The organism is Brevibacillus laterosporus DSM 25 (assembly GCF_002706795.1).
Lineage (GTDB): Bacteria > Bacillota > Bacilli > Brevibacillales > Brevibacillaceae > Brevibacillus_B > Brevibacillus_B laterosporus.
The window spans coordinates 873,014-930,684 of record NZ_CP017705.1 but is presented as its reverse complement, the minus strand read 5'-3'; the positions used below and the strand labels follow the sequence as shown (position 1 = coordinate 930,684).

34 protein-coding genes and 1 pseudogene are annotated in these 57,671 nt (G+C 43.5%); 27 read left to right on the top strand and 8 right to left on the bottom strand.

The window, feature by feature from the left end:
* The first annotated feature begins 650 nt into the window (after positions 1-650).
* The 6 genes and pseudogenes from BrL25_RS04370 (at position 651) to BrL25_RS04345 (ending at position 4,578) form a co-directional block, all read left to right on the top strand.
* Complete coding sequence (locus BrL25_RS04370) at positions 651-1,400, top strand: lectin (protein ID WP_018671930.1); 750 nt, start codon at positions 651-653, stop codon at positions 1,398-1,400.
* 228 nt (positions 1,401-1,628) lie between these two features.
* Entirely contained in the window at positions 1,629-1,871 is a 243-nt protein-coding gene (locus BrL25_RS04365; RefSeq protein WP_018671929.1) for a helix-turn-helix transcriptional regulator, read from the top strand.
* Positions 1,872-1,925: 54 nt separating this feature from the next.
* Entirely contained in the window at positions 1,926-2,159 is a 234-nt protein-coding gene (locus BrL25_RS04360) for a DUF7667 family protein (protein WP_018671928.1), read from the top strand.
* 146 nt (positions 2,160-2,305) lie between these two features.
* Positions 2,306-2,623: pseudogene (locus tag BrL25_RS04355) on the top strand (cupin domain-containing protein); the annotation flags it as partial.
* A gap of 336 nt (positions 2,624-2,959) precedes the next feature.
* Positions 2,960-3,880 carry an EamA family transporter RarD gene (rarD, locus tag BrL25_RS04350; protein ID WP_018671926.1) on the top strand — a complete coding sequence of 307 codons (921 nt, stop codon included), beginning with the start codon at positions 2,960-2,962 and terminating at the stop codon, positions 3,878-3,880.
* Positions 3,881-3,972: 92 nt separating this feature from the next.
* Entirely contained in the window at positions 3,973-4,578 is a 606-nt protein-coding gene (locus BrL25_RS04345) for a hypothetical protein (RefSeq protein ID WP_018671925.1), read from the top strand.
* A 643-nt stretch (positions 4,579-5,221) separates the two neighbouring features.
* Here the strand turns inward: BrL25_RS04345 and BrL25_RS04335 are convergent.
* Positions 5,222-5,704: a hypothetical protein gene (locus tag BrL25_RS04335; protein WP_205828450.1), complete on the bottom strand. Its 483-nt coding sequence runs from the start codon at positions 5,702-5,704 to the stop codon at positions 5,222-5,224.
* Between the two features lie 286 nt (positions 5,705-5,990).
* Here BrL25_RS04335 and BrL25_RS04330 point away from each other — a divergent pair, with 286 nt between their 5' ends.
* Complete coding sequence (locus BrL25_RS04330; protein ID WP_018671923.1) at positions 5,991-7,733, top strand: methyl-accepting chemotaxis protein; 1,743 nt, start codon at positions 5,991-5,993, stop codon at positions 7,731-7,733.
* Positions 7,734-7,825: 92 nt separating this feature from the next.
* On the opposite strand, the gene BrL25_RS04325 is transcribed toward BrL25_RS04330, so the two are convergent.
* The 6 genes from BrL25_RS04325 to BrL25_RS24640 form a co-directional block, all read right to left on the bottom strand.
* Positions 7,826-9,607, bottom strand: coding sequence for an ABC transporter ATP-binding protein (locus BrL25_RS04325; RefSeq protein ID WP_206765399.1), 1,782 nt, complete (start codon positions 9,605-9,607; stop codon positions 7,826-7,828).
* Positions 9,565-11,376: an ABC transporter ATP-binding protein gene (locus tag BrL25_RS04320; protein ID WP_018671921.1), complete on the bottom strand. Its 1,812-nt coding sequence runs from the start codon at positions 11,374-11,376 to the stop codon at positions 9,565-9,567. The genes BrL25_RS04325 and BrL25_RS04320 overlap by 43 nt, the downstream gene beginning before the upstream one ends.
* Positions 11,366-12,811, bottom strand: a complete 1,446-nt coding sequence (locus BrL25_RS04315) for an ABC transporter ATP-binding protein (protein WP_018671920.1) — start codon at positions 12,809-12,811, stop codon at positions 11,366-11,368. Before BrL25_RS04315 ends, BrL25_RS04320 begins: the two co-directional genes overlap by 11 nt.
* Entirely contained in the window at positions 12,808-13,488 is a 681-nt protein-coding gene (locus BrL25_RS04310) for an energy-coupling factor transporter transmembrane component T family protein (protein WP_018671919.1), read from the bottom strand. The genes BrL25_RS04315 and BrL25_RS04310 overlap by 4 nt, the downstream gene beginning before the upstream one ends.
* Positions 13,485-14,087: an MptD family putative ECF transporter S component gene (locus BrL25_RS04305; protein ID WP_018671918.1), complete on the bottom strand. Its 603-nt coding sequence runs from the start codon at positions 14,085-14,087 to the stop codon at positions 13,485-13,487. Before BrL25_RS04305 ends, BrL25_RS04310 begins: the two co-directional genes overlap by 4 nt.
* A 172-nt stretch (positions 14,088-14,259) precedes the next feature.
* Positions 14,260-14,442, bottom strand: a complete 183-nt coding sequence (locus BrL25_RS24640; RefSeq protein WP_018671917.1) for a hypothetical protein — start codon at positions 14,440-14,442, stop codon at positions 14,260-14,262.
* 397 nt (positions 14,443-14,839) lie between these two features.
* Here BrL25_RS24640 and BrL25_RS04300 point away from each other — a divergent pair, with 397 nt between their 5' ends.
* From BrL25_RS04300 to BrL25_RS04225, 16 genes are all read left to right on the top strand, one after another.
* Positions 14,840-15,622: a thioesterase II family protein gene (locus BrL25_RS04300; protein ID WP_018671916.1), complete on the top strand. Its 783-nt coding sequence runs from the start codon at positions 14,840-14,842 to the stop codon at positions 15,620-15,622.
* A gap of 454 nt (positions 15,623-16,076) precedes the next feature.
* The gene (locus BrL25_RS04295; RefSeq protein WP_018671915.1) at positions 16,077-19,070 is read left to right on the top strand and encodes a salicylate synthase; all 2,994 of its coding nucleotides are present in this window, start codon (positions 16,077-16,079) and stop codon (positions 19,068-19,070) included.
* Positions 19,071-19,097: 27 nt separating this feature from the next.
* Positions 19,098-28,190, top strand: coding sequence for a non-ribosomal peptide synthetase (locus tag BrL25_RS04290; protein ID WP_018671914.1), 9,093 nt, complete (start codon positions 19,098-19,100; stop codon positions 28,188-28,190).
* Between the two features lie 129 nt (positions 28,191-28,319).
* Entirely contained in the window at positions 28,320-29,435 is a 1,116-nt protein-coding gene (locus BrL25_RS04285; RefSeq protein WP_018671912.1) for a saccharopine dehydrogenase family protein, read from the top strand.
* A gap of 9 nt (positions 29,436-29,444) precedes the next feature.
* Entirely contained in the window at positions 29,445-31,760 is a 2,316-nt protein-coding gene (locus tag BrL25_RS04280; RefSeq protein WP_018671911.1) for a bifunctional Gfo/Idh/MocA family oxidoreductase/class I SAM-dependent methyltransferase, read from the top strand.
* A 66-nt stretch (positions 31,761-31,826) separates the two neighbouring features.
* Positions 31,827-37,340, top strand: a complete 5,514-nt coding sequence (locus BrL25_RS04275; RefSeq protein ID WP_018671910.1) for a non-ribosomal peptide synthetase — start codon at positions 31,827-31,829, stop codon at positions 37,338-37,340.
* Between the two features lie 312 nt (positions 37,341-37,652).
* Positions 37,653-38,249 (top strand): TetR/AcrR family transcriptional regulator, encoded by a 597-nt coding sequence (locus tag BrL25_RS04270; protein ID WP_018671909.1) that lies wholly within the window; start codon positions 37,653-37,655, stop codon positions 38,247-38,249.
* Between the two features lie 6 nt (positions 38,250-38,255).
* Positions 38,256-38,675 carry a DUF3995 domain-containing protein gene (locus tag BrL25_RS04265; protein ID WP_018671908.1) on the top strand — a complete coding sequence of 140 codons (420 nt, stop codon included), beginning with the start codon at positions 38,256-38,258 and terminating at the stop codon, positions 38,673-38,675.
* 11 nt (positions 38,676-38,686) lie between these two features.
* Positions 38,687-39,829 (top strand): FAD-dependent monooxygenase, encoded by a 1,143-nt coding sequence (locus BrL25_RS04260; RefSeq protein WP_018671907.1) that lies wholly within the window; start codon positions 38,687-38,689, stop codon positions 39,827-39,829.
* Between the two features lie 205 nt (positions 39,830-40,034).
* On the top strand, positions 40,035-40,331 hold the full coding sequence (locus BrL25_RS04255; RefSeq protein ID WP_018671906.1) for a hypothetical protein: 297 nt from the start codon (positions 40,035-40,037) through the stop codon (positions 40,329-40,331).
* Positions 40,332-40,678: 347 nt separating this feature from the next.
* On the top strand, positions 40,679-41,779 hold the full coding sequence (locus tag BrL25_RS04250) for an ATP-binding protein (protein ID WP_026315181.1): 1,101 nt from the start codon (positions 40,679-40,681) through the stop codon (positions 41,777-41,779).
* The gene (locus tag BrL25_RS04245) at positions 41,740-44,121 is read left to right on the top strand and encodes a DUF5682 family protein (protein ID WP_018671904.1); all 2,382 of its coding nucleotides are present in this window, start codon (positions 41,740-41,742) and stop codon (positions 44,119-44,121) included. Before BrL25_RS04250 ends, BrL25_RS04245 begins: the two co-directional genes overlap by 40 nt.
* On the top strand, positions 44,106-45,248 hold the full coding sequence (locus BrL25_RS04240; RefSeq protein ID WP_018671903.1) for a VWA domain-containing protein: 1,143 nt from the start codon (positions 44,106-44,108) through the stop codon (positions 45,246-45,248). Before BrL25_RS04245 ends, BrL25_RS04240 begins: the two co-directional genes overlap by 16 nt.
* Positions 45,249-45,281: 33 nt before the next feature.
* Positions 45,282-48,833: a DUF4132 domain-containing protein gene (locus BrL25_RS04235; protein WP_018671902.1), complete on the top strand. Its 3,552-nt coding sequence runs from the start codon at positions 45,282-45,284 to the stop codon at positions 48,831-48,833.
* Positions 48,834-48,902: 69 nt separating this feature from the next.
* Positions 48,903-50,540, top strand: coding sequence for a hypothetical protein (locus BrL25_RS04230; RefSeq protein ID WP_026315180.1), 1,638 nt, complete (start codon positions 48,903-48,905; stop codon positions 50,538-50,540).
* A gap of 11 nt (positions 50,541-50,551) precedes the next feature.
* Complete coding sequence (locus BrL25_RS04225; RefSeq protein WP_018671900.1) at positions 50,552-50,848, top strand: hypothetical protein; 297 nt, start codon at positions 50,552-50,554, stop codon at positions 50,846-50,848.
* A gap of 614 nt (positions 50,849-51,462) precedes the next feature.
* Here the strand turns inward: BrL25_RS04225 and BrL25_RS04215 are convergent.
* Entirely contained in the window at positions 51,463-52,140 is a 678-nt protein-coding gene (locus BrL25_RS04215) for a hypothetical protein (RefSeq protein WP_018671898.1), read from the bottom strand.
* Positions 52,141-52,598: 458 nt separating this feature from the next.
* Here BrL25_RS04215 and BrL25_RS04210 point away from each other — a divergent pair, with 458 nt between their 5' ends.
* The 4 genes from BrL25_RS04210 (at position 52,599) to BrL25_RS04200 (ending at position 57,605) form a co-directional block, all read left to right on the top strand.
* The gene (locus BrL25_RS04210) at positions 52,599-53,462 is read left to right on the top strand and encodes a helix-turn-helix domain-containing protein (protein WP_018671896.1); all 864 of its coding nucleotides are present in this window, start codon (positions 52,599-52,601) and stop codon (positions 53,460-53,462) included.
* Positions 53,463-53,539: 77 nt separating this feature from the next.
* Positions 53,540-53,842, top strand: coding sequence for a hypothetical protein (locus BrL25_RS25485; RefSeq protein ID WP_018671895.1), 303 nt, complete (start codon positions 53,540-53,542; stop codon positions 53,840-53,842).
* Between the two features lie 1,254 nt (positions 53,843-55,096).
* Entirely contained in the window at positions 55,097-55,567 is a 471-nt protein-coding gene (locus BrL25_RS04205) for a hypothetical protein (protein WP_018671890.1), read from the top strand.
* A 397-nt stretch (positions 55,568-55,964) separates the two neighbouring features.
* Entirely contained in the window at positions 55,965-57,605 is a 1,641-nt protein-coding gene (locus BrL25_RS04200; RefSeq protein WP_026315179.1) for an AraC family transcriptional regulator, read from the top strand.
* Positions 57,606-57,671: the final 66 nt, after the last annotated feature.

Here is a 57,671-nt window from a genome sequence, read left to right as displayed (position 1 = left end):
GACCCAAGATGTATAGAAGATTGCATGTATTATGGAAGAAATCGGACCGAATGTTTCTTTCTTTGTTATGGATCCCCTTGGTAACAGTTCAGTGATGTTAGGGAAAAGAGTGTGTATTAGTTTAGGAAAAATACAAGGATGAAATAAAAATGAAGAAAATCGTCTCCTGAGATGTAAGGAAACGATTTTTTCTTTTTTAAACTATTAATGAAAAATAGGTTATTTAAACTTTATATACAAAGAAGATTTAATTCGAGATATTTATGTCGAATCCTATTATGTTATGCAAATTGATATGTTTGGTTTCCCAGATAGGCCCGTGACTCGCTGGAGCTCTCGTGGTTGAATTACGTTTAAGGAAGAATTTATGTAGGTCGCCGATTTTAGGCGGCTTTTTTATTTGGAAGGAAATCTTACAGCCATAGAAGGTACTGCCAGTGAGGCATGGATACTAAAATAGCCCTACAGAGTATCAGAGGGTTTTGAATATTTCTATAGATGATCATTAAAAGTAGCTCGAATTAGTAAGATGAATATGTAAATATTCCTAAAAGGGGTATTATTTTGTAATTATTTGCGGTATATTATTGATTGGGGCAAGGCAAAGTTTCAGCCTTATACCGCTGTTAAAATTTCTGGAGGTGTTTTCTATGAATCAAAAACCTAAGGTTCACATCCCTGTAGGACAAAAGTTTTCATTTAAAACGTTTAATCCCCCTAAAAACTTAGCTGTTGACTATCAAAAAACATCCGATTCATTGGCTTCGCTTGGGCTTGGCTGTGAATTGAATACTCCCCAAAAGATCGAACAGTACGCGAAGGCAGTTGCTTCTAATTTTCCTTCGGAGAAAATCTCACATTTTATTGGAAATCTTTTATCTTCATCTAATGATTACGATTATACTGTAGATGATACTGATCCACTTGTTATCCAAATGAACAGGATCTTTGCTAAACGAGAGGATCTTCAAGCACATCACGAAATCATATTTAATTACAACGTAGAAGAAAAAACGTTTACAGATAGTACAGAAAATGCTATCCAAAATATATTTTCGGATATAGCAAATGTAATAGGAAATCTACCAACTGGCCATATAGATCATGACCAGTTATTAAAAATGATTTCAAATGAAGTCGAAAAAACTACATCGGAAGAGGGATATTCAACAGAACAATTCCATTTTATTGTCGATTCAGGAGCAGTAACAAATCCAGACGGCAGCGTTGATTGCGACATCTTTGGTGGTGTGCAATATAAATACAGTTATCATATTTCTGATATTACAAACAAAAAGTCAACCACGCAGGAATCTCACTATAAGGTAGAACAATGGAGCCTCAGCTTTTCAAACTATGAGGATTTTAAAGGGATATATAACTTAGCAGATAAGCTATAATGTATACTGTTGCCAAGAGAGTATGTCTATTGGTACTTTCTGTGAAATCTGCATAATACCATGATCAACAGTGTAAACAGGTACTGAAAGCAGAGAAAGTGGAATGAAGAATATGTTTTTCTTGTAAAATACTTGCTATGCGTAGCGAGTTTTTTTTTCGTCAAAACCTTTGTTCTCTCGCTAAAGGATTCGACAAGCCCGATAGTGAAGTGAGAATGGGGTGATTTTATGATCTGCTATCTAAAAACGATCCTAATCATGTTGGACATGTCGCAGCAGGAGTTGGCTGATATACTTGGAGTTAGCCGAAATACCATCACAAGCCTTGCGAGGAATAAGTCAATGCCTAATCTAGCGTTGGCTTACGACATAGTAGATGTATTGAATGCACGAGCTGCTGAACAGGGATTACAAAAGCAATGGACAGTTGAACAAATTTGGGACAGAAAAAAATCACAGTTGGACATGTAAAATCAAAGTTAACTGTGCATATACCGTATGTTTAAGATTAAGGAGCTGGTGCAGATGTGGATCGTTCACCAACGTATGGCAGAGCTTTGGTTTATCAATAAGACAGGGGAGCTTACCGACTCGGAAATGACAGAAATGAGTCATTGCTTGAGTACAAACGCTCAAAGAGCTTGGGAGATTGCAAAACTCAAAAACTTATCCTTGATCGCCAGTATGACCAACGACACGGGATGGCAGCACGAACTATGCTCAAGGATAGAGAAAATAGAGGAGTTGAAAAAGGAATAAGCCCCTCTACCATTTTGAAGTGACGTGATACCACTCTTGATACCGTTTTTTCATTTAAATATTGATTTTCATGTTAAAACGCGTTGCGCCAAACGGTATAAAAGTGCATTTTATGCGGTTCTTGGTTTTAGTTTCGCGAAAGAATAGTCACTGGTGAAGGAAGAATGACTGTATTTGCGGGAGACGGTGCAGCACGTACATTTGATTACAGAGCTGGTGATGTGGGCTATGTTCCATTTGCGTATGGACATTATATTCAGAATACCGGTGAGCAAACATTGTGGTTCTTGGAGATATTTAAAAGCGATCGATTTGTCGATATGTCTCTAAATCAATGGATGGCACTTACTCCCCGTGATCTGGTTAAGGATAATTTGCAAGTTGATTCTGAACTATTGAGTGCATTACGCAAGGAGAAGTGGCCGGTTGTTACATATCCGGGCTTTGCTTATTATCCTAAATAAAAACTTGATGTAAAATATTTAATTTGTAAAATAATAAAAGGTTTCCAACAGAGGTGTAAAATCAAAACTGTTGGAAACCTTTTATATAATAATGAGTGAAAGAATTTTAATATACTATCAATTTACTGTTTAATATAGGCAACTCTGAACGTGAATGTTTTACAAAGCTAGTGGATCACGGTGAAAGGAGGCTATATAATGTAGATGTTGCAAAAATTTAGTCAATTTTTCGAAAGCATAAACAAGTAAGTGTCATTTCCTCCAAAACTTCTTTGATATAAAATGTGAATTCTTGTATGATTAGGAACAATTCAATAAGGAAAGAGATGGAGAATCATGCAGAATGAACAGAGAGTAGGAATTCTTTATGCAATAGCGGCATATGCCATGTGGGGCTTCCTGCCAATTTATTGGAAAAGTGTCAGTTTTATACCACCGGGAGAGATTTTAGCTCATCGCATTTTATGGTCAATGATTTTTTCCATCGTGCTAGTAGGACTAAGCAAGAAGTGGAAACGGGTTATGGAATTTATGAAGAAACCTAGGAGTCTACTGCTTTTTTTACTTGCTTCCGTCTTAATTAGTGCGAACTGGATGATTTACATATGGGCAGTCAATTCCGGTCATATTGTAGAGACAAGTCTGGGATACTATATTAATCCTCTACTTAATGTTGCGTTAGGGATGCTATTTTTCCGAGAACGATTAGATTTCTGGCAACTTATTTCGTTACTTTTTGCGGCAGTAGGCGTATGCTGGATGGCTATTAATTTTGGACAGCTTCCTTGGATTTCTCTTTCTTTAGCATTGTCATTTGGTATTTATGGTGTCGTTAAGAAGCTGATTCAAACAGACTCGATTACTTCATTAACACTAGAGACGGTTCCGGTTGCCCTGATTTCGTTTGTATATATCTGCTGGTTACAAAGTCAGGGTGTTGGGTCGTTTGGCATGGCAGACTGGGGAACGGATTTATTGCTCATAGGTTCGGGAATAGCTACGGCAATGCCGCTTCTTGCATTTGCTTCAGCGGCACAACGTATTTCCCTTTCTACATTAGGCTTCATTCAATACCTAGCCCCTACGATCCAATTGGCGATTGCGGTATTTATATATAAAGAGTCGTTTACAGATAGCCACCTTTTAAGCTTTGTTTGCATTTGGATAGCGCTTGTTCTATATACGCTTTCCCGAACTTCAATCATGCAAGCATGGCAACCATCGTTTTTTAAACGGCGTATCGAAAAGCGGACATAAAAATTGTACATTTGATTTTAGCTTCCTAACTGTATTTATGGAAGATAAAATATTTGAATTATCAATATGTGAAAATTTAAGGAGGGATTATTTTGAAAAAGTACGTAGCTTTGGGAGTAGCATTGTTTTTAGTAACTGGGCTAGCGGTGTTTGGGGTTAATGAAAAGACGGATGCTTCGATTGAAAACAAGAATCTTCCGCTTCCTACTAGTCCGCAGCCGAATTTAGAATTAGAAGAGGGAAAAAAAACGGGTACATATAAACAGATGACCACAGATGAATATCTCAATCGTTATAACAAATTGAAAACAGAGTTAGCAGGGAAAGGCATTAAGGTTTTACCTTTTACTCTTGAAGTAGAAAAGAAAACCAATTTTTATCGATTCTATTATCCCAAAAAACAGAAATATACCAAAGAAGAAGCTAAATGGGTAAGTGTAATGCTAAAGAGTGACGGAAAAACGATTGATGGCCTGATGTTTCAGGGGACTCCCGATTTTCCTACCATTAAGGCGATGATTGAAGCTACAGGCATTGTCTGGTCAACTCAGCTAGATCAATTACTTACAGGTGGAGGCACTGCTAAGTCTTCAGAAGAAATGAAAGTTGATGGAGTAAAAATTTCGATAAAAAGAGAGTCTAGTGGTATCACTGTGATGGTGGATCCTGTAAGATTAGACCCTCCCAAAAAATTGTAGACTGGCTAAGACTGCTTGTGAGCTTAAACGGAGCAATTCACACGGAGTATTATAGTAGATAAAAAGTAGATTTTTAAGTAAAAAGTATAGAAGGTAGAGGTAGTACTATGGTAATGACGTGTAAGGGGAAAGTATCCCATGCACGTCTTTTTTATGTTAGCCTACCTTTTAGATGTAAATGGAATTGAAATTTTTAACATAATGTAAAATTAAGGCAGAATTACAGTTTCGTTAACTTTTGTGTAGTAGATTAAAAATGATTATTATATAATATCCTACGATCAAAGACTTCGATAAGGAGTGTGGTTACATATAAATATTTACACCGAACCTCCTAAAAGATGCTCTATATGTAGAAACCAAAAGTTTCACAGGACAGAATCCCGCATACAGATATTCGATGACATTGTAGATGGTGAACCAAGAAAAATAGAGGTAAAACGTCAACGATATAGATGCCCGAATTGTCTGGCTAAGATATGGGATAAGGTTCAAGGAGCGTGTTCATATCGAAGGAAATCTTATGTCTTTATGGAAAGGGAGCAATGCTCCAAAATAAGCGCAGACAAATCGTATATAAAGATAGATTGATGCGTTTATAACCCTCTAAATCATATTTAGAGGGTTTCGTTTTTTGTGCTGATTATGCTGGGATTTGCTGTAAAACAAAGTCAATATGGATTGGGAATTCTTCGTTAACTAGAATATGTACACTCAAGCTTTGCTCCTGCTGGGGGAAGGTATCAACTGAGTAAATATTTTTGAGCAGACCAACATTCGTAAACTCAACTTGAGCGTCGATTGCTTGATAACTAGTAATGGCATGTCCTCTTACCATATCTGCGAATTCTTCAAGTACACTTCGTTTCATTTCGTCATCGACCATGTCTAGCGGAATGCTGAAGGATTGAAGTAAAACACTAAGAGCCTCTTCCTCCATACCAATAATAATGTCACCTGTAACATCACCCGTTATTTGGGAAACAACTCGATGGGACTGACTGTAGGTATAAGGGGATCTTTGTAGTTGTACGTCTTTACGCTGTATATTAATTCCTAATGAACCTAGTACAGTTGTCAGTCCTTTGAGATACGCATTCAATATTTTTACATCCACAATTCTCATCCTTTTCCGGTTTGTGAGTTCTTCATTTATATATCGGTATTTTTGTGAAAAGATTAACAGCTACTTACCAAACAAAATTGCTTACCCATTTTACAGATCTTCCATTTCGTCGCTCTATCTTTTCTATCAAACGAGTAATTCGGTTCCCAAATTAGTGTGAAAGGTAATTATTTCCACTCATTAGATGGCTCAATTTCTACGATATTTATAAGGATAGGCTGAATGAAGATGTAGGAAAAAAACATCCATTTTGTCATATAAGAAAGACGCTAAAGGAGGAGAGACTGTGAAAATCCAAATCGCTTCTTTAAGATCAAAACTTACGATTTTATGCTTAGGAATCTTACTAGTACCCACTTTGCTAATCGGAATCACTACCTATGGGTCTACTAAGAAAGAGTTAGATCAGGCAGGTCAATCAGCACTACAAAACAATGTGAAAATGGTGATTGGGATGATTGACCTGATGAATGAGCGAGTTGAGGCAGGACAGCTAACCTTAGAAGAAGCCCAGGAAAGGGTACGTCAGGAGCTTCTAGGTGCAAAAAATGCAGAAAACAAGCGTCCAGTGAAAAAGGAGTATACGGCTGGCGAAACGGGCTACGTGTGGGCAATCAATGAGAAAGCTGTGTCTGTCATGAATCCATCTAATGAAGGCCAGGATCTCTCGAATGTCACCACACAGGACGGTGTATTATTGGGGAAGGAATTAGTCGGAAAGGGAACTGCCGGCGGTGGATTTGTTAGGTACAAATGGCAAATCGCCAATTCTGATGAGGTAGAGACCAAAGTGTCATATGTAGAATTAGAGCCACACTGGGGATGGATTGTGGGGTCTGGTGCCTATCTTACCGAGTTTAATAAAGGTGCTGATAACATTTTGACTTTAGTAGCTCTGATTGCTTCCATCTCTACGATTGCTGGGGTTATTATTGTTAGCTTTTTCTCCAAACTATTTACCAAGCCAATTGTATTAGTGGCCAAAGAGTTGAACAGGGTAGCGGATGGAGATCTTACAATAGAAGAATTGAAGATTACCTCCAGAGATGAAATAGGGAATTTGGCAAAAGATTTTAATTATATGATAAAAAATATTCGACATCTGATTCGGGAAGTGGATTTATCTGCACAGCGAGTGGCTGGTTCCTCGAAGGAATTAACAGCTAGCGCCGATGAGACAAGCAAAGCAAATGAGCAAATTACGCTTGCTATCCAAGAAGCCGCGAGTGGTGCTGAAGAGCAACAGAACGCTCTCTTTAAAACAACAAGCTCGATTGAGGAAATATCCATTGGTATGCAACGAATAGCGGAGAGCTCGTCATCTATTGCAGAAACATCTACAGAAACGAGAGAAACAGCAGAAGATGGTGGAATAGCAGTACAAAAAACAGTTCAGCAGATGAACTCCATCCATAAATCTGTTAATGAGTCAGATGCTGTGATTAAGCTTCTTGATAAACGAACAAGTGATATTTCCGGAATGTTAAGTGTCATTACAGATATATCTGCTCAAACCAACTTACTAGCCTTAAATGCTGCTATTGAGGCTGCAAGAGCTGGAGAACACGGACGAGGATTTGCCGTAGTCGCTGAAGAGGTTAGAAAGCTGGCAGATCAATCTACACAATCCTCTACCCAAATTACGCAGCTACTAGAAGAGATACAGCAAGATATGAATCAATCCATTCAGACCATGAGTAAGGTCAAAGAGGAAGTTCAGACGGGGATTGAGATTGCAAACGATACCGATCAGAAGTTTAAGAACATTCTTTCTTCAACAGGCTATATTTCTCAGCAGATCGAAGAATTAGCTAGCATTAGTCAACAGATATCAGCGAGTCTCCAAGAAATTTCAGCCAGTGGAGAAAATGTGGCTCATATTGCTCAACAGGCAACGGATCATTCGCAAAATATCGCTTCTTCAGCAGAGGAACAGCTTGCTTCCATGGAAGAGGTAACTGCATTAGCGAACTCTCTGTCCACTATGGCTGAGGAGCTACAAAAGCTTACGCGTACTTTTACGTATTAAGTCTAGGTATAAAAGATAAAGAAAACACCTTCACATGTATGGAGGTGTCAGGCCGCCGAGAAAGCTCGGCGGTTCTTTATGTTATAAACCTATTAGGCAGTAATCTTCCAGCCACTCGTTTTGGTCTGGAGCTCCCACAGCTTAGCGTACAGTCCGTCGTCTTTGATGAGCTCTTCATGTTGTCCCTCTTCGACGATTTTGCCTTTGTCTAGTACGATGATTCTGTCTGCGTTGACAACTGTTTTTAGTCGATGGGCAATCATGATGACAGTACGTCCCTTGATCAGGCGGCTGATCGCTCGCTGCATTTCTACCTCGTTTTCTGGATCGAGGGAGGAAGTGGCCTCGTCGAGCAGTATCACGGGAGCATTTTTGAGTATGGCCCGGGCGATGGAGATACGCTGGCGTTCACCACCAGAGAGGGTGGACCCGCCTTCCCCCACCATGGTGTCATAACCTAGGGGTAGCTTCATGATAAAATCATGACAGCAGGCTTCTTTTGCAGCTTCCTCAATTTCAGCTTGTGTGGCGTTCTCCCGCCCGTAGCGGATGTTGTTGCGGATGGTGTCCTGGAACAAGTAAACGTCTTGGAATACCATAGAGATTTTTTTCATGAGCTTTTCTGGGTCCATTTCGCTTACATCGGTGCCGCCAAACAGCACTTTCCCGTGCTGAGGGTCGTAAAATCTTGCAATCAGGCGTAGTAGCGTGCTTTTTCCGCTTCCCGAAGGGCCAACGATCGCGGTCAGAGTCCCTTGCTTCATTTCCACGGAAACATTGTCCAGCACGATGTTTTTGTCATAGCCAAAGGTTACGCTGTCAAACTGGATATCGTGATGTTCTGGGGGTTCATTTTCGCCACTCATGATAGGCTCATCCAGGAGGCTAATTATGCGTTCTCCGGCCATGGCGTCATATTTGAACGCAGGGAGACGCATGATGGCAACCGAAAGTGGATCAAAAACACGGGTGCCTACCAGTAAAAACATGGCAAACAAAGGCACTGTAATTTCTCCACCCAATATGAGATAAACTCCTACGATTGTCATCAAGGATACACCGGTTTGCATAAAGGCCATGGCGACCAAAAAGAATGGACCTAGCACGCCCTCCAGTTTAATGCTTTCCTTCATATAATTATAAAAAGACTGTTCCAATCTTTTAAAGTTCTCACCACGCAGGTTGTAAGCCTTGATTACTTTCATCCCCAACAGGTATTCCTGCAAACAATTGGCCTGAACGATTTTGGCAGTAGAATGACTCTTGCCGAGTTTTCGTTCCAAACCGGAAATACTCCATAGCAATAACACAGCTACGGGAAACCCCGCAAGCATGGCTACAGCCATTCGCCAGTCCATAAAAAGCAGACCAAAAAAGGCTAAAATGGGGATAATCGCACCGCTTACAAGCTGGGGTAAAATATTCGTCGCGGCATTTTCTAAATGGGTAAAATCATTCATCATCATGTGGCCGAGTTCCCCGGGGTCTTTTTTCATGAGGAAGCCTAGAGGAAGCTTGCGCATATGCTCTGCTAGATATGTCCGTCCATCAGCAGAAGACTCGTACGCACTGCGGTATGTGGAACGGTAAGACATCCGTTCAAACAGAAATACAAGGACAAGAAATACCACCATGCCCCCCCACACGAGCCATAGGGATTGCATATTCAAAGATGACTGTTCCGTTGAATAGTAGGCGTAGATCATGCTCACCGCAGCGGCCATGCACCCAAACGGAAACATATTGACCAAATTAGCCAAAACAGCCCAAAAGATGGGCTTCCATATTTTCTTTGGCTCACCCGCAGTAATGTTGCGTAGTTGTTCCTTTATCACACGAATTCCTCCTCCTTCTGCGAAATGTCGATTTTCCATTCTGCTGAGGATGTATAGGCGTCCCACATGCTTTTGTATAAACCCCTGTGAGCAAGAAGCTCGCCATGGGTACCGATATCGTTGATTTCCCCTTCCTTTACTACAATGATCTGATCCGCCTCACAAATGGTCGTCAAACGATGGGCGATGATCAACACGGTTTTGTCCTTAATGAGCTCGCGTAACGCAAGCTGCATCTGGTATTCATTTTCCGGATCAGCGTAAGCCGTAGCTTCATCGAGTACAAGAATGGGGGAATTTTTTAGGATGGCTCTTGCGACGGATACCCGCTGTTCCTCGCCACCTGATAGATAAACCCCGCCCTCGCCGATCAGCGTATCGTAGCCATTTGGCAAACGCTCAATAAACTCATGGCATTGCGCCGCTCTCGCTGCTGCGTGGACTTCCTCCTTTGTCGCAGTCGGCCTACCCGCCAAAATATTATTGTAGAGTGTATCGGAAAACAGGAACGTATCCTGAAACACAAAGGACAGGTTGTTCATCAACTCGTGCATTTTCATGTCGCGGATATCCACGCCACCAATGGTAATGCTTCCCTTTTGTACGTCCCAAAACCGGGGGATAAGCTGGGCGACGGTGGATTTTCCAGAGCCGGAGGGGCCGACCAAAGCCGTGATTTTCCCTTGGGGTGCAGTAAAGCTGATTCCCTTCAAAACCTCTACACTGCCTTCACCACCGTAAGAAAAGGAAACCTCATGGAACCCGATGTCATAAGAGGAAGGTTTTTTGCCGACTTCAGGCTCCTTTATGGTTGTTTCCTTGAATATGTCGTCAATGCGGTTGACCCCTTCGACAATGACGTTAATGGTGGAGGCAAAGCTGTTTAATTTGAAAATTGGAGTGGAAATACCCGGTGTTAAAACGAGAAAAAACAACAATGTTGCGGCAAAGGCTACGTTATGCGGATCAGTGCTGATGAAAAACAGCCCGACAGGTAAAAAGAACGTTGCTAACGATAAAATGATGACTTTAAAGGATACATAACCGTTTTGAAAATTGTCCGTATACGTGACGCTAAAATTACGGTAATGAAGCATGTCTTCATGGAATTTTCGGAAAGAGTGAACCGTCTGTCCAAAGATCTTGATAGAGGGCATACCTCGCACATACTGGATGGATGAGGTGTTAATGTTTTCCAGGGCATCAAAATATTCCTTCAAGCCCTGCCTTGCTTTTTTGCCGGCCATCATGGAGTATTGAGCGGCAAATCCGATCAGCATGGGGATGACGCAAGCCAGTGCAAGCCAGATGTTCAATGAAAACATCGTGACAATAATTGCGACGATCATGACGAAAGTGTTGATCAGGTCGGGCAACTGGTGGGCAATAAACAGTTCGATTTTTTCTACATCCAGCTCGACGATTTTTTTGATTTTTCCCGTGGCATTTTTGTTAAAGTAGCCTAGAGGGAGTGCTCCGATGTGATCCGACAGCTTGACTCTGATACCGTATAGGATGCGAAATGCTGCAATATGCGAGCACATCCCTCCGACATACATGAAGAGATAACCCAGTACCATTCCTCCAATGCCCCAAAAAGCCCACTGCAATATGTACGAGGCGTCCACAGCAGAAATGTCCGAAGCATGTGTTAAAAGCTCAGTCATCACAAAGTAGACTGAGAAGTATGGAACCAGCATCAAAAACACGCTCACGGTCGATAGAATGGCCGACCAAACCATAAGTGATTTTTTTTCACCTGCAAGCTCCAATAGCTTTGAGATTCCCTTTTTTTCCTTAGATTTCAACAGTTCTCACTCCCTTCTGCAGATTCTTCAGTTCAATGACTTGATCGCAGGCTAATTCGGAAAGAATGTTGTCGTGCGTAATAATGACGACTGTTTTGCCGTCCTGTGCTAGTTTTTTTACCCAAGCAACAACTTTGAGCACACTGTCACCGTCAAGTCCGCTGGTTGGCTCGTCGAGTATGATTAATTCCGCATCTGAGCAGTAAGCCGCAGCCATGGTGACTCGCTGCTTTTCGCCGCCGGAAAGGGAGGCAGGGTGCCGATCACGTAGTTCTCCCAAGCCAAAGGAATCCAGTGCTTCATAGGCCTTCAGACGAAGCGAATCATCGACACGTCTGCCTAAAACAATCTCATTTCCTACACTGTCCGCATAGAGCTGGTAGTCAGCATCCTGCATGACAAGGTAGCTGGAGGAGCGTCTTTGGCTTGCCGACAAGCGGCTTCCCTGACTGAAGATCGTACCTTTTTGCTGACGTAGAAGACCGCATAGAACTTTGCACAGGGTGGTTTTTCCAGTTCCGTTTTCCCCCGTCAGTACGGTAACTCCTCCTTTTGGGAGTGTGATGTTTACATCTTTAATCCCGTCGCCTTTTCTTTTGTATTGATAGGTAAGCTTATGACCCTCCAGCGCAGGGGAGGCTTTAGGTGCTCCTGCTGATTGGCTTATCAATCGGCTTTTTATCATATCAGGGTGGCGCAGACCGTATGGGCGTACGTCTTCATAGGAAAGCTGGGAAAATTCCTCTTTTGTCCATGTTCGTGCGATTTTTCCTTTTTCCATGCAGACAAATAAATCAGCAACAGGCAACAGTGGATGCATTCGATGTTCGCTGATGAAGAGGGTAGTGCCGTTTTGCTTGAGCCTACCGAGGATTTCAATCAGGTTTTGTGTGGAGTGATGATCCAGATTGGCAGTGGGCTCGTCAAGAATTAAAAGCGGTGGTGAAAGAACGGACACGGCTGCAATGGCCACACGCTGTTTCTGCCCACTAGACAGCATATGTAGCGGGCGGTCGAGCAAATGAAAGATGCCTAGTTCTTTCGCTTGCTTTTCAATCCGGTCTATAATCTCTTTCGGTGAGACTCCAAGGTTTTCGGCTGAAAACGCCAGCTCGTCCCGCACGGTTTCCATGAAAAACTGGCTGCGAGGGTCCTGAAATACGACGCCCATCAATCTGGTTCGCTCCTCTGGACTAAGAGAGGCAGGACTTCTTCCACCAACGGTTACCTGACCGGTGAGGCTCCCGACATAAAAGCTGGGTGCAAGTCCGTTGATAAGACGCATGATCGTGCTTTTACCGCAGCCTGAACGACCGCAAAGCACGACGCATTGCCCGGCCTTCACAGATAAATTGATGTGCTCCACACCGGTTTTATTCTCGGCTTCCTCGCCTTCATATCCATAGCGGAAGGTGACGCCGTTTAACTCAATCACAAATTCTGACCTCCTGTCCAATAAATAGCTACCCCGATCAACGCGTACAGTCCTACTGCCATGCCGTCTATGGCACGAAAGCTTACAGGATGGATAGAGGTTCTGGCGCAAGCACACTCAATTCCCCGCAACTCTGCGGACGAGGCCAGCTCTGCTGACAGTTTCAGGCATCGGACGATCAGCGGCATAAAAAAGCATTCGTAGGCCATGGCCGGATGTAGGAGAGCGCTGTACCACTGTGGAAAAATGCCTCTGGCCCGTATGCCGTCCCGAATTGCTTTCATTTCAAGCAAGACAACGGGGAAGAAGCGGATCAGAATGCAGATCATGATGAGCACAGCTTTTGGTACGTATAATCTTTCAAACGCACACATGATGCTGCTGGGAGTCGAATGCATCAGCATAGTACCGATCATGACCATCGGAATCATTCTGGCAAACGTATAGAGAATAATGATGACTGTTCCTGCGCCACTCGGCAAAATAGTTAAAATTGTCATTAGACCTATATATAGCAGCACAAAAAAAAGCGCCTTTTTGGGCTGTTTGTTGCAAAGCAAATACAGTGCGCATGTAAGCACCATCAAATGTGCTTGCAATGAATTGCTCACAAGCGTGGAGAGGATGCTTGCCAAAACCAGCACAAATAAATGCGTTTTGGGACCGAGACTGCTCATACCAGCTTTGCCTTTTTCACATGTTTTTTCATTAGCAAATTCCCGATAAAGCAACCAACTAACCCACCGATAGCAGAGATTGTGCACATGATCAGAATCATGCTAGGCGTATCAAAATAATAAAGCATCGCTTCAAGCTGTTCCGGAGAGTAGCTTTTCTTCAAAATGGCCAGATACTGCTCGCGGAAGAAAATAAGCGGTACAACACCGCAAAGAGACCAGCCTACATAAAAAATAGCGTAGCCGATGGCATTACGGACAGGGTTCTTATAGGCAGAGCCTCCCCATAGGATTAATTCGCAGATAATTCCGATCACAGCTAGTGTAAGCAGGTAATAAGCATAACCGAAGGCTACAAAATACAAGCCTGTAATGATGCATGTAAAAAACAGTACTCCACGTTTGTTAATTTTATTGGCCATAACCATATAAATGGGCCCATTAAACAGTGCAGCGGCTCCTCCTACAACCAGATAAGAAACAACCGTAAAGACCGGACAAATCGTCATAATAATGAGCATCACCACATTGAAAATGGCAAGTGTAATGAAATCACGCATTTTCCATCTGTTTTGAGCGACTGCTGTCTGTGTTTGCATGTTAAATCCTCCCTGTTTTTTCACATGTAGTTTATCGGCATCCGCCGAAGCGGTTGGGTCAAAATGTCTGTACCACCGAATTGCTTTCCTCTTCCTCTTGTCTCTGACCGGAGCCTTATTTCAGCTCAAAACGTACCCTTGACATCAAGTAAATCCCCCTCTAGTTCCTTTTTTAGAATGCCAGTGAAACGGTTATGTAGCCAGTCTCACGTTCATCGCTTTGATACTGGTATAGAATTACAATATTGATAATGAGAATCATCGTCAAAGTGGAAAAGCCTATATTTTGGCAGATATTCCTGCTATTTTCGCCAATTATCTCCATATTTCTTCGTATTTCTTGATCGATGTCCAAATTTTGGACTCCAAAAACTGGAATTTAATGAGTGAGTGACTGTAATCGTCATCGCTAACCGATGAGAAGATGAAGGAATAACGCACCTGAAACACAGCATTGCTTATCGGAAACGGACCCAGTCGTGCTGTAAGGCTGACATAATCTGCAAAAAAGTTAATCTGGTGGACCTAGGACGAGATAATTGGAGGAAAACTAGCTAATTTTACAAAAAATAGATCAAATGCAGATTTTGTAAATTAGGCCTAAATATGATTATGATTATGATTATCATTATCATGTGAATATTCATGTTCACCATGGTCGAAGCAGCGCAGATGCCAGTGACGATTGTTCGAGGGGATATCAGGGACAAGGTGGATCATAGCGCCCGACTGATGGAAAGAATGGAGGAGTTATGTTGGAAACTGATCAAACAGTCAATCCATGGCTGATTACTCATCCTGAAGCGAAAGACATCATTCGCCTGTTCTGCTTTCCCTATGCAGGAGGAGGCGCCTCTGCTTACAGAGGATGGACAAATGCTTTGCCCGATGATGTGGGAGTTTACCCCATACAGCTTCCAGGAAGGGAAAACAGGATTACGGAACAGGCACTGTGTGAAATGGAGGTGCTGGTTGAAGCAATCTCCCAAGCGATATATCCGTATTTGAATCGCCCATTTATCTTTTTTGGTCATAGTTTGGGCGCGCGAGTCGCTTTTGAGCTGACACGAACGGTTCGAAGAAAATGGAAGCTCCAGCCTTGCCACCTGATTGTTTCAGGAAGCCGCGCTCCGCACATACCAGAGCCAAATCCTCTGCATCATCTGCCTGATGATGAGTTTATCAGTGAGTTGCGTCGTTTTTCCGGTACACCTGAGGCAATCTTGCAAAACAGAGATCTCATGAACCTGTTCCTCCCGGTTTTGCGTGCGGATTTTACCGTTGACGAAACGTATGTTTATGCAGAGGAAGCGATCCTTAAATGCCCGATTTCTGTATTCGGCGGGACTGAGGACACGGAGGCGAATCGAGAGGAGATTGAAGTCTGGGCGAATCATACAAGCTCTGCTTTTACGCTTGAAATGATTGAGGGGGATCATTTTTTTCTGACGACAAAAAAGGATTTGCTTTTGCCGTCTGTCGCCAAAATCGTTGAACAGCATCGGGAAGTGACGCTAGCAAGAAGGAACAGCTGATGGATGGGTGCAAAATCTGTCCAAATGGAAAATAAGTAGCAGTCAATGTTGCAAGTACGAGTAACACAGTGGCCGGAATCACAATTCATATGTAGCCCTGTTGCTGACGACGGCGGGGTGAATTTTGGAGCAAGCATTCGAATCCAGAGACAAAGCACGGGTTGTGTATTCCTGTCTGGAGAAGGAATCGGCAGAATAGATCGATTTTATTTTTGAGCAGAGATTAGGAGCTAGTCGACTGAAACGAAGAAAAAGTGAAAATTGGAAGCAAATCCAGAGGGTTTTACCAATATAAAGAAAATTTATCGCCCAAATGTATTGACAATGATTATCATTATCAATATCGTATTGTTAGACAAACCATCACGATAATGCAACCAGATTGATAGTACCCTGCATGATCCCGCTTCGGGTGCACAATGATTTACCCGCAGGTATTCAAGAGGAGGACATAATGAAAGCAACTACAGAATGGTTTGAGGATACTGCAAAAAAATACGAACAACTCGGATTTTGGGAGCCAAAAACGCTTGGGCAGCAATTGCGCACGTGGGCTGAACAATATCAGAATCGAGAAGCGCTAGTGGAGGAGGAGAACAGACTCACCTACAGGGAGCTCGACAGTAAGGTTGATGAGCTAGCTTCTGGTTTCTTCCAGATGGGAATCAAAAAAGGAGACAATGTCGCTGTACAGCTTCCGAATCGGATTTCCTTCGTACTCACATGCTTTGCCCTGTTTCGCATTGGCGCTTTGCCGATTCTGGTTTTACCGGCTCATCGAGAGGCTGAACTGGACGGAATTTTTACGCTCGCCAAGCCGGTTGCCTATATAGTTCCAACTACGTTTCTTGGTTTTGACTACACAAAAATGGCAGAACAGCTGGTTAAAAAGCATCCATCTGTGAAATTCATCATGACCGATGGAGACAGTGACATCGGCATTAATCTTGCAGATATCAGCGGGACGCCGGTAGAGCTAGAATCGCCTTCGTACAAAGACACCGCTCTCTTGCTCTTATCTGGTGGAACGACCGGTACTCCTAAGCTGATTCCAAGAACCCACGCAGATTACGCATACAATGCAAAAGCAGCCGCGACACGCTGCAAGTTGACCCCGCAAAGCGTCTATCTTGCTGTTCTACCGGTTGCACACAACTTTCCACTATGCTGCCCTGGAATCCTTGGCACACTGTCGGCTGGAGGCAAAGTCGTGTTATGTAAAACCACAAGCTGCGATGAAGCTTTCCCCCTTATTGAAAAAGAACAGGTGACCATCACCGCCCTTGTACCTTCCATTGTCCATGTATGGCTTGAGGTGCTGGAATGGGATACCTCGAACGATCTCTCAAGTCTTGAAGTCCTACAGGTAGGCGGCTCCATGCTAGATGAAAATCTCGCGAAACGTATCATACAGGAAATGAAATGCAAGCTTCAGCAGGTGTTCGGGATGGCGGAGGGGCTCATTTGCTGCACATCCCTTGACGATCCTGAGTCTGTCGTAGCTAACTGCCAAGGACGTCCACTCTCCGATGCGGATGAGGTCCGAATTGTCGACGAGCATGGAAACGACGTTGAGGTAGGCGCATACGGAGAACTACTTGTCCGAGGACCCTATACGATAAGCGGGTACTACAGAGCTTTGGAACAGAACCGCGAGAGTTTTACTCCCGATGGATTTTACCGTTCTGGCGACAAGGCAAGGATTACTCCTGAAGGAAATTTCCAGATCGGAGGACGAATCAAAGAGCAAATCAACCGTGCGGGCGAAAAAATCATGCCTGCTGAAGTGGAGGCGTACTTACGTATGCATCCAGATATTAAAGACGCTGCTCTGATTACTCTTCCCGACCAAACGCTTGGTGAGAAAAGCTGCGCATATGTGATCACAGACAATCAGGAAATTACTCTTGCTGATATCCATGCCTTTTTCCATGAAAAGGGAGTGGCCCGTTATAAAATGCCGGATCAAATCGAATTCATCGATTACTGGCCACTTACCAGCGTCGGCAAAGTCAATAAAGCTAAGCTCAAAGAGTTGGCCACAGCACCAAAACGTAATGCAAAGCAGTGCGAGGTCTCCTATCTGGAAGAAATCGTGGCTTTTGAGGGAGATGCTCATTTGGCAGCGTCACAAATCGTAGAGCATGGTCTTTTTGAAAACTATCTGCTCTATGAAAACGGAGATGAGCTGTCGTTGGGAATGGGGATTCATGCCCTTGTATCCGTAGATGCCCAAAATACAACCTTAGCCTACGACAACCAAACAATTCGCTTTGAAAACAACCTGTTAAGTGAAACGATTGACAAAGCGTTTGCATCCGTCCCGCTCCAAAACTGGCGTGCCTATGGAACCGTTAACTTTGGAATGGCCCGCTATTATCAAAATCTGCCATTACTGTCTGAAGACGGTTGCCTTATCAAGCTGTTTATTCCTGAGGTGGAGATACGCTTTACAAAAGGCTCCATCCTGCTCAGAGCACTGAGTGAAGAAAAACGAAATGAATTCGGTGCGTTACTACGGGGGATTCAAGTGAATGGTCTTGACGAAGAGAAAAATGCTCTTGTGCAAAGAGTGGACAGTCACAAGCTGGATGTTCCTGAGGTTAATACGTATGGTGCTGAAGCCTATATGCAAGGGGTAGCGGAAGCCGTACGAGAGATTAAGGAGCGGAAATACCACAAAGTGATCTTATCTAGAAAAATTCCGATTCACCAAGAGCTTGATATGGTGGCTAGCTATATCGCAGGTAGAAGAGTTAACACTCCTGCTCGTTCTTTTTTACTTAGCCTCGATGGTTTAAGTGTGGCTGGCTTTAGTCCGGAAACGGTGGTTGAGGTTGATGGCAGTGGATGGGTAAGCACCTTCCCGCTTGCAGGAACGCGGTCACGTGGATGCAGCGAGGACGAGGGGGACAGGCTCAAGGCTGAGCTTTTGAATGATCCTAAGGAAATTGCTGAGCATGCTGTATCCGTAAAACTGGCCTTTGAAGAGCTAAAAAGTGTCTGCGATTCTACGACGATCTTCTTGAGCGATTTCATGTCTGTTGCCAGCCGGGGAACAGTTCAGCATATTGCCTCAAGACTAAAAGGGAAACTAAAGCCGGACTTCAACTCATGGGATGCGTTTCGTGCGCTGTTCCCTGCTGTCACTGCTTCTGGTATTCCAAAAAAAGAATCGATCGATGCCATAGGCAGACTCGAGTCTGAGCCGAGAAATCTCTACAGTGGCTGCGTCATGACCTTTGACAGTGATGGTGCAATGGACGCTGCCCTGGTGCTACGAACAATATATCAACAAAACAACAGTGCATGGCTACATGCCGGAGCAGGTGTGGTAGAGATGTCTTTACCAACCAGAGAGCTGGAAGAAACACGTGAAAAATTGAGCAGTTTTTCCAGGCAGCTGGTTATCTCCAGCCGTGAAGTAGAAAAAGTAAAACCAGTTTAGGGCATTGCCTGGGAAGGTGGTATTTTGATGAAACATCTGATTATTGACAGCCAATCCGCAAGCCCTGCCTCCTCATTGAGCTATGAGGAGGTGCGGAGGCAGATTCAGGCTGTGTTGCCTTCGCCTGTCGAGTTTGCTGATGATCAGAATCTGATCGAGTTGGGATTGGATTCGTTGCAAATGATGAGGATGGTCAACAAATGGCGAAAGGAAGGCGTGAAGGTTACGTTTGCCGAGCTGATTGCTGCCCCTCGCTTGAGTGATTGGTGGGCGTTCTTGCAAAAAAACAGTCCGGCGCCTTCGTTAGTGGAGGAAAATAATATAGCAAGCCAAGCACAAGAGGACGCGAATAGTCCCTTTCCGCTTACGGATGTGCAATATGCCTATTGGATTGGACGTCGAGATGATCAACCGCTGGGCGGAGTTGGATGCCATGCCTATCTGGAGATTGATGGCGAGGGAGTAGAGCATGGGCGTCTAGAAACCGCGTGGGGACAGTTACTAATGCACCATCCGATGCTTCGGGCAAGATTTCTAGCTGATGGACAGCAAGAGGTGCTGAGCACTCCCTTTACAAAAACGGTGCCCGTTCATGACTTGCGTTTCTATTCTGGGGACGAGCTGACCCAAAAGCTGGAGAGCATACGCACCCGGCTGTCACATCGTCGTCTGAAGGTGGAAGAGGGAGAGGTAGCTGGTTTGGAGCTGAGCTTGTTGCCAGCTGGCCGTACCAGACTCCATTTTGATATTGATTTGCTTGTCGCTGACGTGCAAAGCTTGCACATTCTTTTACGAGATCTGGCAGCAGCTTATGCACGTGGTTGCCAGCCAACAGCACCTGTTCATTGGAGCTTTGCCAACTATCTCAAACATGAGACACAACATCGGGTCTCAGACAGACAAAAAGCCGCTCATTATTGGCAGGAAAAGCTGTCAACGCTACCAGGTGCTCCTGGCTTGCCGCTGAAGGAAAAGCCGGAAATGATTAAGGCCCCTGTTTTTACAAGAAGGAATTATTTCGTGAAAGAAGCGGATTGGATGCTTTTGCAAAAACGATCCGCAGCTCAAAGGGTCACGCCAGCGATGGTACTGTTAACGGCATATGCGGAAATTCTTGACCGATGGAGCACCCATTCGCAGTTCCTCATCAATATCCCATTGTTTGATCGCCAAACTGGGGACGCTGGCATTGAAGATGTTGTTGCTGATTTTACCAACCTGCTCTTGCTTGCCGTTGACTTGCGTAACCCTCAAACTTTTCTGGATCGTGTGCGAACGGTACAAGGACAGTTTCATCAGGATGTCGCACATGCAGCTTATTCCGGCGTACAGCTTCAACGTGATCTGGCGCGTGTCCGCCAGGGAGAGCGGGATTTTGCCCCTGTTGTTTTCGCGTGCAATTTAGGTACTCCGCTGATCAATGAGGAATGCCGTCAGACTTTAGGACAGCTCTCCTATATGATCTCGCAAACGCCTCAGGTATGGCTTGATTTTCAGTCCTATGAAATGGATGGTGGCCTGTTGCTGGCGTGGGATTCCGTCGATCAGATGTTCCCGGACGGTATGATCGACCAAATGTTTGCCGCCTTTGGTCAACTCATGGACTGGCTAGTGGCTCAGGACAATGACTGGCAAGTTACACCGGAGCTTCTTCCTACTCTGGAGCAGCAAAGACAGAACAAGGATGACGAATCGTCACTTCCACAACCGAGTCAATGCCTGCATAGCGCATTCTTTGCTTATGCTGCTACAAATCCGCAAGAAACGGCGCTGATTGATAGTTATACACATACTTATATTTCGTATGGCGAACTATCTAGGTACGCGTTGCAGGTGGCGGCATTCCTTAAGGAACAGGGAATAAAAGAGGGTGATCCTGTGGCCGTCAGCATGCCGCGGGGGATTGAACAAATCGCCGCGGTGCTTGGCATAGTTGCACTTGGGGGCTGCTATGTCCCGATCGGTACCGGACAGCCGGCTACCCGGCGCGAGCGAATCCATAAAAAAGCGGGCATTCGTTACGTGCTTACCGATGACGAATGTGCTCAAACCTTGGATTGGCCAGACGACGCCGTTGTCTTGTCGATCACAGATGTACAGAACATAGTTCCCTTGACTGAACCTGTATCCATTTCTTGGGATAGTCTCGCTTATATCATCTTTACTTCGGGTTCCACGGGTGAACCAAAAGGGGTTGAAATCAGCCATTCCGGAGCATGGAATACCATCGCTGACATCAACAGGCGCTATCAGGTTGGTCCAGCTGATCGGATCTTGTCGGTTTCCTCTCTCGATTTTGATCTTTCTGTTTATGACATATTCGGATTGCTGAGCGTTGGCGGCTCTCTTGTGCTGATTACGGAAGAGACACGTCGTGATGCCGTACATTGGGTAAAGCTGGTTGACCAGTATCAGGTCACACTATGGAACTCCGTGCCAGTACTGCTCGATATGCTGCTGATTGCTGCGGAAAGCGGACAGTACGACAGTTTGCCGATTCGCCAGGCGATGCTTTCTGGGGATTGGATTGGCCTTGATTTGCCGTCACGTCTGAAACGTGTAGCCGCACACAGCCAGCTGGTTGCGATGGGGGGAGCCACAGAGGCTTCCATCTGGTCTAATTTCTTTGATGTTACATTACCTCTACCTTCACATTGGACATCGATTCCTTATGGACGCCCGCTAACCAATCAGGCTTATCGGGTTGTGGATGGAAAAGGAAAGGATTGCCCCGACTGGGTAGCGGGCGAACTATGGATTGGAGGAGCTGGTGTCGCACTAGGCTATCGGGGTGATCCGGTGCTTACCGCAGAACGTTTTGTCAATTGGAATGGTTCCCGTTGGTATCGAACTGGTGATCTGGGACGATATTGGCCTGATGGCACAATTGAATTTCTCGGGCGTCAGGATTTTCAGGTCAAAATCAGAGGCCACCGCATTGAGCTAGGCGAGATCGAAACGGCAATGAAGCAGCATCCGGGTGTACGTGATGCAGTCGTCACCGCTGTAGGCGATTCGCGGGAAAACAAGCATCTGATCGGCTATGTGGTTCCTGAACGTGAAAACGAATCATCCCTGTATGACAGCGTAAGCGCTGATCTGAAACATAGCGAAGTGCTCTGGGATGCCCTGATGAAGGCGGGACGCGGACAGGAGCGACCTGATGAGATCAGTCCGGAAGATTTTCCTGTGTTTTGGGCATATATAGAGCGTCTTGGCGTTCGTTATATTTGCCGTGCGCTGAAACAAGCAGGGGTAGATTTGCAGAAAAACCAAAGCTACACGCTCGATGCCCTCATGCAATGTTGCAGCATTCAGCCGCGTTACCGTGAGTTGATCCGACAGTGGCTTCAGATATTAGCTGACGAAGGATTTGCCAGAATAGACGCATCGGATACATTCGTCATCGTTCGCCCGATACCGGAAGAATTGCTTGATAAGCCGATGGAGGGCAAGGTGCCTCCTGCATGGGAGCAACATGCACAAGCACTTTTGCGCTATTTGCAGCAAATGGACAACGCCAATGTCGCACTTTTGACAGGAGAGCTTGACCCGCTGGCCTATTTCTTTTCAGATGAGCTATGTTTGACTCCGAATGATCTGATGCAAGCACTCCCTGGCACCAAGCACAGAAACAGCATTGCACGGTCGATCATCGAAGGTCTTCAACATGGCCTGCAAGCCAAATCGGAACCGTTGCGTATTCTGGAAATCGGGGCGAGGAGCGGATCGCTAACCGAGTCGTTGCTACCTTTACTGCGCTCTGATGAGACTCTTTATACGGGCACGGATAACTCGACCTTCTTTACGAATGCGGCTAAAACCAGATTCAAAGAGTATCCGTTTGTGCACTATCAATTGTTGGATATTGACCAGAATCCACTGGCTCAAGGCTATGATGCACATCACTATGACGTTATTATCGCTGCGGATTCCCTGCATCGTGCGCGGAATGTTGGAACGGCTCTTTTACATATGCAATCCCTTCTCGCCCCTGGAGGCTTGCTGATTTTGCTGGAAATGACTCGTAATAGCCGTTTGCAGCAAGTAAGTACAGGGTTCCTTGAAGACGGATTTATCTATTTTGAAGACGAAAGACATGCAGAACAGCGTCCGCTTCTATCGGTTGAAAAATGGCAACAATTATTGCAGTCGCAAACCTTCGCGCAAGTTGCTTCCTTCCCGGAGCAGGATGATCCGGCCAGTGTTTTTGGTCAGCATGTAATCGTTGCGCAGGCACCGCATCATGTTACTCAATTCAATCCGGTCAAGCTATCTGGTTTTTTGAACCAAAAGTTGCCTGATTACATGGTTCCGTCTGCTTTCATCCTACTGAGCGAAATGCCACTCACTTCCAATGGCAAGGTGGATCGGCAAGCACTGCCGACTCCTGACAAGCTGATCAAGGCAAAAACGGAAAAAACCTATACAGCTCCGAGGACGCCGATTGAAACAGCTCTTGTGGCGATCTGGTGCCAGCTTTTTGGAATGGAACGCGTAGGTATTGCTGATAACTATTTTGAATTGGGCGGAGATTCGCTCTTGGCTACCAGACTAAGTGCTTTGGTACGTAGCAAGTTCGAGGTGGAGCTGTCATTGGGCCGGATTTTTGAAAAGCCTACCATTGCAGGGATGGCTGAGCAAGTCCAGACACTTATGGATCAGAAAGGACAGCATGACGAGTCTACGGAAAGCTTGCCTCAAATCGTCCCGGTTCCACAGGATCGGAACCAGCCTTTCCCAATGACCGATATCCAGCAAGCGTACTGGGTCGGTCGAAGCGGTCTTTATGCATTGGGCAATGTCTCCACCCATTGCTATTTTGAAATTGAAGGACAGAATTTAGATCTTGAGCGGATCAACCGTGCCTGGCAGAGACTGATTGATCACCACGAAATGATGCGGGCGGTTATTATGCCGGATGGCTGGCATCAACGAATTTTGGAGAATGTTCCTGATTATCTGATCAATGTCAATGATTTGCGAGGCAAGACTCCTGAAGAGGTCGAGTCCGAATTGAAACAGATTCGGGAAGAAATGTCACATCAGGTGCTATCTACAGACGTGTGGCCTCTGTTTGACGTACGGGCATCCCGCTTTGGAGAAGAGCGCGTTCGCCTTCATATCAGCTTTGATAACCTGATTTTTGATGGGTGGAGCATGTTCCATCTCCTGAGCGAATGGACTAGGCTCTATCATCAGCCGGATGCACCATTGGCTACACTAGACCTGTCATTCCGCGATTATGTCCTTGCCTTGGAAGAGCTTAAAGCATCTGAGCTGTATCAACGCGATCTCGACTATTGGATTGCCCGTTTGCCAGAATTGCCCCCTGCTCCACAGCTACCTTTGGCTCAAAATCCAGAGTCTCTTTCCGAACAACGATTCAGTCGTCTGGAAGCAAGGTTGTCTAAACAAACATGGCAGAAGCTTAAAAAACGGACGGCGGAGGTTGGGCTTACGCCATCGGGAATTCTGCTGACAGCTTATGCTGAAACGCTTGGTGCTTGGAGTAAGAGCACCCGCTTTACCATTAACCTGACACAATTTAACCGATTACCGCTGCACGCACAAGTCAATGATATCGTAGGGGATTTCACTACGTTGACCTTGCTGGCTGTGGAGCTTTCGGAAGGAAAGACAATGTTGGAACGGGGCCGGAATTTGCAGCAACAGCTTTGGAGCGATTTGGATCACCCTTATGTTGGGGGGGTTCAGGTGCAACGTGAATTGGCGAAACAAACTGGGGAGCATCATGGCGTGACGATGCCGGTTGTCTTTACGAGCGCACTGGGGGTCGACCAGTGGAGCGGAACCGAATCCGACGGAAAGTGGCTGGGCAAGCTCGTGTATAACATTACACAAACACCGCAAGTATGGCTGGACCATCAAGTGGTGGAGCAAGACGAGGAACTGCTCCTGATTTGGGATGCGGTCGAAGGGCTTTTCCCTGAGGGAATGCTTGCCGACATGTTTAGTGCGTATTGCCAATTGCTACAGCGACTGACCGATGATGATGCGGTATGGAAAAAAGAGATGTCTAGCCTTATAGCTGTCCCACGTCTAGAAGCAAGGGCTGAGGCCAACGCGACAGATGCACCTGTATCTTCAGAAACGCTTACCGGATTATTTGCAAAACAAGCTGTTTCGCAATCGAATCATCCAGCCATCATTTCTACTAATCGAATCTTGACCTATGAGGAGCTGTCTATCTCCGCTGATGAAATAGGCAATTTGTTGCGGGAAAAGGGAGTCAAGCCCAATACACTGGTTGCAGTCGTGATGGAGAAAGGTTGGGAGCAGGTTGTGGCAACGCTTGGGACTCTGAAGTCCGGAGCAGCTTATCTGCCGATCGATCCAGCGCACCCTGAAGAGCGCCGTTCACAGCTTCTCTTTGACGGGCAAATCCGCATCGTACTTACTCAGTCTTGGCTGGACGAGCAATTGAGCTGGCCTGAGAATGTTGAACGACTGATAGTAGATCAGATGACAGCAAGGAATGAGGCTATGAGTCTACTGCCGCTTGCAGAGCAGCCGGATGATTTGGCCTACGTTATTTACACCTCAGGGTCAACAGGTTTGCCAAAAGGGGTTATGATCGACCATCGAGGAGCTGTTAACACCATTGAAGATGTGAACCAACGTTTTTCTGTAGGACCAAAAGACAGGGTACTCGCTCTTTCCAATCTGAATTTTGATCTATCGGTGTATGACATTTTCGGTATGCTTGCAGCAGGTGGAACTATCATCATGCCGGAGGCGGATAAAGCCAAAGATCCTGCTCACTGGATTGAATGGATGAAGCAGGAGCAAGTGACGGTTTGGAACACGGTTCCGGCACTGATGCAGATGCTGATAGAGTACGCTTCTGGACGAAACCTAGAACTACCACAATCTCTGCGTCTGGTCCTGTTGAGCGGTGACTGGATTCCATTGGATTTGCCGGACAAGATCAAGGCTTATTTTCCAAATGTACAGGTGATCGGTTTGGGAGGAGCCACGGAGGCGTCGATCTGGTCGAACCTGTATCCGATCGAAGACATTGACTCAAGTTGGAAGAGCATTCCGTATGGTCGCCCGATGGTCAATCAGCGCTTCTACGTGCTTAACGAATGGATGGAAGATTGTCCCGTATGGGTGCCGGGGCAGCTTTATATCGGTGGAATTGGCCTTGCTAAAGGCTACTGGCAAGATGAAAGCAAGACCAATGACAAGTTTATCCTGCATCCTCGAACAGGTGAACGTCTCTATCATACAGGTGATTTGGGTCGTTACTTGCCGGACGGCAATCTGGAGTTTCTCGGTCGAGAAGACTTTCAGGTAAAAATTCGTGGTCATCGGATTGAATTAGGAGAGGTTGAAACGGCACTGAAGCGTCATGATGGGATAAAGAACGCTGTCGTTGCAGTACCTGACGAAGTAAGCGAGGAGAAGCGCCTGGTAGGGTATGTGGTGCTTGATCAGGAAATGGGAGCTGAGCTGTTGGAAACCGAGCAGGTCGATCCGACTGTTTGCGCATCACGCTGGCAGGCAATTACTAGTGCTGGTCAGCTACAGGCCTCCCAACTTCCGGATTCCGTCGATGCTGACGCAATCGCGAAGTTCCTCCATGAGGCAGACCGTGTAAGCTCTGCCTACATATGCCGCACGCTGAATGACTTGGGGATGTTCTCAAGTGAAGGAGAGCGTTATTCCATTGAGGAATTGATCCGACGGTTTCAGATTCATCCTCGTTACAAGACCCTGCTACTTCATTGGCTAAATGTGCTTGTGGAAGAAGGGCTACTCGAAAAAACGGAGGATGGTACCTACCAAAATCCTCGTTCATTACGCGAAGAACTGCCTACATTTACACAGGATGGGAAGCTATCGGTTTCATCTGGGAGTTCGGAAGCGGTACAGGCTCTTGAAGATGGTTTTTTACGAGACTATCCACTGTTTATCAGGTTATTAACAGGCAAGCTTGATCCGCTTGAGCTTTTCTTTGCGGAAGATGCTTCTTTGACACCGGCAGGACTGAGCAGGTTTGACTTTACGCGGGAGTATTACAGCAATCTTGCTAAAGAGGTGTTCGGCACTTTAGTGAACAGCTATCCACCTGATAAAGAGTTGCGGGTGCTAGAGATCGGCACACGGGCCGGTAGTTTGACACAAACGCTTGTGTCCGCTTTGCCTGCGGATCGTGCCCGATACATATATGCCGACGAGTCCTCCTTTTTTACAGACAAGGCAAAGCAGACATGGGGAGAGAAGGCCCCGCTTGAATACGGTCTGTTTGACATGAACACAGCGCCGCTTTGGCAAGGCTATGAACCGCATTATTTTGATGTGATTGTTGCGGATAATACTCTGCACCGCACCCGAAATCTGAACATGACACTTGAGTACCTGAAAGGAATGCTGGCACCCGGTGGAGTTCTGTTTCTGGTAGAGTCAACTCGTAACAGCCGCCTTATGCTGACCACTGTCGGGTTTTTTGAAGATGGATTCAGTCGACTAGAGGATGAGCGCAAGGCGAATTATCTTCCTTTACTAGCGGCAGATCAATGGTGCGAGGTATTGGAAAAACAGGGCTTTTCAAACATGCTGGCATTCCCGCAAAACGGTCAGGTCGCAGAAAAATTCGACCGGCACCTAATCGTGGCACAAGCACCTGAAACGGTTAGGGTGTTTAGACCGGAAAAATTGTCCGATGCCATGCAGAAAATGCTACCTGATTACATGATGCCAACCGAGTATGTACTGCTTGATAAGCTACCTCTTTCGGCCAATGGGAAAGTAGACCGTAAGGCACTTGCGAAGCTCGGAGGGAAGAGAGAGAGCTTGCCGAAAAAAGCGCATGTCGCACCTTCCACCGAGACAGAAATCAAAATAGCGAGTGTTTGGGAAGAGGTGCTTCATTGTAACTCTATCGGAATACATGACGGTTTCTTTGCACGGGGCGGGGATTCGTTACGTGCCATTCAATGCATCAATCTCCTGAAAGAGCGATATCAGATTGAATTGTCTATGCAAAGTCTTTTTGAGTATTCCACGATTTGCATGCTTGCCGGGTTCATCGACACGAGTGCTTCAGCAACAGAACAGCTTGAAGCAAATTATGACGAGGGAACCATTTGATTAACTAGAACGGAACTGCGTTGTCTTCAAGGAGAATGAACAAGGGAATCGCGACTTTATGGCAAACGTCAGCCTTGTCTTCTCTTTGGAAGCTGGCGCAGGAAACAGGCTTAGAAGGGGGAGAGAACATTGGATAAAAAAACGATTGGTATCCTGGGAGCTAGTGGAATCGTAGGCAGAGAAGCCGTTCAGACCATTCTTGCTTTTACGAACCATCATGTTGTGCTAGGGGGCAGAAATCCAGATAATCTTTGCGAGTCTTTTAAAGAGATGGAAGCCAGGATCGAATGCCTCCAAGTGGATGTTTACAACGAGGAGCAGCTTCATCGCTTTTGTAGCCCATGCGACATTGTCATCAATTGTGCTGGGCCTTCCAAACAAATTGTCGATACCGTAGCTTCTGCATGCATCGAACATGCAGTCCATTATGTAGATGTTTCTGGAGATGAGCATCTTTACCGCCAATTGCTAAAGAGACAGCACGAGATCAAAGAGAAAGGACTGCTGTTTCTTATCTCTGCAGGGGTTTACCCCGGGTTATCGGAAATCTTCCCGGCTTACATCGCTGAAAACGAGTTGGAAGAGATCGATTTTCTTGAATTGTTTTTTGCAGGTCAGGGCGATTTTTCCTTAAATGCAGCCTACGATATTGTGTGTAGCATTGAGGAAGATACCGGTTTGGGAATGACCTATTGCAAGCAAGGTGAAGCAAAAAAAATAGACGGTTCGTTTCATCGGAATTATGAACTGCCACTCCCGGCAGGCAAACGTGACACTTATCCGGTCTTAACCCAGGAATTCAGCCAAATGGCAAAACAAAAGAAAATATCATCTGCTTACTTTTACAACAGTTATCAAAACAATTCTGTTTTGAATCAATTTGTGATGATCAAGGCTTTGCAGCAATACAAAACCGAAGAAGAAAAAAAGGCGTCAGCTAAACTGCTGGTTGAGCAGTTCAGTGCAAAGAAGCAGGGTGTGGAGGATTTCACCATGTTCCATCTGATTGCCACCGGAAACCGAAACGGCAAAAAAATGCGGTTGGTATCAACTCTCCTGTATCGGGGGGACTGGAATCGGTTATCGGGCATCATTGCCGGAACGGTAGCTCGCTTGATCGCGGAGGACAGAAGTAAGGAATCAGGTTGCTTCTTTGTGTCAGAAGGCGTATCCGCGACTAGATTGATCGGTGCTTTACGTGAGCAGACGATTGACCTTACGCATTCATTAATCGAAATAAAATAGAGGTGGCATATGACAGAGAATCGTAGGTTGCGTACCGTGGTATGTGGTTCCCGATTTGGACAGTTCTACCTTGAGGCTGTAAAGGCATTGCCGGAACAGTTTGAATTGGTAGGTTTATTGGCAAAGGGCAGTGAGCGCTCCCAAAATTGCGCAGAACGTTACGGAATTCCGTTGTACACAGATGTTGAGCAACTTCCTGCCGACATTGACCTTGCTTGCGTCGTATTACGCTCCACAGTCATGGGCGGCAATGGCACCGAGATGTCGCTTAAACTGCTTGCCCGCAACATTCATGTCATTTCTGAGCAGCCGATTCATCACAAAGATCTGGCTCTTTGCCTGAAGCTGGCACGGCAACAGGGGGTACATTTCAAGACAGGTGATCTCTACGTGCATCTGCCTGCTGTGCGTCGTTTTGTTGCGTGCGCCCGCACAATGCTGGAACAACAACCAGCGCTCTACATTGATGCTGTGTGTGCCACTCAGGTTTCTTTCCCGCTCATGCATATATTGCAAGAAGCATTGCCGAGTATTCGTCCATGGAAAATCAGTCATGTTCTCAAGGATGAGGGGCCGTTTCAAGTAATAACCGGCCTACTTGGAAAAATTCCGATTACGTTGCGGGCCCATAATGAGGTCGACCCGAACGATCCAGACAACCATCTTCATTTACTGCACCGAGTGACGATTGGTGTGGCAGGCGGTAGCTTGTCACTCACAGATACGCATGGTCCTGTTATGTGGCAGCCACGTTTGCATGTTCCAGATCTTTCGAATATTCATGGTGAGCTGGCAGAGGCACCGCCAGCACACATGCTTGAGAATAGCACGCAAATACTGGGGCCAGCAGAGCCTACCAGCTATAAGGATATTCTCATGACACAATGGCCGCGGGCAATCGGTAAGGATTTGGTAGCAATGCGAGACATGATTTTGGGACAAGTCAACAAAGCCGCTATGGATACGCAAGCGCAGCAGGAGCTTTTGTGCTCTCGTCAGTGGCAAGATTGGACCCAGGCATTGGGATATCCGGTGTTGCGCTCCAACAGCAGTCATCAACCGTTATCAATAGAGTCTTTACAAAAAGCGGCCCTGAGCATAACGGAAGATTTATGCGATCATACTGATTCGGCAACCGATCCTGAGGTGAAAAACAATGTATTTGCTTGCACAGCATATGCCGAGGGAGAACTGAGAGGGATTGATGCCGGGTTGGTGAGAATGTGCGTCGAGCGATTGGATGAAGCAGCTTTGTCTTCCATGCTGTTTGCTTTGCAATCACTAGGAGCGCTGACAACAACGGAACATGGATACAGTGAGGACGATATTTTCTCTGCTGTGAAGGTAGCGCCACGTCATCAGCCTGTCATTATGCGCTGGCTACAGATATTGACGGAGCGAGGTTATCTAGCACAGTCCGGTAGGGAGTATCAATGTGCGATTCGGATGACAGCAGACGAGGTACAGCGTCGTTGGGATTCAGTTAAGAAAGCATGGAACGGGAAACTAGGCTCTCCGATTGTCATCGACTATCTCATGGCTAATGCAGACAAGCTTCCGGAACTGATAAATGATAGCCAGCAGGCCGCACTGCTATTATTTCCCGAGGGCCGCATGAATGTTGCTAATGCTCTGTATCGGGATACGCTTATGGCGCGGTATTTGAACAAGTCGGTAGCGGAAGCGGTGATGCGGATCGCTGCTATAAAACAAGCTACCTCCTCTTCTTTGTCGGCTACCTCGAAAGCGTCCCTCCGCATTCTGGAGGTAGGCGCAGGGACAGGAGCAACTACCGATGTGGTTGTGGAGAGACTGAAAGCATCTGTTTCTAAGCAGTTGAATCTGGAGTATCTGTACACAGATGTGTCTCACTTTTTCCTATCAACAGCTCGCGAACGCTTCAAAGATTACCCTTGGATGCGTTTCCAGACTGTCGATATTGACAAAGATCTGTTTACGCAGGGATTGACACCCGGAAGCGTCGATATCGTGATTGCGGCAGGCATGCTTAACAATGCTCGCGACACGGATCAGGTTATGCACAATCTCATGCAAAGCCTTGCTCCGGGGGGATGGTTGGTCATCACGGAGCCTACTAGGGAATTTGTGGAAATGCTCATTTCACAGGCCTTCATGATGACTCCTCCCGAGGACGATCGAAAAAATACGCAATCTACCTTCATGTCTGTCCAGCAGTGGACTGATGTAATACAGCGTGCAGGCGCCAAGGAGTTTGTAGTACTACCAAATGAAGAGCACCCGCTCGCTCCTCTTGGACAAAAATTGTTTGTTGTAAGGAAGGAAGCGGATGCTGACGTGCAGTAGCATGTGCAGTAGCGAAATCAATCCGTAACGAAATGGCCAAGCTCAAAAAAATAGGAGTGTGTACATATGCCCCAAAACATCAAGACGAATTGTGCCCGGTTGCTGACGCGTCTTCGAAATGAAGGAATTTTTCTATGGCAAGAAAATGGGAGTCTGCGCTACAGGGCACCCAAAGGAACGCTTGCAGCTGGTGATTTACAAGCGCTAAAAGAGCATAAAGTGGAAATTTTGGCTCTATTGAGTGCCGAAACCCGATCGGTGACGGTCATACCTGATCCAAAAGCCCGGTTTGAACCTTTTCCGCTGACAGATGTGCAGTCAGCTTACTTGCTGGGGCGGCATGACTTGTTTGGCTATGGAGGTGTGGCGTGCCACATCTACCTGGAATTAGACTATCCCAAGCTCGATCATAAGCGAACACAAGTGGCTTGGAACCTGCTCATAGCTCGCCATGATATGCTACGGTCAACGATTGATCAGAATGGAGAGCAGTGCGTGATGGCGAACGTGCCGCACTTGGAAGTGACTTATACAGACACAAGCGGCTTACATAAGCAGGAGGCAGAAGCCAGACTTGGGGAAATTCGTGAAAAAATGGGGCATCGTATTTACGATACAGCTCGTTGGCCCTTGTTTGATATTGGCTTGACTAAAATGAATGACCGTTCTGTGCTCCATGTATCCATGGAATTTCTTATCGCGGATTGGGCGAGTATCTGGCTACTCTTGTCTGAATTTGAGACGCTCTACAAGGAGTCAGGACAGACGTTGCCCGAACTGTCCCTTACGTTCCGCGATTATCTGCTCGCCGAACGCAGCTTAAAGGAAACTACGACGTATTTCAGAGATAAAGAGTATTGGCAACAACGAATGGATATTTTGCCTGCGGCTCCAGATCTGCCTTTAGCCAGACAGCAAGCCAAATCAGGTGAGGCACGCTTCCGTCGTCGCTTTATCCGGCTGGATAAAACCGCATGGGATTCGTTCAAGCAACGTGCCCAAAAACGGGGATTGACGCCAACAACTGCTGTAATGACTGCCTATGCCGCTGTGATTGAGCGATGGAGTCGAAGCAGGGCGTTTTGTCTAAATCTGACGTTATTGAACCGGCAGCCATTACATGAACAGGTCCATGACATTGTCGGCGATTTTACATCGGTCAATTTGCTTGCGGTAGACTGGGATGCGGAGCGTTCCTTCCAAGAACGGGCACGTACCATTCAAAAACAGTTATTTGAAGATTTGGATCATCGCTTGTTTTCTGGAGTAGAGGTTATGCGGGAGGTGGCCCGCAGACGAGGGCGTGAAGCCGCTTTGATGCCTGTAGTGTTTACCAGTGCGATCGGACTAGTTGAACCGGCGGAGGGTAGTCAGTTGACAGGTGAAATCGCCGGGTACGGCATCAGCCAGACACCACAGGTTTTCATTGATTGTCAGGCCATGGACAGTTCAGCCGGGCTACAGGTTAACTGGGATGTGCGAGAGGGCGTTTTCCCTGATCAAATGATTGACGACATGTTTGATGCCTTTGCAGAATTGCTCCAGGCATTGGCTAGAACCGAGCAAGTCTGGGAGGCAGGGGATGTGATTGCTTTGCCTGCCTGGCAGATTGCAGAGCGGCATGGTATCAACGAGACAGCGGCTACTTTGCCGGATCATTGCTTGCACCAGCAGGTACTGAAGCAAGCAATGGCGGCTCCAGACCGCCCTGCCGTGTTTGACAGCGAAGGGCAGGTTTCATACGGGGAGCTGGTGAAACGTGCTGCAGCTGTGGCTAACAAACTAAAAGAGCTCGGCTGCGAGGATCAAGACCGCGTTGCTATCGTGATGGACAAATGCGCACATCAAGTTACAGCGGTGTTGGGTGCTTTGTTTGCTGGAGCCGTTTACGTTCCACTTGACAAGAAGCAGCCAGAATTGCGTCGTCAGGCTATGCTGGAGCAAGCGAACGTCCGCTTTGTCTTGACGGTGTCGACCATACAACTCAAATGGGCAAACAACGTACAAACAATTGAAGTGGATAAAGTAGAGCCACATCAGGATAAGTTGATCCTGTCTGCGGGAAATCCGGACTTACCTGCTTATATCATTTACACCTCTGGTTCCACAGGGCAGCCGAAGGGAGTCGTCATCAGCCACCGCGCAGCAGCCAACACCATTGTGGACATGAATCGCCGCTTTATCGTCAACAGAGAAGACCGGGTGCTGGGGCTTGCCCAACTGAGTTTTGATCTGTCCGTCTATGATATCTTTGGTCCTCTGTCCGTTGGTGGCGCATTGGTTTATCCGAGTGCCGATCGACAGACCGACCCATCTCATTGGGCTCAGTTAATGGTTGAGCATGGGATTACCGTGTGGAATTCGGTACCGGCCTTGATGCAAATGCTGGTCACTTATTTAGATTCCGAGCCGAGTATAAATGTACCAAAATTGCGTCTGTCCTTGCTTTCCGGAGATTGGATTCCTCTGACACTGCCAGACATGATGCAAAAGCGCCTGCCTTCTGTACAGATTGTCAGTCTGGGCGGTGCCACTGAAGCCTCCATCTGGTCGATTTATCATATATACAAAGGTCTTGAGGCGGACTGGCACAGTATTCCTTACGGTCTGCCGCTCGCAAATCAGGGATTCCGTGTTCTGGATTCGCAGATGCGTGATTGCCCTGTGTGGGTAACCGGAGAGCTGTATATTACTGGACATGGCTTGGCCGAGGGCTATGTGGGGGATCAGGCACTCACTCAGGAGCGATTTTTGCTGCACCATGCGGATGGAGAGCGGCTTTATCGCACAGGAGATTTAGGCCGTTACACCCCTGGTGGTGAAATCGAGTTTCTTGGTCGTGAAGATAACCAAGTCAAAATCAGAGGACATCGAATCGAACTAGGTGAAATCGAGTCGGCCTTGTTTAAGCATCCTGCCGTCGCCGCAGCTGGTGTTGTGCTGGATGGTACGAGCGATGAACACATCCTGTTGGGCGTTGTGGAAACCGACCGCCAAAAAGATCGGAACCCTGAAGGAGAAAAAGCGGAATTTACGATGCTGGTAAATGGGATCGGCGAGCAAGCCAGCGCTGTAGCAGATCGACTGAGTAGAGCGGAAATCGAGTCAGCAATGGCAGACCTTGATCAAGCAGTGCTCCACTCCATGTTATATGCACTACAAAAGCTAGACTTCTTTACCAATAGTGAAAAATATACTATGGAAGACATACTCCAATCCGATAAAATTCTTTCCAACTATCACTGGTTGGTTCGACGTTGGGTCGCAAAGCTGACGGAAGCTGGCATGCTACATGAGCACCCTGCAAAACAGTTCAGTTGCTCGATACTACAAGACGATAAGACGGTAGACGAATATTGGGCACAGGCAGAGGCAGCGTGGACGAACATGCTTCAAACAGCTGGCTTCACCGCCTATGTGCGAAAAAATGCGGAAAAGCTACCGGAACTACTAAGTGGTCAGCAGGATGCTGTTTCCCTGTTATTCCCTGAGGGCAAGCTCGACCATGTTCGCTCCTTGTATGTTGATCATGTCATGGCCAACTATCTCAATCAGTGCATGTGCACACTTTTGCAACGCATTGCCCAGCAGCAGTCGGGCAAGACTTTGCGGATTTTGGAAGTCGGTGCGGGTACTGGTGCAACGACAGAGAACGTGTTAAAAGCGTTGGAAGGCTTTGATATTGAGTATGTATTTACAGATGTTGCAGCCTTTTTCATTCCGGGAGCTAAATCCCGTTTTGGACAATATCCGAATATCCGCTTCGGTGTTTTTGATGTAGACAAGGATTATCGGGCACAGGGATTGGCTCCTAACAGCTTTGATGTCGTACTAGCTGCCGGAGTATTGGAAAACGCACATGACATTCCGGCAAGTATGAATAGGCTGAAAGAACTCATTTGCCCCGGCGGATGGCTCGTATTTACGGAACCGACTGTGGAGCACTTATGGATACTGGCTTCGCAGGCGTTTATGATGATGGAGCCGGGGGATCTTTTGCGAGCCGAGACTTCCTACCTGGACCGCGGGGGATGGATGCAACTGTTACAGGAAGAGGGAGAGGAACACGTTTTATCGTTACCAGAAGAAAATGACAAACGCACCTCCCTGGGCTTTCATCTATTTGCTAAGCGCTTTAAGCAGGACAGGGTGCCGGTAAGAGCAGAGGAGCTGGAAACCTTCCTTTCCTTGCATCTGCCTGCTTATATGCTTCCTTCCCATTTGCAAATAGTAGATGCTCTACCGCTGACCGGAAATGGCAAGGTTGACCGGCGCGAGTTGGCAAAATGGCGCCCCGCATCGCCCGTACAGAATACCGCAGCAGAAACGGACGAGGATGGGCAGGACATGCTGGAAGAGCAGCTTGCCCAAATTTGGGCGGAAGCATTAGGAATCCCTGGAATTGGTAGATCTCAAAGCTTTTACAAACACGGGGCTGACTCACTCATCATGGCGCAAGTAGCCGGAAAGCTACGTGACAAACTGGCTGAGGACCCAACACAGGAAGGAATCCCTTTTGATGCTTTGCTTAGACAAATGCTGAACTATCCGACCGTGGCTGCACTGGCAGAATTCATACGTTCGCGCAGTCCAGAAGCAAAACACGATCAGGAAGTCTCTTGGCCCAAAATTCAAGGGGAATCAAGCAATGCTGTCATTATTCCATTTGGAGGAGAGGGGACAGGACCACTCAGAGTTGTGTTCCACGCTGTCTTGGGTACAATGGATAGTTTCCGCCCGCTTCTGGAACAACTGAAAGCACAGAATTTGGGGAGCGTAGTGGGAATTTCCATCGCGGATATAGAGCGATATTGCGCGCTTGAACCGTCCGAACTCATTGAAGCGGTTGCGGATGATTATACGGAATGCCTGCTACAAAGCGGTCACACGCAGATGCAGCTTATCGGATATTCCTTAGGTGGTTTGATTGCAATCGAAGTAGCCAGACGTCTTGTTGAACGAGGAATCCATCTTGCGGACGTAGTTTTAATTGACATTCCTCCGATTGTTACGGAATTCGATGATGATCTGCTGATTGAAACACTCTTTGTCCCCAATTTGAATATCACGCTAGAACAGGCTGGTTTTGGTGGAGTTGATCAAAATGATTTGGCCCGGGGTGTCATGCAGCTTATTGAAAGGCATGGCAATCATATTCCACAAGGCTCGGCATGCACCATTGGCGGCGATGAGGGGCTTGATAAGGTGGGTGAGCTATTTCAACGACTGTCCGCACTTGACAGGAGAGAACGCTTCACGGCTTATGTTGAAGCAAGTGCCCGATCTACTGGCGAGCAAATGCCGGTTGAGATGGCGGAAGGTTTGTGCAAGGTCTTTCGTCAAAGCTTTAAGGCCGCTCGCTTTACGCCCCCACCGTACATGGGTGACATCCGTTTCTTGATGGCAAATGAGCCGTTTCTATTTTTGCCACGCACCAATGAAACGACCCTTGATTTCTGGAGAGACGTTTGTCTGGGCGAATTAGAAGTAACAGAAATCGCCGGGAACCATTTCAGTTGTATAGTAGAACCGAATGTAGGTAATCTGGCACGGTTGCTAGCAACACCACTTGACCAATAATAAACAAGCCTCGAAAACTGACTCGGGGAGAAGATAGCAAAAGAGGGATGACTCAGGTGTGCCTACTAAAAAAGTGGGTTCACGAAGGGAGGAGGCATCCCTCTTCTTATGGCTTGATTCAGATATAACTCAACTCTGACACCTTCACTTTGTGAGGGTGTTTTTTGAGCTTTTACCCAATTAGTAGCTTTTAGCTGAAAGTGCAGGTACCAATAAAATAAATATTGTAAAAAATTCCTTTTTTAGATATAATAATGACTGTAGTCAAATAATGACTGTGGTCATAATTAGGGATGGATGGTGGTGTTTACAATGTTAAGGGATGTAAGGAAACAAGAGCTGAAGGAGCACATTTTCATGCAGGCCTTGAAATTGTTTAAAGAAAAAGGCTTCGAGAATGTGACGGTTGAGGAAATTACAAAGGCATGCGGCATCGCTAAAGGTACGTTTTATAATTATTTTCCCAAAAAAGAAGCCATTCTACTACATCTAGGAAAAACACAACTGGAGTCGTTTTATCAAAGTATAATCCACTACGCAGACGAGCCGAATTTAAAGAGGAAGCTTACACTACTCTTTCACAATTTGTTTGCACGTTATACCGAGCATCCCGATCTAATTCGACTAATCATTTTGGAATTGATGCGCTCTACTTTACATATTCAAGAAGAAATCAGTGTCGTACAAAGATTTAGAGAAGCGATTACTTCCATGCTTGATGATGCCCAAAAAAGCGGTCAGCTTTCCGAGCAAATGATCACTGAGGATGTTGCCTCTGTGCTTGTAGGCGTTTATTTCAATACGCTCATGGTATGGTTATCCTCTGATGAGGACGTTACGGGGATAGAAACGATTTTTCAGCGCCAATTTGAAGTTGTCTGGCAAGGAATTCATCCTCAGGGGGGATAAGAAATAATGGATATTTTCGTCGGGATATCTATTCTACTCTTGGTGAGTATTGGCTGCATTCACGTATATTGGGCGTTTGGTGGCAAATGGGGGAAAAGTGTCGCTATACCTACAGATGAATCCCAACAACCTACATTTGCCCCAGGCACAGTAGGGACGCTTCTTGTTGCTTTGCTGCTGTTTGGAGCGTCGCTTCTGTTGATGGCTCAGGGAGAAGTTTTCCTATCAATTCCCTCATATCCAATTGTGAAGTGGGGGTGTTGGGGTTGTATGGCTGTGTTCGGACTACGGAGTATAGGTGATTGTAAATATGTGGGATTGTTTAAGAGAATGAAGAATACACGTTTTGCTAAGTACGATACCTATCTGTTTACACCGCTTTGTTTATGGCTATGTATCAGCTTTTTATATGCAATCAGTCGATAGGAGGAGAAGGTATGAAAAATAAATCCTTTCTGATTATAGGTGGAGGAATTGCAGGTCTGACAGCTGCTATTGCGTTACAGCAATTGGGGCTTGATGTAAAAGTGTATGAGCGTTTTCCAGAAATTCGTCCTGCTGGAGCTGGGATTATGATTGCTCCTAATGCTTTGAAAGCTCTGGCACGCGTAGGATTAGACAAAGCGGTGCAGAATCAAGGCTATGTAAGTCCGAGAGGTATTGCTATTCTAAACAAACAAGGTGCTGTATTATCTGAGATATCTACGAGTACGCAGCAATATACCACGGTATCCATTCATCGGGCAGAATTGCATCAGATACTACTCTCCGCACTTCGACCAGGCACTGTCATTTTTGGAAAGGCTTGCTCAGATTGTAGGCAAGATAATGAGGGTGTAACTGTTACCTTTGTAGATCAGAGTGAAGCCTCAGGAGATTATTTACTAGCGGCCGACGGTATTCATTCGGCTGTAAGGAAGAAGCTGTTTCCTTCCATTAAGTTACGATATTCGGGCTATACATGCTGGCGTGGTATTGCTCCATGCTGGCCGGGTTCGGGTGAAAATTCGCAATTTACTGAAACTTGGGCTGCACAGGGACGTTTTGGTGTCATACCATTAGCAAATGAACGGACCTATTGGTATGCTTTGGTGAATGGACCATCTGGAGATAGGCGGTATGTAGAGTACCGGATTAAGGACATAAGCCAAATCTTCGAGGGTTATCATTCTCCAGTTGCGCAGGTCTTGTCAAAAACCCCTGACGATAAGATGATTCATAACGATATATTTGATTTAGAGACACCTGAACAATTTGTGTCCGGACGTACGCTACTCCTCGGTGATGCTGGACATGCAATAACGCCGAACCTTGGACAAGGGGCATGCCAGGCAATAGAGGATGCTCTAGAGCTTGCACGTTGTTTCATACAGCATTCGTCTGTCGAGTTAGCTTATCAAGCATTTGAGATGAGACGAATAAAAAGGACACGAGCAATCTCTCAGATATCTCTCCAAGTAGGTAAAATTGCTCAATTAGAGAATCCATTTCATTGCGGTTTGCGAAATAGTGTCATGAGACTTACCCCTTCCTCTCTTCAAAATAAGCAAATGAAGGATCTATTCAATGTAGAATTTTAGGCTACATGATCACTATAAGCCTTTCTCTGGTTACATAAATAGAGAGAGGCTTGTTTTCTATCATTTTTTCTTTTTGGCTATCATTACATTAGAAATATTCATATAATTATTATTTTATTTTATTCCAAGTTTATCCATTTTTATTGATTTAATGGTAAATTATATACAAGTAATACAAATATATTTACTTTGGGAGGAAACAATTGTGTTTAAAAACCAAATGAAAAGAGTTATGGCTGTTGGAATGTTGAGTTTTGCTGTTCTGTCAGTAGGGTCTGTAGTTAGTGCTGCACCTATCTCAATAGATCACAGTAAGTACTCTATTGCTCCCGCAAATGAATATTTACAAGGGTTACTATCAAAAGAAGATTATCCTACAATTGAAAGCATTCCGTCCGAAAAAATGGGTGGAGGTTGTTATGCCATTACAAAATATGTTCTGGAGAAAGTCGAAGAAGAGGGTGATAGTTGGCTCGTTACTTATAAAAAGGTTGATGAATAAACTAAAAGACAAAGTTCTTTTCTATATATCGTTCGTTTATGAAAAGGCGCCCTCCAGCGTCTTTTTATGTTGTTTTAGCATAAAGAGCCACAGAATCCGTGGCAAGTCACTCTAGTGTGGTACATAAAAAAATATAAAAACAGGAAGATATGTCAACTTTTCATCTGACACTACCCTTTTTTACCCAATAATTTTGCTGTTCATGCTCCTAGTTCCTACATTGTGACTTTCTACCCTTGTGGTAGTAAATCATATTTTGTTATACCATGTATAGTTCTTGCTTAACAAAAGGAATACCTTTCCAATCAGGAACAGAATGCTAGAAGAAAGGACGTGCTATGGAGCCGATGATGACCATGAAGCCCCCAATGGAAACGTTATATGAAACCGAGTTAAAAGCCCTAGTAGCAAATGACAAAGGGTCTAAGCCACCGAATTGGCTATTGTCTCCAAAGTCTGTCAGAGATTTTATCCTGGGGACAGAGGCTCCGCTAAAGCTAGAGGAAGAAAAAATCACCATCACAAAGAAATTCTATGGTGATGATGTGCTGATTGAAAGAGCTATTGTCTCATTGGCTGGAAATCGAGGGCTTATGCTAGTAGGTGAGCCAGGGACGGCAAAGACGATGCTAAGCGAACTATTATCAGCGGCGATATCTGGGACAAGTACCAATACGATTCAAGGTACTGCTGGAACGACGGAGGACATGATTAAGTACTCCTGGAATTATGCCATGTTACTGGATAAAGGTCCTAGTCTTGATGCTTTAGTCCCTTCTCCTTTATATACCGGGATGAAGAAAGGTATCATTACACGCTTTGAAGAGATTACACGATGCCCCTTCGAAGTCCAAGATGTATTAATTAGCATTTTAAGCGACAAGGTGATGAATATTCCCGAAATTGAGGATGGTATTTTATTTGCAAAACCAGGTTTTAATATCATTGCGACGGCAAACATTCGGGATAAAGGTGTAAATGAAATGAGCAGCGCCTTAAAGCGGAGATTTAATTTTGAAACAATATTTCCTATCAATCATGTAAAAATGGAGGCTCAGATCATTGAATCCCAAGCTAGGAACATGTTGCAACAAAGTGGGGTTGATATTGCTGTTGACTCTTCTATTATCGAAGTCCTAGCTACTACGTTTTTAGAATTGCGGACAGGGGAGACGAGAGAAGGCTATAAAATTGATAGTCCACAAGCTGTCATGAGTACTGCTGAAGCGGTTTCTGTCTATGTACAGAGTGCTATGACCTCTTATTTTTATGACAATAAGCCCATTACCTTGGAACGATTGGTTCAAAATATGCTGGGTGCTGTAGCCAAGGAAAATCATAAGGATATTCATGTTCTGCAAACCTATTTTTCAAAAGTAGTGAAACAAAGGGCAAAGGAAGAGGACTTATGGGGAGATTATTACAATCAGAAGAAATGGATCAGATAACCGAGCTATGTGAGAATAAAATATATAATCTTGCCAGTCAGGTTGTCTATTTCCCAATTCGTCACCACAGCCCTGCTTGTTCTTTTCACCTCCAAAAAACAATTGCGGCGTATAAGCCCGAAATCATTCTGTTGGAAGGGCCAGATAATAGCAATCATATTATAGAAATACTGACTCATGAGGATACCACGCCACCCGTCAGTATCTATTATGCATATAGTAAAAAAGAGCATAACTATACCTGCTATTTCCCCTTGCTAGATTATTCACCTGAGTATGTGGCTTTAAAGGAAGCGAAGCGAAGGGGGATTCCTGCTCAATTCATTGATATAAGCTACGGGAGTCGTCAGGAGAGTATGAGACACGGGCCTTACGATAAACAAGAGTCCAAAAAAATCTCCTATCATGATGAAACCTTGCTTACCAGTTCAATTTTTATTAAACAACTTTGTCAAAAGATGAACTGTCGGCATTTCGATGAACTTTGGGAAAAGGTCTTTGAAGTGGAAGGGATCAAGAAATCTACCGAAGATTTTGTGAAAGAAGTATATACATACTGCTATTTCTCCAGAATGTGTTACGAGGAAGGGATGCTAGAGGCAGAGGGGCATCTGATCCGTGAAGCACACATGAAGAAAAAAATTTTTGAAGCACAAAAAAAATTTGATCGAATCCTCGTCGTTACAGGAGGATTCCATACCTATGGATTACTAGAAGATAGAGTCTCAAACGTTAAAATAAAACAGGTAAAAAATGAAAAAGTCTACCCAATGGTGTACACCTTCCGCGAGGCGGATCATTTGAATGGATATGCAAGTGGAATGCCCTTTGTTAATTACTATGACACTGTCTGGCGGGCAATTCAGAAGAAGCAAGCCCATCCTTATAACAAGAATGCGGTTCTCTTCTTAGCCCAATTAACAAAGAGCTTGCGAGAAAAAGGAGAAACGGCGTCGGTTTCAGACGCTATTGAAGCCTATCATTTAGTTCAGGGGCTTGCTACCTTTCGTTCCAAATCAGAGGGCGGGGCCTATGAATTACTTGATGCTGTTACCTCAGCATTTACAAAAGGAGAGCGGTCACTTGCCACATCACAACCGTTAGAAACATTACAAGAGTTAATGATGGGCAATAAAATTGGTAAAATTGCCAAAAATGATCTAGATGTGCCGATTGTACGCGATTTTAAAGAAAGAGGTAAAAAATATAAGTTACATCTACATACGACCAGTAAAAGTAAGAAAATAGTAGACCTGTATGCTAAACCGCTACATCGAGAGATTAGTTACTTTTTTCACTGTCTACAGTTTTTAGTACCAGAGTTCTGTCAAAAAATTACGGGACCTGATTGGGTGGGCAATCAGCATATTCATGTAGTGAGAGAAAGCTGGGATTATAGCTACTCCTCCTATGTAGAAGCGAGGCTTATCGAAAACTCAATTTATGGAGGAAGCGTTAAAGAAGCGGCGATTCATAAAATTGAGGAGTGTATGAAGGAGCTTCCTGATCATCATAGTAGAGCGGCGGCTAAGTGGCTTTTGAAGTCAATGCTAATGGGGCTAGAGGAATTGAGCGACAAGCTTTTTGATCTGGTGGAGGATTTTGTAAAGAAAGATGGAAGCTTTGTTTCCCTCTGTCAAACTCTTCAAACACTTACAGTTCTTTCTGAACAAAAACGTTTGTTTGCTCTGAAAGAAACGGATCGATTGCAAAAGCTTATAGAGGAAACCTATTACCATGCAGTAACAAAAATCTATGAAATAACAAAGCCTAGTCCAGAAGAAATAAATGACATCGTTGAATACCTGAAATTTCTCTATATGCTTTCCTCCAAGGAGAGCTGGGGTCTATCTGTTGATATTTTTAAAGATCAACTAGTTAGTTTACTTACCGTCAGTGATATTTTGCCTCGTTTTGAAGGCGTTATCATTGCTATTTTATGTAATCTGGACGTATTGGATCGTGAGGAAATAGCGTTAAAAGCAAGGTCATATATGTTTGGTACGCCTGAAAACATGTTACATACTGCTGCGTATTTACAAGGAATATTTACAATAGCCCGTGATGTGTTCCTACACGATAAACAGTTATTGGAGGATTTGAACAAGCTTATTGGCAAGCTGTCTTATGAGGAATTTTTGCAGATCGTACCGGAGCTACGTCTAGCCTTTACTTATTTTACGCCTATGGAAATCATGCTTATTTCAGAGAAAGTAGCTTCTATATTCCAAACTACCGCGGAGGATTTACAAAATCCTGTTATTGAAGAACGACTACTGCAGCAGGTAAGGAAGATGGATCAGGCTATTGAGAAGGAGTTTGCAAAATGGAACCTCATCTAAACAAAGAGAATCTCAATCGCTGGAGGTTATTATTGGGCGAGAATTCGAAGGAAGCGTTAACCAGTATCGATGGCTATAAAGAGGCTGATTTTACCTACTCTGAAATAGATGACATCTTGGGCTATCTCTACAATAGAGAATACAAGGAAGAACAAGGTTATCGAGCAAAGGGTGGACGGGGTGACTCGCAACTAACCGTCCCTACGTGGATACGTAAAATCCGCAAAATTTTTCCTAAGAAAACGGTAGAGACTCTTGAAAAACAAGCGATTGAAAAATATAACATGACAGAGCTACTCACGGACAAAAAAGTACTCGAAAAGCTTGAGCCTAACATGACATTACTAAAAAATATTCTTCAATTTAAAGGATATATGAAAGGCGAAGTGGTCAAAAGCGCCAAGGAAATGGTGCGCAGGGTGGTAGAGGAGCTGAAAAGAACGCTTGAATTTCAAATTAAAACGAGTGTTGTGGGTAAGCGTAATTACCATCGCAGAGGATATATAAAGTCAATAAAAAACTTGGATTATAAAAGAACAATCAGGAAAAATCTGAAGAATTATGATAAACAAAGAAAACGCTTGTTTATAGATGAATTATATTTTCACAGCAATACCCAGCAACAAAATAAATGGAACATTATTATAGCCGTAGATGAGAGCGGAAGCATGCTGGATTCGGTGATATACAGCTCTGTCATGGCAAGCATTTTTCATCAGCTTTCTTCTCTCAAAACTCATCTCATTATCTTTGATACAAAGGTAGTAGATTTGACCGATCAACTAGAAGACCCTGTCGATCTATTGATGAGTGTTCAATTAGGAGGAGGGACACATATTGCAAAGGCTTTGAAATACGGGAAGACTTTGCTCGAAAATCCCAACAAAACAATATTTATCTTAGTGAGCGATTTGGAGGAAGGCTACCCCATTTCGGAGATGTATCGTACAAGTAAAGAGATTATTGATACGGGATGTAGGTTCCTAGTTCTGACTGCTTTGGATTTTGAAGGAAACGGGGTATATAACCAGCACGCAGCACGTACCTTGGCAGATATGGGAGCGCATGTTGCAGCTATTACGCCAGATGAGCTAGCGCGTTGGATTGGTAAGATTATCACTTCATAACCTAGATAAAGCGCATATTAAGGAGGATTTCCAATGGTTTTAAAAAAAATGGCAAGCAATCCGTTAATCTCTCAATTTGCTGATAAATTTGTTAAAGACTACTCTGGACACTACTCCAGACAAAATCCTCAAAACTATTCCATTGACTCCAATCAATATAATCAGATTATTGCTTATGTTTCTGGAGAGTCAGACATCTTTCCCAGTATTCTTGTTCATCCAAAGGTGTATGCCTATGATTGTATGTCTCAGCTAGAAAAGATGGGGAAAAAAGGGACAGACGAAACCTTCTTTAGAGCGGCAGCTGTCCTTTTTAAAACGAGCTCAAATGAAAACCATAGAAGTAACGTACTTCAGATTTGTATTGGTCATTTCGTGAAAACAATCAAGCTGTCGCAAGTAATAAAAGATGTAGAGGAACAAAAACAAATCGCCATTCGCCAACTGTGTGATACGAAGAAATACATAGGAGATGCCGCTATTTCCTTTTATGTCGACACTCTCATTAAAAATTATGTATCGAGTTTAAAGAACTCATATTCCGTCACAGATTCTGCTGTTCCATTGCTACTAACTCTCAACTACCTATCTCTTGTTGATAGCGGTTACCTTGAACAGATTAAGGATCAGATTCCTCCATTTATGTATTACCTGCTTACTGATAATGTAGAGGGATTACAGCAAGAGATTTCGACCGCAATTGAAACACTAGCTTCTGTTACCTTGGCAAAAAGAGATTGTACATCTGCAATTTATTTGGATAAACAAATCCGCAAGCAGAAGATAGAGGCTATCCAAAATCAGTTTAAACAGACTCCTGAGTCACAAACCGAGAAAACACTCAGCCGCTCTGAGTTTCATTTATATGCTACTTTGGTTCCATCAGCTCTTCTCTACAGAGTAAATGTAAGAGGCAGTAAAGCGAATTTCTTAGAACAACAGGCTGAACTAGATCGGGAGCTATTACGTGCAATGAGCTTGCTCTATGAAATTATCCCGCTTGATTTAATCCATTCCTTAACTTACGAACATCGAGAGCTAGAAGTAGATTTGAACCAAATGTTGGAAGGAATCATGCCTATTACAGAGCCGTATGATTTAATTACCTACGCAATTAGGGAAATGCGCGGCTATCGCGTTGAGTGGCAGTCAGTGGAAGAGAGAATACTTGTGAATACCGAGAGATCGAAAAGAGCAATGGTGCTTGTTTCGGATTGGTTAATGAAGGGCTACATGTTCAAGACGCTCCAGGATCACGGGGTTGATATGTCTGATCAGGATATAACGATAGAAGATGTTGTACTTGCTTCTTTAAAGGAAAATAACAGAACTCATAAGCTCTATCGATACCTTACCGGTAAGCTGTCCCTGCAAGAAATATTGGACGAATGTACTCAATCAGCTTCATCTGCTAACAAATTTAATTCCTATGATATAAAGGATCAATTATTTTTGTTCACGTTTCTACAGGTTGAGAATACCATCATTCAGCGATTTGTCGCCTTTTTGAGCCATTATGGGACCCAACAAGAAAATATGTCCCTTATTCATATGCTGTTCTCCTCGTCTGCATTTGACCCGGAGAAATGGATCGCCACGTATGCAGATGATCCGCAAGTGAATATCGACCGTTTTTTACTTCATATTCTTAATTATAAAGGATCAGTTGATTACTACAGTGAACTGTCAGAGGATTCCTATCAAAAAATTGTGTTAGGTAATATCGAAAAAAGTCTACAGTTGTATAGTCAATTAGGTGCAGAAGCAAGAATGTCCATTTTAGAAAATATTTTTGCGAAAAAGAATGAGCTAAATCAAGAGTACTACTATCAAGCCATTCAGTTGGGATTACAAGATACCTCCAAAAAAGCAAGCAGTATAGCGCAAGCAGAGTTTATGAATATAAAAAATAAAGACCTTTATATTCGAATCTATCAGACTGAAAAGAAAGCTAAGCTAAAAGAGTTGGCATTGGACGCCTTACGTGGGATGGAAAACTATCAAAGCATTTATCAGGAGCTATTATCAAATGAGACGAGTAGTAAGTTCAAAACGTTACTTCAAAATTTGATCGATGCTGCTACACAGAGTCCAGATAAAACACTTGCAACATTTGGAAACGTAGTAGACAAAAGAAAGCTAGCACGGTTGAAATGGCTGATGATTGAACAACTGCCCGCACTCCTAGATAAAGAAGGAGGGGAACTGGATGCAGAAGTAAAAGAATACATCTTAACGCAATCTGTTGATTTTATGACGGCACCCAACCCTCTTGTCTTGAAGGTGAAAGACTATGCTGATTCAGGTTCATTAGCTGATTTCGCGATGGAATTATATACGATGTGGCTGGCTAATCAGGCGCCTGCTAAGGAAAAATGGATCTTGTTTGTATGCACCTCTCTTGGAGATCGAAGAATCATAGATGAGTTAAGCCGACAGATCAAGGAGTGGGCTGAAGCAGGACGAGGTGCACTTGCATCTAATGCAGTTAAAGCCCTTTCCTTTATGCAAGAGCTAGCAGCTTTTGTGACTATTGATCAAATGAAACGGACTGTGAAAAATAGACAAGTGAAGGCAGCGGCAACCGAAGCCCTAGCCATGGCAGCACAGAACTTAAAAATAACGCCTGAAGAACTAGAGGATCGGTTAGTTACGACACTGGGCTTTGATCATAGGGGAAAGCGTATTTTTAGCTACGGTCAGAGAACGTTTACCGTAAAAGTAAATAATGACCGCCAATTACATGTAACGAATGATGAAACGGGAAAGGTAGTGAAAAATTTACCTGCACCTGCCCAAAAGGATGATGCCACTTTAGCTGAGCAAGCCAAATTGGAGTTCGCCCAGTTGAAGAAGGATGTAAAAAATCTTGTTACTATCCAATCCTTACGACTTGAAGAATCGCTTTCTAAACAAAGGCTGTGGAGTACAGCAGCTTGGAAGAATCTCTTTGTAGAAAATGTGATGATGCAGAAGTTTGCGATTGGCCTAATCTGGGGTGTGTATGAGGAGGGCAAACTAAAAGATACCTTCCGTTATATGGATGATGGTACCTTCAATACAGTTGATGAAGAAGAGTTTGAATGCAAGGAAGAAGCGCTTATTGGATTGGTGCATCCGATCGAACTCAATAAAGAAGACCTGCAAGCCTGGAAAACACAGTTGGAGGATTATGAAATGAAGCAGCCGTTTCCTCAATTGGATCGTCAGCTTTACTTTCCAACAGAAGAACACCTGAAAAATAATAGAGTTTCCGATCTACCGGAAGAGGAATATTCACCAACTGCTTTTCCAAAAAACCTGGAAAAGTATGGATGGTATAAAGGAATGGCACAGGATGCAGGCTTCTTCTATGAATTTTATAAAGAGTATGGAGATATGATTGTTGAGTTAAAATTCAGTGGTACTAGTATCTCCTATTATGAAGGCATGGAAGACATCTCCTTAGAGAGCCTGGCTTTTTATTCCAATAAGCACGATCGATATTATTACTATGAAAAGAGTCAGCCCTTACCAATTTCCAATATTTCACCTCGTTTATTTAGTGAAACAATTTACGATATCATGCGAGCTACAGGAAAATAATAAGATACCTGCTGAGGTGGGAGAAATCTCACCTCAGTGCTGAAGCTATTTTTCAATGAAGAGGTGCGTATGACGGATTTTTCAATTCAATTTGAGCAATTTATAGCGCTTTGTACAGAAGAATATCTGATCAAACATGCCAACAAAGGCTTATATAATCGTGCCGTGAAGGATATGGAAAAAGGCTTACAAGTAACATTCACGTTTGAATCTGATCATGTGATCTGTAAGCTAGAGGATGAGATCATATGTCATGTAAAAGCTGATATGGATAGTCATGCTTGCAACTGTCCCTCAGATAAAATCTGTAAACATATCATAATCGCTATCTTATCCTATAGGCAAAATTATCAGCCGGAGATAGAAGCGAAGCCTGCCGATTTTTCGTGTCTACTAACACAGCCCTTGGGTGAAATTTATCTCCAGTTTACAGAGGCACAGGTGGAAGAAGTTCTGTTTCGGCTTTCCTATGCAGAGCAGCTAGAGATAGGAGAGGGTTCTTTTCTTACGGTTAAAATGAGCTGGCAGGACGTGGAGGTTTCTTTTACGGAAGAGGCGGATATACGGAAAAGCATTTGTAGCTGTAAGCAAAAAGAGCGCTGTATTCATCGATTAGAAGCTATTCTTAGGTATCGAGCAATGCATCAGGCGATCGACGATTCGTGGTATCAAACACAGAAACAAATCGATTATTCGTTGGACGTGGTTCATGATAGCAAACAGATCATAACAGACATCATTAGTCTGGGCCTCGCTAAACTACCTGAAACGATTTGCGCAAGATTAGAAGTAGTAGCAATTGCAGCACATAATGGGAATTTACCTCAATTGGAAAAGGATATTCGTAATATCCATGGGCAATTAACATTGTTTTTTCAGCGTCACATCCGTTTTTCTAAAGAAGCATTTCTCGAAAAGCTAACAAGTACCTATTTGAGTACGGTTGCCTTAGAAAAAGAACAAAGTCAGGAGCAACTAAGACAAGTAATAGGGCGCTTTAAAAGTAGATACTACACGGTTCCTAGATTGCGTCTATATGCGCTTGGAGCTAATCCGTGGACGACCCGATCCTCCTATAAAGGAATTACCTATTACTTTTACTGCATAGATGATAAAAAGATATATAGCTATACAGATTCAAGACCTGTTTACTATGAGGGAATCGAGTTTCGCTTTAAAGAACAGTATGAACAGAGATCTCCTTGGGGAAGAGAATTGACGATGAATGAATTATCACGATCTCAGCTGGAGCTACGAACATGCAAAGTAAATCAGGAGCAACGCATTTCCTCAAGTGAGGAGACGTTGTTAGAAATGAAGCCAAGAGAAGCAATTGAAAATGTGGATTTCGGGGATTTCCTTGTCCAAAATTGGAATGAGAGGCATGATAAAGATCAGCACGTAGCTTTATTCCAAGGTAGACGGGAGCAACTGGCCATAGTACAAGTAAGAAAGGTAAACAGCTCGACTTATGATCAAGGAACGCAGAATTTTACCTTTACCATCATTGATCAGAAGGGCCATGAGCTAGTCATGACGATTCCCTATAACAAGGAATGGGAAGAGACGATTCCTTTTTTAGAGAAGGATGAGAAGTTTTTGGAGCTCCGCGACTTTTATATATTTGTTCACGTTTATGAAGACAATATCTATCCAATCAGCTTTTTAAAAGAAGGGGCAGTGACCAATCTGAAGCTGGATTTTTAGGGGCGTGATGCATGATGAATGCACTGGAGCAGCTGGTTGATCAAATAAATCCCTGGAGCGAACGACTTTTGTTAAAGGGACTAGCAAAAATAAATGAGCAAGACATGCAGGAGGTAAAACAATTTATCATAGCTGCACAACAAATGGACATGAAATTTTTGGTTCAGTTGCTAGAGAGAATTGAGGCGCAGGGGAGGGCTTATGTACGAAATAGTAGGGAAGATATTATAGATGTAACACAAAGCTATTTTTATGTTTGTCAGTATATGGAGTTTATTAGGAAAAAAACCTCTTCTATTGTAGAATAGTTTTTTTGTTCCTTTTCTCTCTAAAAAATCAGAGCCTGTTAAAAAGTAGTTGAAATAACAGGCTCTGAATACGTTTGGACCTCATTTGGAAGATACTCTGGTTGTTACTCTACTGATTTGCATAAATCTTGCTAGAGCCACTATCAGTTCTGTAGCCTTCTGTTTCGCTATAACCCAAGGGAGTATCTTCATTGTGTAGAGACTCGCGATAATATTTGTCTAAATACCTGCTCAAATCACCCATTTGTCCACGAGGGATAGACTTTTTGTAACAATATAATGCTTATTATTGGGACTTTTTGTAGGAGAAACATTACTTTTTTATGTTTTGTCGAGAAGAAATAGATAAAATATCGAAGATAGTGACTATAGAAAACAAAATCAGCCATTCCCAAATAATTGTTAAGGAAATGTTTTGTGTACCAATCCAATAAGGGACAGTGGCCAGAACTACAGATGTTATAACTGTCCATATAAGTCTCTTTTTTACGTATTCTTGAAAATTATTCACTTTCTATGGTCTCCTCTCGTTTTTCGTTTATACTACTATAACTACGATCAAAAAGTGCATTTCATTTATAATGAAGTGCACTTTTTGATTCAACCTTCTATTTTTAATCACATGCCGAATACCAACGCGTTGGAACATAAAGGTAGCAGTCTAGATAAATTCCGCAACCCTCATCTTGTTCTAAGAATGACCATAAAGTAAGAGCAGCCGCTGCGGTAGTAAAAGCTGAAAACCAGCTAGGCGGTCTCTTCCCATGTTTCTCCATGAGATATTGGACAGTTCCTATGAAGGTACCTACAGTTACTGAAGTTTTTAGTCCTATTTTATCTTTTAAATCCTCCACAAAGTCATGGGACCAATAAATTTGGAGTCCCCACCAAGTAAAGTCATAATCCCAATATTCATCATGATCAATAGCCGACATTTTTGATTCAGTTGCTTTATCTATTAATGTACCCTTTGAAGAAATTACTAGTTCGTCCTTAATATCGCTAATTTGAGCATTGCTCTTATTGATTATCTCTAATGCTTTGTTATAAGTATCTTTATCTAAATCTTTTTTTGCTTTCTCTGAAAGAGAGAATTGTTTAGTTTTTGCGTCAAGATTAACATATGGTGATACATTGTTAATGAATTCTTCCGTTATTGTTTGTTTTTCAGATAGTTCTTGGGATTGTACGTTACTACTAGAATGGCTTAAATCGTATGCAAAAGCAGGTGTTACTGAGGAAAACATAGCTAAGCTACAAAGGACAATAAATGATCGACGTAACTTCTTCATAGAGAACCCCCTAATTTTAGAATTTTCCTTAAATATACCAATTAGCAAAAACTTACAAATGATTTGTCTTGCTGGTTCTGTCGATTTCCTTATAGGTCTGTTTTGTTTCAGGATTTGGCTTTATTCTTCAGTTCAAGACGGCGGGCAAACCATTGGTGTTAGCTTTTGTTTTCTGATTCTTGCATTCTCACTTTCTCGATGAGAGTCACCCCATACTAGCGACATGTAAAGACCTCCTAGTGTTACCTCAATGGATTAAGTAATCGATAAAATCCCCCCAATCTCGTTTATTGACACAACTATATCATGATTCCCATTTTTTTCCTCAGTCCACGAAAAGTAGAACTTTTAAAAAAACAGGGACAAAGCGAATAAATTATACAAAAGTTAATTTACATAATTACCTATTATATGTAAAATATGGATTGTATTCAATATTTTTAGGAGGGAATGAAATAATGGGGGCTTTAGAAATCGGAAATCTTTTCGAACAATATCGGATCAGGAAGAATATTTCGATCAGTGAGTTATCAGAAAATACAGGCATCAGTAAAAGTGTACTTTATCGTGTTTTAAATGGAGAAACAAAACATCCTAGCGTTAACAGTTGTAAAAAGATTATGAATGCCTTAGACATACCTCTTGGCGAATTTATTCACGCTTTCATAGTGCTTACGCAACGTCCAACTACGTTACAAGTACTCCTTGCAGACGCTATCTCCATTAACGATAAGGAGCTTATTATAAAAATAGCCCAAAAGCTACTAGAATCTCCTAGAATGGATTCATTTCTTTCTATGGATTATCTACTCCAATTTTTGAGGCAAGTAGAAAACAAAGATATCAAACTAGTAATATACGATGTAATAATTGACTACTCCCGTCAAAGAGGAATTCCTTATTATCTTAGTAAGACTTTGTTTAATCGTTATCAAATCGAAAGAGATGATTTTTCACGTTTTGAAGAAACGTACCATAGAGCAAAGGAAATTCTTCATTACACTAATTTTTTACACCCTACAGAGAGAATTTTGCTATATTATCGCTTGGGAGTACATGCTTATATTCTTGGATATTTCAAAGAATGTATTACCCTATGTGATAAAGGTGTTTTCGAAGATCAAGCTGATAGTAGAGAAAAAGCTTCAGCTCTCATTTCTATGATTAATTCATATATTCGATTGGGTGATCTGGATCTTGCATATTCTTATTTACAGCAATACGAAAAAAGCCAATATATAGACTATAGAAAGAAGCATCTCCAAGCGCTTTTGTTTGGAAAGAATCAGCAGTATGAGAAAGCAGTTACCCTTAATGTTTAAAAGAAGCAGAACAGGACGTACATATTTCAATTGTTAGCGATTTATTAGAGGTTTATTTAGAATCAGGAAATAACACAATGATTGAAAACTTAATTGAACAAGAAGATCAATTCTTATCTTCAAAAACGATTGATCATCCTTATCGAATACAACTTGCAGCCAGATATTATAAGCGAAAGGGAACATGTTTACTTGCCATTAACAAAATTGAGGAAGGTTCCAAAAGTCTAATGCAAAGCATTTCTCTTTATCGACAGTTAGGAGCTTCTAAACAGATTGTAGAATGTACGTGCATTTTGTTGAAGTACCATTGTCAGAACGAAACAAACTTGTCATTTGAGTATATGGAATTATACTCAAAAATTTGTAATAATGTATAAAAAAGGAAATGAGGAGAAGCTCCATGAAAAAACTTCTTCTAGCTATGGTTTTTGTTTTATTCGTTTCACCTAGTGTCTTACCAAAAGAAAATGGGGTTGGGTATATACATGTAAATACTGCTGAACCTGATTGGTAATCCCAACATTTAGTGTAAGCCAAACGTCCGAATCCTAAATTCGGGCGTTTTTACTGGTGGCGATGTAAGAGGTGAAGAGTCTTTGAAAAAGAAGTTTTATAACGATTACAAAAATAGACCACCATATAGCAGTTATCTGTTGTTTACTGTCTTGTCTTGGATTACATTAAAAAAATACATTTCGTTGAAAAATACAAAGAACATTTTAATCAAAAAATGGAATTTGGAAAACTGATTAGATAAAAATAAGTATAGCTTTCAGGATGTTATTTTGAAGGAGGATGAAAGAAATGAAAGGGAAATTACTGTCGGTGGCGTTAGTCTTAGGGATGTTTGGTAATTTGGTCGTTCAATACGGTCACGGAATGGGAGGGTAATACATTCTGATAAATTACTAGTATACCAACCAATGCATCTCTTAAAGAGGGATAAGGCAAATGACTAAAGAGACTTTGGAACAAAGGTTAGAATACGTTAATAAAGTAAATACTATACTGAGCTTAGTGACAGATGATGATGATCGGGGTAATTTGGAAAAGTCTTTAAGTCTGTTGCGTGATCTGATTCACGAAACAGAGAGCCTCATAAAATACTGAACTAACCAGAAGTAAGATAGTTCAATCGCCGCCATACCACGAGGCGGTTTTCTTTTGCTCGAAAATCAACATTAAAATTTAACATAGCCATTTTTTAAATTATTAATTTGCACAGTACCCCAACCCGAGGCAGTTGGAAGCTCAATCTTTGACAAAGTAACTTTCATCTCAAACGTCTTCCTGTAGTGTCATCTATTCTCTGTGTTCTACAATATACTGCATTTCGCCCTTACCTTCTATAAAAAATCGTTCGTCTGCTGTAAGTTACCGATGTTGTCTAAAGTTGTTACCCATGTACTATGTTTTTGATAAAATATTTCGCTCCAAATTCTGGATATTTTGCATATTTCCTTGATTTTTTACATACTCTTGTTCAAAAGAGGTAAGGCTTCTTTGAATATCAGTAGCTTTTTTGTTGACATAAAAATTCATAACCATTTTAAAAAAATGGGTATTCGCCTAACACAATTCATTTCCGTTTATCATTCAATATAGAGAGATTGATAGGAGGTGTAAATGTTGTGTCTAGACACATATGTAAGTCAGATGAAAAAATTACTTATGTTACGAATGATTTTCTTCCACAATTCATTAGTCCTACTAACATAGTGCCTGCAGTCATCAATTTGAATAGCGCCTCAAATTCATTCGGCATTATCTTTGATCCAACCACTGACTCAATTACTATTATCAAAAGCACAATATTTCTAACGCAATTTAGTATACAGGTCTCTAATGTTGCTTCACCTCCCCCGGCAAATCCTAACCTGCTTGTAAAATTTGAGTTACTTCAAAATGGGGAAACGATTATCCCGTCTCAAACAAGCTTTCATATCAATCTCGATACTACTTATGTGAATTCCTCTCTGTTACCTCAATTCTTTCATAAGGGGGATAAGATTCAGGTAGTATTGTCCTCCCCAAATCCTATACCTGCTGACACATTACTCCGGATTGATTTTGCTAGCATTACGATTTTTGATATTGATTAAAAGTGTATAAAGAAGTTCAGTTTTTTCTTCAGACATTGTGAAGGGGATTCCTAGGTAACTACCTTGGGGAATCCCCTTGAATTGTAGAGCTTATTTATTTGATTTATCCGTTTATTTTCTAATACCTTTTTTAAAAATTGCAGATCCTCAAATTTATCATTGGGGGTAAACGAGATCGATTGTAGGGGTGAAGCATTCTTTTCAACCTACTGTTTCCACAATCCTATTTCACTTTGGTGGGTGGTAAGCCAATGAAATAGTTTATACAAATAGAAAATCAAAGCTTAGTTTGGTAAAGTGAATGTTATCGAAATATAAAACCTGCCTTTTTGAAAACGATCAATGATATGCATGGAAAGCTGTAGGTAAATGATTGATATTGGTGGTGTACATTAGTATGGACGACACAACATGCAGGAGTAGCACTGATAGATGTATGCTTGATGAGTTATCCTTCAGGCTTCGATCCATTGAGGTTGTGAAGGGTGGGGCTCTTTGCCAATTGAAGCAGCAACTGGTCTTTTCCTATGCGCTTATTGTCATGACCAGTGGAGAGGTACAGCTTGTACTGGATCATCAGCAATGTGAACTGGACAGAAATTCGGTGTACGTATGTATGCCAGGGCAAACCTTTGGAACAATTGCATTGAGTGAGGAAATGGAGCTATATGTGCTTTATTTCGATGTATTTAGGCATGAGATCAATCATGTAAGCTATATGGCGGTAAGCAAGGATGAGCAATTATTTCCTTATAAAGGGAAAATATCGGTTTACCCTCCTGATAAATTGCCATCCATGTGTGATGAATTGTATCGTCGTTGGCAAGGTAGGACTAGTACAGGGAGTTTTCGTTGCCAGATTGATTTTCAGGAAATCCTGTTCTATATCAATAAGAATTGTCGAACGAAGCCAGAAAACGCATATTCGGCACTCGAATATGTAAAGCAATACATGGAAGAACACTATACGGATTCTTTAACGATCGATCAATTAGCGCAGGTGGCCGAAATCAGTCCGAAATATTTTGTAGATTTGTTCAAAAAAAAATATGGGATAAGCGCTATGGAGTATGTTGCAGAGCTACGTTTACAGCAAGCTAAGCGACTCATGGCACAATCAGATGCTAGACTGCGCGATATCGCTCATCAGGTGGGCTACGCAGATGAATTCTATTTCAGTCGTAAATTTAAGAAGGAGATAGGCGTTTCACCAAATGTTTATATGAAAAGTCGCCGTCGAAAGCTGGTTGCTTACAGTCCTTCGCATATAGGTTATTTATTACCGTTAAATATTATGCCGTATGCCGCCCCACTTCACCCCAAGTGGACGGAGTATTATTATCGGGAATATCGCAATGATATCCCTGTCCATATTAGCGCATATCGTCAAAATCAGAACTGGCAGGCAAATATAGAGCTGCTTACACAGATACCCGCAGACGTTATTATTGCAAACGATGACCTTCACGAGACAGAAAAGCAGGCTTTGGAGAAGATAGCTCCTGTCTTCTATCTCTCTGTCTCCCAGATGGAATGGCGTCAGCAGTTTCGCCTTCTGGCCGATTTTTTTGGGGAGTCTTGGCAAACGGAGAAATGGCTTGATGAATATGATCGAAAGCTTCAAACAGTAAGAGAGCAATTACAACCTGGGATTGAGGAGGAAACGGTTGTTGTTGTACGATTGTTACAGCAAAATATGTTTGTACACAGTAACCGGGGGATAGCAGGTATGCTGTACGATGAATTGCAATTTAGACCGACATGTGTTAGCAAACTAGTAAATAATCATAAGCCCATTTCCATAGAGGGGCTTAAAGCGTTGAATGCTGATCGACTTTTCATGATGATTCGTCAAGAAAGTGAAACGTTGGCCAGCTGGGAAAAAATTCAGAATAAACCACAGTGGCAAACCATTTCGGCAGTTCAGCAGAACAAAATCCATATGCTTACTTCTGATCCGTGGCTGGAATACTCCCCACATGCGCATCTTCGAATGCTTGATCATATCACTCAATTAATAGCTGTAAATCGTCCATAAAAGTTCTGGATATTGTCTATGGCACTATGATAGCTAATTCGCTATGATCAATATTGATAATGATTA

Excerpts from the sequence above, each read along its gene's own strand:
- BrL25_RS04335 (WP_205828450.1), bottom strand. The coding sequence starts at position 5,704 with ATGAGAATTGTGGATGTAAAAATATTGAATGCGTATCTCAAAGGACTG.
- BrL25_RS04215 (WP_018671898.1), bottom strand. The coding sequence starts at position 52,140 with ATGAAGAAGTTACGTCGATCATTTATTGTCCTTTGTAGCTTAGCTATG.
- BrL25_RS25485 (WP_018671895.1), top strand. The coding sequence starts at position 53,540 with ATGATTGAAAACTTAATTGAACAAGAAGATCAATTCTTATCTTCAAAA.
- BrL25_RS04365 (WP_018671929.1), top strand. The coding sequence starts at position 1,629 with ATGATCTGCTATCTAAAAACGATCCTAATCATGTTGGACATGTCGCAG.
- BrL25_RS04280 (WP_018671911.1), top strand. The coding sequence starts at position 29,445 with ATGACAGAGAATCGTAGGTTGCGTACCGTGGTATGTGGTTCCCGATTT.
- BrL25_RS04230 (WP_026315180.1), top strand. The coding sequence starts at position 48,903 with ATGACGGATTTTTCAATTCAATTTGAGCAATTTATAGCGCTTTGTACA.
- BrL25_RS04295 (WP_018671915.1), top strand. The coding sequence starts at position 16,077 with ATGAAAGCAACTACAGAATGGTTTGAGGATACTGCAAAAAAATACGAA.
- BrL25_RS04200 (WP_026315179.1), top strand. The coding sequence starts at position 55,965 with ATGGACGACACAACATGCAGGAGTAGCACTGATAGATGTATGCTTGAT.
- BrL25_RS04245 (WP_018671904.1), top strand. The coding sequence starts at position 41,740 with ATGGGGAGATTATTACAATCAGAAGAAATGGATCAGATAACCGAGCTA.
- BrL25_RS04275 (WP_018671910.1), top strand. The coding sequence starts at position 31,827 with ATGCCCCAAAACATCAAGACGAATTGTGCCCGGTTGCTGACGCGTCTT.
- BrL25_RS04235 (WP_018671902.1), top strand. The coding sequence starts at position 45,282 with ATGGTTTTAAAAAAAATGGCAAGCAATCCGTTAATCTCTCAATTTGCT.
- BrL25_RS04250 (WP_026315181.1), top strand. The coding sequence starts at position 40,679 with ATGATGACCATGAAGCCCCCAATGGAAACGTTATATGAAACCGAGTTA.
- rarD (WP_018671926.1), top strand. The coding sequence starts at position 2,960 with ATGCAGAATGAACAGAGAGTAGGAATTCTTTATGCAATAGCGGCATAT.
- BrL25_RS04265 (WP_018671908.1), top strand. The coding sequence starts at position 38,256 with ATGGATATTTTCGTCGGGATATCTATTCTACTCTTGGTGAGTATTGGC.
- BrL25_RS04260 (WP_018671907.1), top strand. The coding sequence starts at position 38,687 with ATGAAAAATAAATCCTTTCTGATTATAGGTGGAGGAATTGCAGGTCTG.
- BrL25_RS04240 (WP_018671903.1), top strand. The coding sequence starts at position 44,106 with ATGGAACCTCATCTAAACAAAGAGAATCTCAATCGCTGGAGGTTATTA.
- BrL25_RS04305 (WP_018671918.1), bottom strand. The coding sequence starts at position 14,087 with ATGCAAACACAGACAGCAGTCGCTCAAAACAGATGGAAAATGCGTGAT.
- BrL25_RS04225 (WP_018671900.1), top strand. The coding sequence starts at position 50,552 with ATGATGAATGCACTGGAGCAGCTGGTTGATCAAATAAATCCCTGGAGC.
- BrL25_RS04310 (WP_018671919.1), bottom strand. The coding sequence starts at position 13,488 with ATGAGCAGTCTCGGTCCCAAAACGCATTTATTTGTGCTGGTTTTGGCA.
- BrL25_RS04270 (WP_018671909.1), top strand. The coding sequence starts at position 37,653 with ATGTTAAGGGATGTAAGGAAACAAGAGCTGAAGGAGCACATTTTCATG.
- BrL25_RS04360 (WP_018671928.1), top strand. The coding sequence starts at position 1,926 with ATGTGGATCGTTCACCAACGTATGGCAGAGCTTTGGTTTATCAATAAG.
- BrL25_RS04290 (WP_018671914.1), top strand. The coding sequence starts at position 19,098 with ATGAAACATCTGATTATTGACAGCCAATCCGCAAGCCCTGCCTCCTCA.
- BrL25_RS04370 (WP_018671930.1), top strand. The coding sequence starts at position 651 with ATGAATCAAAAACCTAAGGTTCACATCCCTGTAGGACAAAAGTTTTCA.
- BrL25_RS04300 (WP_018671916.1), top strand. The coding sequence starts at position 14,840 with ATGTTGGAAACTGATCAAACAGTCAATCCATGGCTGATTACTCATCCT.
- BrL25_RS04210 (WP_018671896.1), top strand. The coding sequence starts at position 52,599 with ATGGGGGCTTTAGAAATCGGAAATCTTTTCGAACAATATCGGATCAGG.
- BrL25_RS04325 (WP_206765399.1), bottom strand. The coding sequence starts at position 9,607 with ATGGAAAATCGACATTTCGCAGAAGGAGGAGGAATTCGTGTGATAAAG.